The organism is Desmonostoc vinosum, assembly GCF_059505385.1.
In genome coordinates, this window is the sequence record NZ_JCACKM010000011.1 from 1 (window position 1) to 57,671 (window position 57,671).

At 41.4% G+C, this 57,671-nt stretch carries 45 protein-coding genes and 1 pseudogene (1 of these 46 running past the window's edge); 28 read left to right on the plus strand and 18 right to left on the minus strand.

Annotation, left to right across the window (positions count from 1 at the left end; genetic code table 11):
- Positions 1-305: 305 nt before the first annotated feature.
- The 5 genes from AC5JMF_RS01040 (at position 306) to AC5JMF_RS01060 (ending at position 8,155) form a co-directional block, all read left to right on the plus strand.
- On the plus strand, positions 306-1,745 hold the full coding sequence (locus AC5JMF_RS01040; protein WP_495793864.1) for a DUF3131 domain-containing protein: 1,440 nt from the start codon (positions 306-308) through the stop codon (positions 1,743-1,745).
- 130 nt (positions 1,746-1,875) lie between these two features.
- Positions 1,876-4,602 (plus strand): DUF3131 domain-containing protein, encoded by a 2,727-nt coding sequence (locus AC5JMF_RS01045; protein ID WP_495793865.1) that lies wholly within the window; start codon positions 1,876-1,878, stop codon positions 4,600-4,602.
- A gap of 232 nt (positions 4,603-4,834) precedes the next feature.
- Positions 4,835-6,820, plus strand: a complete 1,986-nt coding sequence (locus AC5JMF_RS01050; RefSeq protein WP_495793866.1) for a glycosyltransferase — start codon at positions 4,835-4,837, stop codon at positions 6,818-6,820.
- Between the two features lie 63 nt (positions 6,821-6,883).
- Positions 6,884-7,573, plus strand: a complete 690-nt coding sequence (locus AC5JMF_RS01055; protein WP_495793867.1) for a PIG-L deacetylase family protein — start codon at positions 6,884-6,886, stop codon at positions 7,571-7,573.
- A 231-nt stretch (positions 7,574-7,804) separates the two neighbouring features.
- Positions 7,805-8,155, plus strand: coding sequence for an STAS domain-containing protein (locus tag AC5JMF_RS01060; RefSeq protein WP_495793868.1), 351 nt, complete (start codon positions 7,805-7,807; stop codon positions 8,153-8,155).
- Here AC5JMF_RS01060 and AC5JMF_RS01065 read toward each other — a convergent pair.
- Positions 8,136-9,335 carry a SpoIIE family protein phosphatase gene (locus tag AC5JMF_RS01065; protein WP_495793869.1) on the minus strand — a complete coding sequence of 400 codons (1,200 nt, stop codon included), beginning with the start codon at positions 9,333-9,335 and terminating at the stop codon, positions 8,136-8,138. The genes AC5JMF_RS01060 and AC5JMF_RS01065 overlap by 20 nt on opposite strands.
- Before the next feature lie 324 nt (positions 9,336-9,659).
- On the opposite strand from AC5JMF_RS01065, the gene AC5JMF_RS01070 reads away from it, so the two are divergent.
- The gene (locus tag AC5JMF_RS01070) at positions 9,660-10,076 is read left to right on the plus strand and encodes an ATP-binding protein (protein WP_495793870.1); all 417 of its coding nucleotides are present in this window, start codon (positions 9,660-9,662) and stop codon (positions 10,074-10,076) included.
- Between the two features lie 321 nt (positions 10,077-10,397).
- On the opposite strand, the gene AC5JMF_RS01075 is transcribed toward AC5JMF_RS01070, so the two are convergent.
- A complete protein-coding gene (locus tag AC5JMF_RS01075; protein ID WP_495793871.1) occupies positions 10,398-10,607 on the minus strand; it encodes a type II toxin-antitoxin system HicB family antitoxin in 210 nt (69 codons plus the stop codon).
- Positions 10,608-10,828: 221 nt separating this feature from the next.
- Positions 10,829-15,430 carry a response regulator gene (locus AC5JMF_RS01080; protein ID WP_495793872.1) on the minus strand — a complete coding sequence of 1,534 codons (4,602 nt, stop codon included), beginning with the start codon at positions 15,428-15,430 and terminating at the stop codon, positions 10,829-10,831.
- A 304-nt stretch (positions 15,431-15,734) separates the two neighbouring features.
- Here AC5JMF_RS01080 and AC5JMF_RS01085 point away from each other — a divergent pair, with 304 nt between their 5' ends.
- The 5 genes from AC5JMF_RS01085 (at position 15,735) to AC5JMF_RS01105 (ending at position 21,559) form a co-directional block, all read left to right on the plus strand.
- Positions 15,735-16,781, plus strand: a complete 1,047-nt coding sequence (locus AC5JMF_RS01085; RefSeq protein ID WP_495793873.1) for a cellulose synthase subunit BcsC-related outer membrane protein — start codon at positions 15,735-15,737, stop codon at positions 16,779-16,781.
- A 145-nt stretch (positions 16,782-16,926) separates the two neighbouring features.
- Positions 16,927-18,666: an asparagine synthetase B family protein gene (locus AC5JMF_RS01090; protein ID WP_495793874.1), complete on the plus strand. Its 1,740-nt coding sequence runs from the start codon at positions 16,927-16,929 to the stop codon at positions 18,664-18,666.
- Positions 18,654-19,871, plus strand: a complete 1,218-nt coding sequence (locus tag AC5JMF_RS01095; RefSeq protein WP_495793875.1) for a diaminopimelate decarboxylase family protein — start codon at positions 18,654-18,656, stop codon at positions 19,869-19,871. Before AC5JMF_RS01090 ends, AC5JMF_RS01095 begins: the two co-directional genes overlap by 13 nt.
- A 167-nt stretch (positions 19,872-20,038) precedes the next feature.
- Positions 20,039-21,331, plus strand: coding sequence for a toprim domain-containing protein (locus tag AC5JMF_RS01100; RefSeq protein ID WP_495793876.1), 1,293 nt, complete (start codon positions 20,039-20,041; stop codon positions 21,329-21,331).
- A gap of 9 nt (positions 21,332-21,340) precedes the next feature.
- Complete coding sequence (locus AC5JMF_RS01105) at positions 21,341-21,559, plus strand: hypothetical protein (RefSeq protein ID WP_495793877.1); 219 nt, start codon at positions 21,341-21,343, stop codon at positions 21,557-21,559.
- Between the two features lie 11 nt (positions 21,560-21,570).
- Here the strand turns inward: AC5JMF_RS01105 and AC5JMF_RS01110 are convergent, their stop codons facing one another.
- Together AC5JMF_RS01110 and AC5JMF_RS01115 are read right to left on the minus strand one after the other, a co-directional pair.
- Entirely contained in the window at positions 21,571-23,283 is a 1,713-nt protein-coding gene (locus AC5JMF_RS01110) for an asparagine synthase-related protein (protein ID WP_495793878.1), read from the minus strand.
- A 133-nt stretch (positions 23,284-23,416) separates the two neighbouring features.
- Positions 23,417-23,794: a hypothetical protein gene (locus AC5JMF_RS01115; RefSeq protein WP_495793879.1), complete on the minus strand. Its 378-nt coding sequence runs from the start codon at positions 23,792-23,794 to the stop codon at positions 23,417-23,419.
- A gap of 129 nt (positions 23,795-23,923) precedes the next feature.
- Between AC5JMF_RS01115 and AC5JMF_RS01120 the strand changes: the two genes are divergently transcribed.
- Complete coding sequence (locus AC5JMF_RS01120) at positions 23,924-24,112, plus strand: hypothetical protein (RefSeq protein WP_495793880.1); 189 nt, start codon at positions 23,924-23,926, stop codon at positions 24,110-24,112.
- A 127-nt stretch (positions 24,113-24,239) separates the two neighbouring features.
- Here AC5JMF_RS01120 and AC5JMF_RS01125 read toward each other — a convergent pair whose 3' ends face one another.
- The 4 genes from AC5JMF_RS01125 to AC5JMF_RS01140 form a co-directional block, all read right to left on the minus strand.
- Positions 24,240-25,010 carry an ABC transporter ATP-binding protein gene (locus AC5JMF_RS01125; RefSeq protein WP_495793881.1) on the minus strand — a complete coding sequence of 257 codons (771 nt, stop codon included), beginning with the start codon at positions 25,008-25,010 and terminating at the stop codon, positions 24,240-24,242.
- 148 nt (positions 25,011-25,158) lie between these two features.
- Entirely contained in the window at positions 25,159-26,178 is a 1,020-nt protein-coding gene (locus AC5JMF_RS01130; RefSeq protein ID WP_495793882.1) for a FecCD family ABC transporter permease, read from the minus strand.
- Between the two features lie 133 nt (positions 26,179-26,311).
- Entirely contained in the window at positions 26,312-26,935 is a 624-nt protein-coding gene (locus tag AC5JMF_RS01135) for a 4Fe-4S single cluster domain-containing protein (protein WP_495793883.1), read from the minus strand.
- Between the two features lie 288 nt (positions 26,936-27,223).
- A complete protein-coding gene (locus AC5JMF_RS01140) occupies positions 27,224-28,102 on the minus strand; it encodes a succinate--CoA ligase subunit alpha (RefSeq protein ID WP_495793884.1) in 879 nt (292 codons plus the stop codon).
- Between the two features lie 160 nt (positions 28,103-28,262).
- Here AC5JMF_RS01140 and AC5JMF_RS01145 point away from each other — a divergent pair, with 160 nt between their 5' ends.
- Complete coding sequence (locus AC5JMF_RS01145) at positions 28,263-28,430, plus strand: hypothetical protein (RefSeq protein WP_495793885.1); 168 nt, start codon at positions 28,263-28,265, stop codon at positions 28,428-28,430.
- A 607-nt stretch (positions 28,431-29,037) separates the two neighbouring features.
- Positions 29,038-29,274, plus strand: a complete 237-nt coding sequence (locus AC5JMF_RS01150) for a hypothetical protein (RefSeq protein WP_495793886.1) — start codon at positions 29,038-29,040, stop codon at positions 29,272-29,274.
- 342 nt (positions 29,275-29,616) lie between these two features.
- Here AC5JMF_RS01150 and AC5JMF_RS01155 read toward each other — a convergent pair whose 3' ends face one another.
- Entirely contained in the window at positions 29,617-30,888 is a 1,272-nt protein-coding gene (locus AC5JMF_RS01155) for an ATP-binding protein (protein WP_495793887.1), read from the minus strand.
- Positions 30,889-31,451: 563 nt separating this feature from the next.
- Here AC5JMF_RS01155 and AC5JMF_RS01160 point away from each other — a divergent pair.
- The 9 genes from AC5JMF_RS01160 to AC5JMF_RS01200 all read left to right on the plus strand — a co-directional run bounded on the left by AC5JMF_RS01160 (position 31,452) and on the right by AC5JMF_RS01200 (position 40,665).
- Positions 31,452-31,988: a DM13 domain-containing protein gene (locus AC5JMF_RS01160; protein ID WP_495793888.1), complete on the plus strand. Its 537-nt coding sequence runs from the start codon at positions 31,452-31,454 to the stop codon at positions 31,986-31,988.
- Positions 31,989-32,081: 93 nt separating this feature from the next.
- On the plus strand, positions 32,082-32,879 hold the full coding sequence (locus tag AC5JMF_RS01165; RefSeq protein WP_495793889.1) for an SDR family NAD(P)-dependent oxidoreductase: 798 nt from the start codon (positions 32,082-32,084) through the stop codon (positions 32,877-32,879).
- A gap of 9 nt (positions 32,880-32,888) precedes the next feature.
- Complete coding sequence (locus AC5JMF_RS01170; protein ID WP_495793890.1) at positions 32,889-33,623, plus strand: NADPH-dependent FMN reductase; 735 nt, start codon at positions 32,889-32,891, stop codon at positions 33,621-33,623.
- Positions 33,624-33,667: 44 nt separating this feature from the next.
- The gene (locus AC5JMF_RS01175; RefSeq protein WP_495793891.1) at positions 33,668-34,477 is read left to right on the plus strand and encodes an MIP/aquaporin family protein; all 810 of its coding nucleotides are present in this window, start codon (positions 33,668-33,670) and stop codon (positions 34,475-34,477) included.
- Positions 34,478-34,624: 147 nt separating this feature from the next.
- Positions 34,625-35,722, plus strand: coding sequence for a VOC family protein (locus tag AC5JMF_RS01180; RefSeq protein WP_495793892.1), 1,098 nt, complete (start codon positions 34,625-34,627; stop codon positions 35,720-35,722).
- A 140-nt stretch (positions 35,723-35,862) separates the two neighbouring features.
- Complete coding sequence (locus AC5JMF_RS01185) at positions 35,863-37,287, plus strand: NAD(P)/FAD-dependent oxidoreductase (RefSeq protein WP_495793893.1); 1,425 nt, start codon at positions 35,863-35,865, stop codon at positions 37,285-37,287.
- A gap of 82 nt (positions 37,288-37,369) precedes the next feature.
- Positions 37,370-37,885 (plus strand): DoxX protein, encoded by a 516-nt coding sequence (locus AC5JMF_RS01190; protein WP_495793894.1) that lies wholly within the window; start codon positions 37,370-37,372, stop codon positions 37,883-37,885.
- Positions 37,886-38,047: 162 nt separating this feature from the next.
- Positions 38,048-39,604 (plus strand): GMC family oxidoreductase, encoded by a 1,557-nt coding sequence (locus AC5JMF_RS01195; protein ID WP_495793895.1) that lies wholly within the window; start codon positions 38,048-38,050, stop codon positions 39,602-39,604.
- 182 nt (positions 39,605-39,786) lie between these two features.
- The gene (locus AC5JMF_RS01200; RefSeq protein WP_495793896.1) at positions 39,787-40,665 is read left to right on the plus strand and encodes an Rpn family recombination-promoting nuclease/putative transposase; all 879 of its coding nucleotides are present in this window, start codon (positions 39,787-39,789) and stop codon (positions 40,663-40,665) included.
- A gap of 167 nt (positions 40,666-40,832) precedes the next feature.
- On the opposite strand, the gene AC5JMF_RS01205 is transcribed toward AC5JMF_RS01200, so the two are convergent.
- The gene (locus AC5JMF_RS01205; protein WP_495793897.1) at positions 40,833-43,838 is read right to left on the minus strand and encodes an MFS transporter; all 3,006 of its coding nucleotides are present in this window, start codon (positions 43,836-43,838) and stop codon (positions 40,833-40,835) included.
- A gap of 370 nt (positions 43,839-44,208) precedes the next feature.
- Positions 44,209-44,742, minus strand: a complete 534-nt coding sequence (gene infC, locus AC5JMF_RS01210; RefSeq protein WP_495793898.1) for a translation initiation factor IF-3 — start codon at positions 44,740-44,742, stop codon at positions 44,209-44,211.
- Positions 44,743-44,954: 212 nt separating this feature from the next.
- Between infC and AC5JMF_RS01215 the strand changes: the two are divergent.
- A pseudogene (locus AC5JMF_RS01215) lies at positions 44,955-45,164 on the plus strand (Cas10/Cmr2 second palm domain-containing protein); the annotation flags it as partial.
- Between the two features lie 94 nt (positions 45,165-45,258).
- Here AC5JMF_RS01215 and AC5JMF_RS01220 read toward each other — a convergent pair.
- From AC5JMF_RS01220 to lepA, 3 genes are all read right to left on the minus strand, one after another.
- A complete protein-coding gene (locus AC5JMF_RS01220; protein WP_495793899.1) occupies positions 45,259-47,112 on the minus strand; it encodes an alpha-amylase family glycosyl hydrolase in 1,854 nt (617 codons plus the stop codon).
- Positions 47,113-47,353: 241 nt separating this feature from the next.
- Positions 47,354-48,541 (minus strand): glycosyltransferase family 4 protein, encoded by a 1,188-nt coding sequence (locus tag AC5JMF_RS01225; protein ID WP_495793900.1) that lies wholly within the window; start codon positions 48,539-48,541, stop codon positions 47,354-47,356.
- A 502-nt stretch (positions 48,542-49,043) separates the two neighbouring features.
- Positions 49,044-50,855: a translation elongation factor 4 gene (gene lepA / locus AC5JMF_RS01230; protein WP_495793901.1), complete on the minus strand. Its 1,812-nt coding sequence runs from the start codon at positions 50,853-50,855 to the stop codon at positions 49,044-49,046.
- A 678-nt stretch (positions 50,856-51,533) separates the two neighbouring features.
- On the opposite strand from lepA, the gene AC5JMF_RS01235 reads away from it, so the two are divergent.
- The 4 genes from AC5JMF_RS01235 (at position 51,534) to AC5JMF_RS01250 (ending at position 55,395) form a co-directional block, all read left to right on the plus strand.
- Positions 51,534-51,770, plus strand: coding sequence for a hypothetical protein (locus AC5JMF_RS01235; RefSeq protein ID WP_495793902.1), 237 nt, complete (start codon positions 51,534-51,536; stop codon positions 51,768-51,770).
- A gap of 168 nt (positions 51,771-51,938) precedes the next feature.
- Positions 51,939-53,696 (plus strand): ATP-binding protein, encoded by a 1,758-nt coding sequence (locus AC5JMF_RS01240; RefSeq protein WP_495793903.1) that lies wholly within the window; start codon positions 51,939-51,941, stop codon positions 53,694-53,696.
- A gap of 143 nt (positions 53,697-53,839) precedes the next feature.
- Positions 53,840-54,676, plus strand: coding sequence for a 4-hydroxy-tetrahydrodipicolinate reductase (gene dapB / locus AC5JMF_RS01245; RefSeq protein ID WP_495793904.1), 837 nt, complete (start codon positions 53,840-53,842; stop codon positions 54,674-54,676).
- Between the two features lie 32 nt (positions 54,677-54,708).
- Positions 54,709-55,395, plus strand: a complete 687-nt coding sequence (locus AC5JMF_RS01250; protein ID WP_495793905.1) for a DUF8619 family protein — start codon at positions 54,709-54,711, stop codon at positions 55,393-55,395.
- A 104-nt stretch (positions 55,396-55,499) separates the two neighbouring features.
- On the opposite strand, the gene AC5JMF_RS01255 is transcribed toward AC5JMF_RS01250, so the two are convergent.
- The 3 genes from AC5JMF_RS01255 to AC5JMF_RS01265 all read right to left on the minus strand — a co-directional run.
- Positions 55,500-56,129 carry a precorrin-8X methylmutase gene (locus AC5JMF_RS01255; RefSeq protein WP_495793906.1) on the minus strand — a complete coding sequence of 210 codons (630 nt, stop codon included), beginning with the start codon at positions 56,127-56,129 and terminating at the stop codon, positions 55,500-55,502.
- A gap of 84 nt (positions 56,130-56,213) precedes the next feature.
- Positions 56,214-57,023 (minus strand): TPM domain-containing protein, encoded by an 810-nt coding sequence (locus AC5JMF_RS01260; RefSeq protein ID WP_495793907.1) that lies wholly within the window; start codon positions 57,021-57,023, stop codon positions 56,214-56,216.
- 129 nt (positions 57,024-57,152) lie between these two features.
- Positions 57,153-57,671 carry the 3' portion of a DUF948 domain-containing protein gene (locus tag AC5JMF_RS01265; RefSeq protein ID WP_495793908.1) on the minus strand. It continues 21 nt past the right edge of the window, so the window shows 519 of its 540 coding nt (coding positions 22-540); its start codon lies off the right edge, out of view; its stop codon occupies positions 57,153-57,155.

Here is a 57,671-nt window from a genome sequence, read left to right on the forward strand (position 1 = left end):
CTCGCTCTAAGCGAAGCTATGCCGCAGGCTTTACGCTACGCTATCGCTACCGCTGCGAAGCGCGTAATTAAGTTTTGTATCTAAATTAATACTAATAACCCCGGCTATACAGACAAAACCCACGGAGGTGGGTTTCAAAATCTTGATTTTCCGTGTTTTCCAAAGGAGGTGGACTAAGCTTTGTGTTGTAGCGAATTATATATTCGCCCAAAACTTTTCAAACTCTAAGAGACGAACGTTAGTTCAGTTTCCAAGTTGGGAAGAATGAGTTTGTTTAAACACCTCAAGCAAGAGGTAGCTTGCAAATGAATTCTGACTTTGAACCACCGCCTAAAAGCCTGTCTTTACTAGCTTCCGTAGGAGGAGTTATTACTGCTGTAGTTGCGATCATTAGTCTCAATTATTGGTCTAAGCAACTTTCTGTCACTTCTTCTGTAAAGAAACCTGAAGTTGCAAAACTCCAGACTGCTTCTTCACCCAAGGCGGCTGATACATTAGCAAAACTTGATGCTAAATCTATGGTTTTGCCAGGGACGCCAATTACTAGCAGTCAACTTATAGCTATTACTCCCTACATTGCTCCCCAAGTTGGAACCCTAACCCCAGAGGAAAAGCTAACTGCACGTCAAGCTTGGTCATATTTTAGGCGCAACTGGAACGAACAAACTGGCTTAGTTAATTCCGTCGATGGTTTTAGTTCCGTGACAATGTGGGATCAAGCAGCTGCGATCGCTGCTTTAGTTAGCGCCAAAGAGTTAGGTATCATATCCATAGCCGAATTTGATGCCAAACTCAGCCGGATGTTGAAAACTCTGGCATCAATGCCTCTGTATAAAAATGAACTACCCAATAAAGTCTATAACAGTAAAACTCTCATTCCTGTTAACTACGGTCAACTAGACAAACGTGAAGAAATTGGTTGGTCAGCTTTAGATTTGGGACGGATGGCAATCTGGCTGAAGATTGTAGAGGCAAAATATCCCCAGATGCGATCGCGCACTCAAGCCGTGTGGCAGCACTGGCGAGTAGAACGCCTCACCAAAAATGGGCAAATGTACGGTACTGCTGTTGTGCAAGGTAAAGAACAGTACAATCAAGAAGGCCGCTTAGGCTATGAAAATTATGCCGCCTATGGTTTGAAACTGTGGGGTTTAGATGTCAAGCAAGCCTTAAACTATCAATCGAATGCCGCATTTGTCAATCTCTACGGTCAAGGAGTTCCCTACGACAAGCGCGACTCTCAAAACTCTGGTGCAAATAACTATGTTCTTAGTGAACCCTACATACTCGACGGCATAGAAACAGGGTTTCAGGCTTTGCCAAAAGCTTATGCAGATAGAATTCTAGCTGCTCAAGCCGCTCGTTATCAAGCCACAAAACAATTAACTGCCCTCACCGAAGATAATCTAGATCGCGCTCCTTATTTCGTTTACAGCAGCTTGTTCGTCAACGGGCAACCTTGGGCGACGATCGCAGATACTGGAGAAAAACACAACAACTTGCGCTTTCTCAGTGCCAAAGCTGCGATCGGCTGGCATGTACTTTATAATACAGCTTACACGCGCTCTTTGTTTGATTTTGTGCAAACAAATCTCAAATCCGATCAAGGTTGGTACAACGGCTATTATGAGTCTTTGGGCGAGCCAAACAAAGCTCTAACCGCTAACAATAATGGAGTGATTTTAGAGAGCTTGTTATACAAACAAGTGGGACAACCGCTGATTGTTTGGGCCGGCATTAAGTAAAAGGGAACAACTTTGAACTGACACGGAGAAGGGAGGACACGGGGACGCGGAGATATTTTTGTATAAATTTTCCCTGTGTCTTCTCTGCGTTTTGGCGGTTCGTTAAAAAAAGTATAATTACGCAACATTCATGATTAAACGCTTTCAACAGAAACTCTGGAGATGGGTTGCATTGTTTTTAATTGGAACATTAACACAATTTTGGTTTTACATCCCATTGCCAGTGATGTCGCAGACTCCCAGTGTTGCTTGTTCTAACATTATATCTGCGTTGACAACAGAAGAACAAACCTATGCTCGTGCGGCTTGGCAATATTTTGTCAAAAATTATCAGCCTGCAACCGGATTTACTAACTCTACTGGTGGTTATCCTTCCGGTACACTCTGGGATATGGGTAATTATCTGATGGCGCTGAATGCAGCGCGATCGCTTAACTTAACCGATCAAGCCGACTTTGATGCTCGCCTTAATAAATTTTTAACGACCCTTAGCAGTTTGAAACTATTCGAGGATGCTTTACCAAATAAAGTCTATAACGCAGCTACCGGACAAATGGTGGATTATGGCAACAATCCAATCGAGCGTGGTATTGGTTGGTCAGCTTTAGATATTGGTCGAATGTTAGCTGCATTTGATGTGATTCGTACCTGCCATCCCCAATATAAAGATTGGCTACAAGGAATTGTCCAAAAGTGGCAAGTTGGGCGATCGCTTAAAGATGAACAACTCTATGGGGCTACAGTTCTACCAGATAATAAAACATTACTGGTGCAAGAAGGAAGACTCGGTTACGAAGAATATGCCGCTAGGGGATATGAACTTTGGGGTTACAAAGCACCCAAGGCGATCAATTTGCAGCCATTTAAGTTTGTTGAGATTAATGGTGTGCAAATTCCAGTAGATACCCGCGACTTCAAAAGCACTAACGCGAATAATTACGTCGTTAGCGAGTCTTATATCTTAGATGGGATTGAATTTGGCTTGCAAGGCGAGTTGGCTGATTATGCTGCTAGGGTGCTGGATGTGCAAAAGCGGCGTTATGATAGCACGGGTCAGTTAACTGCGGTGACAGAAGACAATATAGATAAAGAACCTTATTTTCTCTATAACACCGTCTACGCTAACGGCGAAAAATGGGCAACAATCACCGATACCAACCAACCTTACCCACAGTTACGCAGCGTTAGTACAAAAGCTGCTTTTGGCTGGCGTTATCTGTTCCCAGATAATGCTTATGCTCAAAAACTGTTTGATGCTGTCAAGGATCTCAAAAGTCCAGATGATGGTTACTACGCTGGGATTTACGAGCAAACAAAGCAACCCAATAAAGCCCTAACTGGTAACACCAACGGACTAATTTTAGAGATTTTATACTACAAAGCCAGAGGAAATCGCCCCTTAATTGCTTCTGCTTTTGTTAATACTGCCTCTTCAAAGCCAAATAGCAACACCTCTGCTAATTCCCAGTCTCCACTCCCCACCCCCAAAATCACAGAGGTCAGTGTCGCACCCATACCCCCAGTCAGCAGCAAACAAGCAACACCTAAAATTAAGTTAGCTCGACCTTTAACGATCATTGAACGGCGCTACGCAGAAGCAGCATGGCGTTACTTTCAAGCAAATTATCACTCCAACAATGGATTAATTGACGATCGCAGTGATTTGAAAGGTGCTACTTTGTGGGGATTGGGAGATTATCTCGCAGCTGTGAATGCCGCCAGAACACTCAATATTATTTCTGCAAAGGAATTTGACCAACGCACTCGCCATCTTTTAGGAGCCTTGACAAAGTTACCATTATTTGCTAAAGAGTTACCAAGTCGGGGTTATGATACGCGATCGCTCCAACCCATAGATTATGGTGGTAATACTGTTGCTGAGGGTACTGGCTGGTCATCTCTAGATATAGGACGGATATTGGCAGCGCTTTATAACTTAAAAAGCAATTATCCAGAATACACAAAAGCAGTTGATCAAGTTGTTTTGGATTGGTCATATCTGCGAGTTGTGCGCGAAGGTATTATTTCTAGTGCTGTTGTCACCAAAAATCAGGACGGACGCACACTTAGCCGTATAAACCCCGAAATTCGTTTGGGTTACGAGGAATATGCAGCCCGTGCATTTCAATTGTGGGGTTTTGATGTCGAACGCTCTGCTGTGGGGGGTGAATATCAAACCACTTTAGTAGAAGGTGTGCAAGTTCCAACCCAGCGCCGCCGTTTGGATACTAACTCTAAAGTCAACCAATACACCGTTAGCAATCCTTTCTTGCTTTATGGTTTAGAATTTGGTCTAGATCCAAAAATGCGATCGCTAGCATTACCAATTCTCCAAGCTCAAGCTAAACGCTATCAGCGCACAGGTACGCTTACCGCTTCAGGCACTACATTAATTGACCGTCAACCCTATACTGTCCACAGTACAATCGTTGGACGGGGAGAGCCTTGGGTAGCTTTAGGAGATGATAGCAAACCTGTACCAGATGGACGATTGGTGAGTACAGCTGTGGCTTTTGCCTATCATGCCCTACTGCCAGAAGATCAATACGCTCAAGAATTACTGCGGGCAACAACTGACCTCTATAACCCACTTGTCGGCTTTTATGAAGGCTTCTATGAGAAAAGCGGCAAAACAGCAGTTGGTTTCACTTGTAGCACAAATAGCATGATTCTGCAATCTTTACTGTATACAGTTACAAATCGCCAAGCCATAATTAGTCCAACCACTGCCACGAGCTCTCCTTGGTTTCAAGCAATAGCTAAGAAAGATTCTGGTCGAGGTTTACCTCATACTGCCACGCCAAAAGTCAAGTTGGTTTCTGATAGCTTTGGCAATTACTGGATTTCAGATAGGTGAAGTATCTCATACCTACACCTGTCAGATCTTCGCCAAATCCAACCCCTTGCTTGTTAACAATCAATTGAACTTGGGAATACTGGTTTATAGAGTATCCCTGTGAAGATGAGTTAAAGATTTTATCAGTCATCTTGACAGGGATAATTTATTGGGCGTTGCTGAATCAGAGTATGAAAACCCCCACACCCATTGTCAAGACAGTCGTCTCTCTTCCCCACTCCCCATTTTCAACATGACTTCTATTCCCATAACTAACAATTCATCAACTTTTTTAGGCAATAGCCGCTCAAAGCTCAAACAAAGAACATTACTTTTCCGCTATTTGGCAGAAATCAATTTAATTTTTGGTGCTTGGTACTTGCAATGGCGCATCACTCATTCCATTAACTTTGATGCGCTGTGGCTGTCTATTCCCTTGATGCTAGCAGAAATTTATAGCTATTTTGGCGGCGTGATGTTTGTCATTGGGCTGTGGCGTCCTTTAGTCCGAGAGGTTAAATCTCTCGATCAATTAACACCATCTATACCCAGTTCAGACTATCCCACTGTAGATGTTTTTGTGACTTGTTACAATGAGCCGCCAGAACTAATCGAACAAACAGCTAAAGCGGCTCTAGCAATAGATTATCCCGTGACAAAACTACGAGTTTATATACTGGATGATGGTAACTCAGCTGATATGCGCTCGATGGCAGAAAAACTCTGCATAGAGGATTTGCATTCACCACTATTACAACAAGAAGCTAATCGCATTGACGCAGAACGTTCTCATTTATATGAACATCTCCAGAAATTAGAAAAGCTAACACTTAATTCTCAAACAGCAGAACAATGGTTAGCAGAATCAAATCTTGATCAAACTGCTGCTGGATTCGTGCAAAATCTGCAAGAGTTGATTCTTTTGTTAAAATCTGATAGTTCTAAAGAAACGCTAAGCGATCGCCTCATTATCGAACGAACTTTATTAGAAACAGCTATCCATCAAAAAGAACAAGAATTAGTAGAAATCGCTCGTTTTCGCTACATTGCTCGTCCCAAAACGCCAGGTGTACCCCACCACGCCAAAGCAGGCAATATCAACTATGCGATTTTTTCAGGAGAAACATCGGGAGAATTTATTGTTACTGTCGATGCCGATCACATTCTCAAACCCCAATTTCTTAAACGAGTTCTGCCATATTTTTATACCTACAATATTGTCGCCGGAAAATATGAACAAAATCGCATTGCTTTTGTCCAGACTCGTCAAGACTTTTACAACCTTCCTCCCAGCGATCCTTTTGGACATCGAGCCAATTTATTTTATGGGCCGTTGCAACAAGGCAAAGATGGCATGAATGCGGCTTTTTACACAGGAACCAATGCAGTTTTACGACGTGAAGCGTTGGTTAGTGTCGGACTGCAAAATTTTTCTGATGAATATGCCAAAGATGAGAAACGTTTGGATGAATTTGATTTAGTTGGTGGTGTATCTAGCAACAGTATTACAGAAGATATGAATACAGCTATGCGTTTGCATAGTGCTGGTTGGAAATCTATTTATCATAATGAGAGTTTGGCAAAAGGTTTAGCACCTGAAGATTTAAGTTCGACTTTGAAACAGCGACTACGTTGGGCACAAGGTACTATTCAAGTGCTATTAAGAGAAAACCCACTTGCAAAACCAGGGCTATCTTTTTGGCAACGTTTGCACTATTTCAAAACGATGTACAGCTATTTTTCTGGTTTTGCAACTCTCATCTTTATTTGTTGCCCCATCATTTATTTTTTTACAGAAATAGTTCCTGTAAAAAGTTATGGCCCTGATTTTGCCATTCACTTCTTCCCAGCTTTTATTATTAATCGTTTGACATTTTTAGTTGCTACTTGGGGGATTTCGGCTAGTGAAGTTTGGCGTTCGGAACAATATGCGATCGCTTTATTTCCTTTGTTGATTCAAGCTGTGTGGAGTGTATTTTCAGGACGTTCAATCAAATTTCAGGTAACACCTAAACAACGCCAGTCAGGAATTTATTTTCGGCTAATTGTACCTCAATTAATTGTTTTTGTTCTGACTATTACCGGAATATTATGGACTCTAATTCGTTTGGCAACTGGTAATTTAAATGAACCTTGGGTTCACTTACTTAACAGCGCTTGGGCTATTTATAACTTATCCTTGTTGTGGGCTATTATTCATGCTGCTATTTGGCAACCATCTAGTAGGGAACAGGTATGAATTTGTGCTTAAAATTTATACCTCATTTACTTGCAATCTACTGTAAAGAGGATTTTTACACCTATGAATACTAATCTAGCTCAAAGAACTGTTCTCACAATTTATTCTCATGCTGACGACGAAGTATTACCCACTGCTGGTACTCTCAGCTTGATGTCTAAGGCGGGTTGGAATGTGCGTTGTCTAATTTTAACTGATGGTAGTCTTTCTAGTTCATCGCTTAAAGGTACACGTCATCAAGAAGCAGAAGCAGCGGGTAAAATTATCGGTGCAACTTATGAATTTTATGCTTTTGAAGAGTGTAATTTTGCCACACAAGCAGTCATCAAAGTGACTGAAGAAGCGATTAAACTTTATCAACCCGATTTGATTATTACTCACGCACCACAACCAGAAAAATATGGACATAGAGACCATGAAGTGTGTGCGATCGCAGTTTCTAATGTTGCTACTCGCAAGAACGTTTCTTTATGGTATTCAGCCCCACCGGTTTTTTTACGTGGGTTTGAACCAAACTTTTTTGTTGATATTACTTCAGTGATTGAGGAAAAAATTGCTGCTATTGATTGTTATGAATCAGAACAATCAAAAGCATTTATGCAACTCGATGCCATACTTGTGTTATCTCGCTTTTGGGCGCGGGAATTAGGACAAAAAGATGGATATTTTGAAGCTTTTGAAATTTCTCGCCACTGCGTTGACGGTAGTTTCTTTACGGCGATGTTAAATAGTCAAAAATTAGTACTAAGCTAGGTAATTTTTTTACAATCTATATTCTTAATTATCAAAAAAATCAGGTCTAAAACCGGACTTCGTCCAAAGTTTTTGGAGCGGGGTATAAATCCCCGTTACAAAAACGACCTGCGACCTGCGACCTGCGTTATCAACACGTCATAATTATGTAAAAAATCCCTTGCAGTTTCTATAAAGCCAATGCCACAATAGCAATGTCTAAACTACAATTAAAAACCAACATACCAAACTATGAGTCCTACTGTTAAAATCCTTGAACCTGCTGGAATTTTAGACGGAATTAGAGGTAATCAATTGCGTCGTGAAATTAGTGATATTGTAGCGGATGGAGTAGATATTTTGTTGATTGATTTGAAAGAGGTTAAATTTGTTGATAGTTCTGGTTTAGGTGCTTTAGTAGCATCAATGCAAACAGTACGAGCTGCTAATGCTCAATTATTTGTTTGTTCTGTTAGTGACCAAGTGAGAATGTTGTTTGAACTGACCAAGCTAGATAGAATATTTAAATTATTTGCTGATCAAGATGATTTTAAACGCCAGATACTTGCACAGCCAGAGAATATTAATAGCTACATTCAGTAAAATTAACTTTTAGCAAAGATAAATCGTCATTAAAGTTTGTTTTACCGTTTAAAGTCATAATATGGGCTAATACTTCGTTTAAATCACAGGTATTCGCCCGACTACAATTGATTAGTAAATCGATGAAAGCATCAATACTCCAAATCTTTCCATCTGGCTGATTAATTTCGTAAGCGCCATCACTAAAGATGTATAAATAACTGTTAGCTTCGACATCAAAAACAACTTCCTCAAAGTTGATATCAGGTAAAAAGCCAATTGGCAGATCTAGAGAACTTAATTGTTTCGCTTGGATAGTTGAAGATGTAGGAAATAGCAGCACCGCTGATGGATGTCCGGCGCTGGCGTAGGTAAGTTGACGTTGCTGACGGTTATACACTCCATACCAAATTGTGAAGTATTTATCACCATGATTATTCATCTGAAAAGCATTATTGAGTGCTTTCATAACTTCACTAGGTTGACAAAAGTTAGTATGGGGTAGAGATTGCGATCGCAAAACATTCAGTACAGATACAGACAACAAAGCTGAACCAACTCCATGTCCAGATACATCTAACAAATAAATTGCTAAATTATCATCATCTATCCAGTAATAGTCAAAGCTATCACCCCCTAACTGTGCTGAGGGAATAAATAGAGCTTCTGTAGTTACAGATCCTACCAATGGTGAAGGTAAAAGCGATCGCACATAATCGGATGCTTCTGTCAATTCTGCTTCTAAAATTTGCTTTTGAGTGTGCAAATTCTGATTTAATACTTCCAAAGCTTGTTTTTGAGTATGCAAATCCTGATTCAACTGATGTAACCTTAATCCGGCTCTTACACGTGCTTTTAATTCATTCATTTCAATTGGTTTAGAGACAAACTCATCCGCACCAGCGTCAAGTCCTCTAACTCTATCTTCTTCCTCCCCTTTGGCAGCTCCTCTAGCAGTCAGCAAAATGAAAAAAGTAGTTGCCATCTCTGGATCTGCTTTAATTTGCCGACATACTTCCAGTCCATCTAAGTTTGACATCATCCAATCGCAAATAATTAGAGCCGGATGTATTTTTTTTGCTTGAATAATGCCTTCCTCGCCATTGCTGGCTACAGTAGTATCATAACCTTGGTTTTGGAGTGTTCTTTTGAGTGCTACTCGCACAATTGGATCATCATCAATAATCAGGATTTTAAACATAAACTTTAACTAGATAATTGCAGGATAATTCAGAATACAACAGTCAGAATTCATGAGTGTAAAAATCTGACTTTTTGCTCATTGTAAGCTACTAAATTTTCAATTAGGCTCCGTGCTTAAACCCAATTACATATAGGACTCCGATTTGATTAATGACATTATCTGCGTAAGTCCTGGGAGTATAGCAATCCTAAATCATTCGTGAGAACTAAGATCCCCGACTTCTTAAAGAAGTCGGGGATCTGGACACCGCGAAGATTTCTGAAAAGTCAACAGTTAGCAGTTAACAATCAACACAATCACAAAGGTTTTAGTGTTTAAAAAGTGCATCAACAAATCTATCTCAAAATTAATACGGATCTGAACGATTTACCTCTAGTTTTATCGTGGTTCGAGCAGATAAATCAACCTCCTTTGTCTGATCCAACAATTTGGTGGCAATCTCAAACACTGCTGATAGAAGGTTTTACTAATATTGTGGAACATGCACACAAAGACCTACCACAAGAAACTCCTATCGAAATTCAAGTAGTTCGGTCAAGTGAAGATATAGAAATTCGCATTATATCTCAAGGAAAAGCATTTAATTTAGAGCATAAATTGCAAGAAATATCTGAATTTGAAGACAACGAACAAGAGCGGGGACGTGGTTTGAAAATTATGTCACTCTTAGCAGATAAATTGAGTTATGAAAACACCGCAAATGGTTGTTATTGTTTATTTATTAGTAAAAATATATAGGAATCTGACTTGATTCATGAAATTGTTTGCGTAGACAGGGAGTAGGGAGTAGGGAGTAGGGAGTAGGGAGTAGGGTAAGAGAGATTTTCAAGGTATACGGAGTTTTTTCACCAAATTAAATATGAGTCCTATAAAAGCTTAATGGCTTTTTGTGGAAGGGTGAGCCATCATTGGCAAGCTAATGCGCCTACATATTGCCCTATTTTCCGTGTAACCCTTTATTAGTCATTAGTCATTTGTATTTACCAAGGATAAAGGACAAAAGACAACCTCACCAGTTGATGTGCAATGTTTGTTTGCGTAACAGCTTATGATCATCAATTAGGCAGACATCAAACGCCGTTTCGGTTCAGGAATTGAACGCCCTAATTCTTGAGCAGTTTCTATCCATTCGTGCATAATAACTTCTATATTTTGCAGTGCTTCTTGATAAGTTTCACCATCAGCAGTACATCCCGGTAATTCTGAAACTTCAGCGATAAATGCTTGGTCTTCTTCACTCCAGTAGAGAATTATTTCATAATGAAGCATCGTCTTAATCTCCTAGCTGATACTTGAGAATTACTGCACGAACTTGTTTAACTTGATAGGCTTTGGCTTGAGAACCTTTAGGTTGTAGGTTAAGAATTTCTTCTATTCCCTCTTGGGTAAAAATATGGTGACTTCCACGAATACGTTCATCAAACCCTAAACTGCGTAAAAGTTGGCATAATTGGGTAAATGAAATGTCTGCATCAGATTCTTCAGTTTTCTTACTCGTAACTTTTTATTAAAAAAGTTTGAATATGCTTGACAAATTCTTCTAATTCTAGAATCAATTCAGATGAACCTCTACGCTCTGATTGATGAGCTAGTTGCTCTAATTTTTCAGCGGCTAAACGCATGGTAGTAGCACCGATGTTAGCACTAGCACCTTTGAGATGGTGAGCTTCGCGGCTAATTTGTAGAAAGTCACTTGTGGCGATCGCACTTTTAACTACTTCTAAACGAGGTTGAGTATCCTCAACGAATATCTGCAATAGTTCTAATTCAAATTCTGGGTTGTTTTCAGAAAGTTGATGCAAGTGTTGCCAATCAATTGCTAACTCAAGTGAATCAGTTTCTGTAGAAGAAATTACTGGTTGTGTTTTGAGTATTATACTTGCCCAATGATCTAAAACCTCTGCTAATTTCTCTTTTGCTACTGGCTTACTCAAATAGTCATCCATTCCGGCATCTAGACACATTTGTCTATCTTCTTTCATGGCATTAGCAGTCATTGCCACCACAACAGGGCGACGATGGTTAACAAAAGAGCTTTCTTGCAAACGATGAATTTCTTTTGTAGTATCCAAACCGTCTAAAATCGGCATCTGACAATCCATGAGAATTAAGTCATAAGGAATTTTTTCTAACAATTGCAAAACTTCTTGGCCATTGGCAGCAACATCAGCTTTGTAACCCAAGTTTTGTAGTTGTTTGAGAGCTACTTTTTGATTCACTAAATTATCTTCGGCTAGTAAAATTCTTAACTTAGGTTTAGTGGGATAATCGCAGTTTTTTGAGGAATTCACTGCTGATTCTGCTTGTTCTGGTTCAGGTTTGGTTCCTAAGATAATCATAATAATATCGAAAAGTTGAGACGGCTTCACGGGTTTAACCAAATAAGCAGCAAATCCGATTTTGAGTGCCCGTTGCACTTCATCCCGTTGATTAGTGGAGGTAAGCATAATTAAAGGTAGCTCAGCCATAACAGAATTAGCCTTAATTTGTTCTCCCAAGGTCATGCCATCTGTTTGGGGCATTTGCATGTCAATTAATGCCACATCATAGGCTCTGCCATGCTTGAGAGCGTCTTGAATCGCTTTTAGGGCTGAGGCGGCACTGTCAACTTCATCCACTTGCATTCCCCAATAAGTAGCCTGATGGCGGACAATTTTACGATTAGTAGCGTTATCATCCACTACTAATAAGCGTCTATTGATGAGAATCTGGCGATCGCTGATTGCACAAGCTGGCGCAACCGCAACGGCAAAAGGAATCTCAAACCAAAATGTAGATCCTTTGCCCATCTGACTTTGCACGCCAATTTCTCCTGCCATCAAGGTCACAAGTTGCTTGCAGATAGCTAAACCCAAACCAGTACCACCATATTTACGTGTAGTAGAAGCATCTACTTGAGTAAAAGGTGTAAAGAGTTTGCTTTGATCTTCAGGGGTAATACCAAGACCAGTATCTGTGATGGCAAAGTAAATAGTCGTGGTAGTCGCAGCGAGCGATCGCACATCCGCCTTAACTACCACTTCGCCAGCACTGGTGAATTTAATCGCGTTGCCAATCAAGTTCATGAGAATTTGTCGTAGGCGACTAGCATCACCTTGTAAGTGGGTGGGGATCTTGTGATCAATGAATGCGGCAATTTCCAATCCTTTTTTGTGAGCCTGGGGAGCTAGTAAGTCCAAAACATCCTCTACACAGGTAGACAAGTCAAAATTGAGAGTTTCTAGAGCCATTTCCCCAGCCTCAAGTTTAGATAGATCCAAAATTTCATTGATCAGGCTTAACAAAGCATCGCCGCTAATGCGGACTGTTTCAACAAAATCTCGCTGTTCTTGGTTGAGGGGAGTTTCTAATAACAGTCCAGTCATTCCCAACATGGCGTTCATTGGGGTACGGATTTCATGACTCATGTTTGCCAAAAAAGCACTTTTAGTTTGAGAAGCCAACTCGGCTTGACGATGAGCAATTTCTAATTCTTGTCGCTGATGCGTTTCTGCTTCTAATAGTTGGGCTTGGGCGATGGCAACGCCTACTTGGTCGGCTATTTGTCTTAAAAGGTGAGTTTCAGAACTAGACCAACAACGGGAACTACTGCACTGGTGAACAATCAGTAAACCACAGAGTTCTTCTTTAATGAGAATAGGCACAACTAAATTAGCTTTGACCCCAAACTGTTGTAATAATTCCACATGGCTTTGTTGAATTTCCAGCAGATCTAATTCAGTGCTGGCTGAAATGTTGCCTTGGCGATATTGCTGTAAACAGTATTGCTGTAGATATTCTGCTCGGAAGTAAGAATCGGTGATATTTTGTTGTTTGATTGCAGGCAAACCAGAAACTACTGCTTCTGTAACCACACTTTCACCGCCATTAGGAAAAAACTGATAGATTAACACCCGGTCAATCTGGAGAATTTTTTGCACTTCTGTAACGGTGGTTTGGAGAATTTCTTCAATTTGTAAAGATTGGCGAATCTTGAGGGTGATATCAGTAAATAATTGCGATCGCAAGCTTTGACGTTGAAGTTCCTCTTTGGCTTGCTGACGCTCGATAAATTGTCCCACTTGCTCACCTATCGAACTCATCATCCTGATTAAATCTTGGTTTGGTTGTTGGGTTTGGTGATTGAAGCAGGTAATCACGCCCAGGATGTTGTTACTACTAGGAACCGGAAAACCGAAAGCCCCACGCAGGCCAGCCGCCGCCGCAATTTTTCCTCTCAAAAATTTCGCATGATCAACGACATCACTAAACCAAACGGGTTGGTTGCTAGCCCAGACACAACCAGGTAAACCAATTCCCTGTGCAAAAGTCAGCTGCCGACTCTGTGCAACAAAATCTCCTACCTCAAGAGATGTTCGATGCCAAACATCAAAGCAACGTAGAACATTTGCTTGGCAATCCAGCATCCAAATTTCACTCAAATCCCATTCTAAACTCTCACAGAGTGCTTGCAAAATTTGCGGAGTTGCTTCGGCAATTGTGGAGGACTCAGCTAAGACGCGAGTGATGTTGTATTGTGTGAGTAAATGTTGTTCCGCTTGTTTGCGATCGCTAATGTCAATACCAGTACCAACGATATATTCCACTGCTCCTTGATCGTCTTGCAAAATGGCGTTTGACCAGGCAATTAGTCGCCGAGTTCCATCTTTGGTTAACCAATAGTTTTCGTAATTACTTGCACCTTGACCACCTTGTAGTTGCTTAAATACTGCTTTGATTGGTTCTACTTCTTCGGGAAGTAAAAACAGGTTCCAGAAATATCTACCTCTGACCTCATCAAATGAGTAACCTGTTGTTTGTTCACAGGCTTGATTAAAGCGGACGATTTGCCCTTGTGAGTCCAAAACGATTACCAAAGCGCTGGCTGTATGTAGAACTGCTGAGATAAAATTGCGCTCTTGGTGTAGTGATTCTTCTACTAATTTACGTTCTGTTACCTCACGATAAATCAGGTAGTAGACTGTGGCGAGGATGAGAAAACTTAAGCAAATTGCGATCGCTAATGTCAACAATGATTTATGAGCGCTGGCTCTTGCTGCTTGTGATTCTTGTTGCAGTTGTTGCTTTTGCTCCTTCTCTATTTTCAGCATCAACTGACGGATATCATCTATCAGATTCCTTTGTTGATTTGCTTGCATCGTCTGCAAGGCGACATTTAATCCCTGTTGTTGACGCAATTCAATAGCCTGCTGGAGTTGGATAAATTTTGCTGTAATCAACAGCCTTAAAGTTTCGATTTGCTGGTGTTGATAGCGGCTATCTGCTGCTAGGTTATTCAGTTCTTGAATTTCTGGATTAACGTTAATTCGTGCTTGTTGATACCGAGTCAAATCGGCTGCGTTCCCCGTCAGGATGTAACCGCGCTGGGCAGCTTCGGCATCATTCATTAACGATAGAAGTTCTTTGAAAGAGTTAATTTTTGCTTGGGTTTTTCTGACTTGGTTATTAGTATTAATTAAAACTTCGTAGTTATGGTATGAAACTGTGCCAATTAAAACTAAAATTGCTGATGCTAAAACAAAACCTCCGGCAATTTTTTTAAAGAATCGCTTGTGTACCTGATGTTTTTGTTGACTGTGATTAGTTGCAAGTACCAAAGAAGCTAAATTCCGTCGCAATTCCATCTGCTTGATGACTTGGCGACCTAAGATTCGTAACGCTTCTACCTGTTGTGGAGTTAGTTCTCGCGGTACGTAGTCAACGACGCAAAGTGTACCTAGAGCATGTCCTTCAGGATTTGTCAAGGGGACGCCAGCATAAAACCGGATATGGGGGTCAGAAGTTACGAATGGATTTGTGGCAAATCGGACATCTGCTGTGCTATCAGGCACAATAAACACATCATTTTGTAAAATAGCATGGGCGCAAAATGCGACATCGCGGGGAGTTTCTAGCGCCTCTATCCCAACTTTAGACTTGAACCATTGACGATTGCTATCAACTAAACTAACTAAAGCGATCGGAGTGCCGCAAATATACGAAGCTAAATGAGTAAGGTCATCAAAGCTTGCCTCAGAGGGCGTGTCAAGGATTTCATATTGTAAGAGTGCTGCGATTCTTTGTGCTTCATTATTAGGTAATGGTGCTTTCATCCTTGCGCCTTATATTTATCTGAAGTCAAAAAATTTATTGTTGTTTACCACTAACCACTTCATGAACCACTTTTGATAAAAAAGTGAGAGTAATTTCACTGAATAATTTTTTATTTATTCGATGATCACTGCTGTTATCTATGTAAATTTACGTTGGTAAAAATTATATGTCGATGTCAATATTTTGAAATTGTTCTAGAGCCAATACATTTATGTATAGGGTTCTCTCCCCCTGCCCCTTGTCCTCGACTTGATATCAAGGTGTAACTTGGCCAGTTTATTTTTTAAGTATCTACAATTGCAATTGGCATTGATTGTAAGCATCAGTATTTTTACCTTATGGGAAGCTAAATTACTAGCTGCACCGGAAAATTTTAATCCTGGTTTGCGGATACCACCAAAACTACCACAACAGACTAACTCCTCGCCAACATCTAGCGAATCAGTAAAAGCGATCGCGATTTTAGAAAGTATTGAAACAGACTACCGTTATGATACAGATAACTTTGGTCAACGCAATTTATTCATTGAACCAACAGCCCGGTTTCGATTGAGTAATGGTAACAAAATCTTCTTAAAAACAGGTGTTAATTACTTTGAACAGCGCAATATTGAATCAATTACCAACATTCCTTTTCAAGTGGGATGGCAAGGAAAAATTGATCAAGTTACTCTGCAAACAGCAGCCGGAATAGATGTTTTCAACCGTCTACCCGCAGCTATCAATTTCAATACCAAGATTGAAGCACCAATTATTCAACCGCAAGTTTCACCATCAGGTAAATTAGAGTCGATTGTAGTGCTGTCAGGTAACTTAGAGCAAGGGCCATATAAGTCTAATGCCCGAACTTTAGAAAATCAAATTACTGCTTGGCGATTTGGGCCTGATTTATACTGGCAAATCGATCGTTATACTAGCTTGTTTTCATCATTGCGTTTAGGGAATTACAACGATGGTAATTCCGATGTGCAATCTTTTACTCGACTAGAGCGCAAATTTGGACAATTTTCGCTAGCAGCGAATTTGTTTAACTGGAGTTACAAAAATGATTTTGAACGCCAAAGTGGTTATTTTTCTCCTCAAGATTTCCTTGTTTACAATGCTGAATTAGCTTGGGAAGGAGATATTGCAGAATTTTTACGCTGTCGGTTTGCTGCTAGCTTGGGACAACAAAGATTAAAAGGAGAATTTGATCAAGCTAATACTTATCAAACTCGTTGTACTGTGAAATTTTCGTCCAACATAGAGGCAGATGTGGGCTATAACTTCTCTAATGTTCGCAATCAAGATACAGGAACAAGCACCTACAGTGGTGACTCTTTAGTAGGGCAAGTACGAATTAAGTTTTAATTAAAAGATACTTCTTTTAATTACGACTTGCTAGTCTAATATCAAGTTCGCGTAATTACTTATTATTAAAATTTCTCCGTGTCCCCGTGTCCCCGCGTCCCCGCGTCAGCCCTAACGATAAGTCTTCAGACGAACATGATATAACATGGGTAACATTCCTCAGCAATTTCTTGGGTATTGGGGTTACGGTTCTCGATACAAATTGGAAGCGCTGTTAAATAGTGTAAATACGCAGGTAAACCAATCCTCACCACAAGAGAGTCATCTTAATCTCATCTGGAATGTTGTTTACATCGGACTGGATAAAAATGATTTTCCCTCGCAAAATCGGATTGCGGCGATTTCAGCATCAGGACTATCGACTACACCTGATGCTTGGGTGAGTGTACAAGAAAACAACTGCCTAATTTTAGGTAGAGAACCCTTTGGGAGAGTACCTTTGTACTGGACTCAGCAAGGGCAAGTGATTTGGTTCGCATCTCAATTACAATTACTCTTACCGATTCTAGAACAGCCAGAAGTCAGTATTGGTGGCTTATACGGCTACAGTTGTTTTTCTTATGTGCCAACTCCCTTAACTCCCGTGGATGGAGTGTTGGCAGTGGCGGCAGGAACTCAGGTGATTTGGCAAAGCGATCGCTCATCAGGTATACTCTCAACACCCCAATCCATAAATATACACTCTTGGCAAGAAGCGCCTGAACAGATAACAGACGCAGCCACAGCAGTTACCCAACTGCAAACTCTCCTGCAAAACACAATTCAGCGCCAGATTGCCGATTTAAAAGATGAACCCGTGGGGGTGTTGCTTTCTGGTGGACTTGATTCTTCGGTGGTGGCGGCGTTACTGGTGCAAGCAGGGGTAAAAGTCCATGCATACACGCTAGATTTTGGTTCGGCTGGTATCCCAGAATCTACATATGCCCAACAGGTAGCCGAGTTTCTCAAAATTCCTTTAGTCAAAGTTGCGGCAACTCCCAACTTGATTGAGAATGCTTTGATTCCCACTGTACAAGCTTTAGATTTGCCCTTTGGCGATGGGGTATGTGTTCCATTGTATCTTTTAGCCGAGAGGGCTAGTCAGGAAACTCAGGTGATTTTTAATGGTGAAGGCGGAGATCAATTGTTTGCAGGTTGGACGAATAAACCCTTAATCGCCGCAGGTGTGTATCAGGCAGGAGAGGAAAATTTTATGCAGCAGTATTTACGTACTTTCCACCGTCTTTGGGGCTATGAAGCTCAAGTTTATCAGCCACAGGTATACGCACAGGTACAAAATTTGCAACCCCAAGATTGGCTATTGGCAGCCCTCGAACCAACTAGGTGTAAATCTTTACTGCATCGCCTGCGTCGTGCCAACTTGATGCTGAAGGGGGCGCAAAATATTCATCCCCGCGCTACTGCTTTGGGTTTTGCTCATGGGTTGTGGGTGCGATCGCCTTTTTGTGATCTATCTTTAGCAGAGTGGACATTTGGTTTATCTGGCGAACTCTGCTTACAGGGGGCTTGTGAGAAGTATATCCTCAAAAGGGCTGTGGAAAATTGGCTACCAGAGGAAATTGTGTGGCGACAAAAACGCGGTATGGGTGTTCCTTTAACCTCGTGGTGTTTAAATGACTTCTGGTATCAGCTTGGTAGCTGGTTAAATCCGGGTATAATTTATGCTGAAAATCGCTTTTTACCCGACATTGCCGCGAAAATCGTTGCAGGCGAACTAGGTGCAGCTATTCAAGGGCGACGAATTGGGGAAATTCTTTGGTTACTAATTATGTGGGAACTTTGGCGATCGCATGTTTTAGGTGAAAAATTAGGTAAACAGTCTTGGAATCATCCGTTTTGGCTACCTAGTTGGATATGGAGAAGTTACAAGCGATGGCAAGCCTAAAAAAGAGTTCTCCTAATGTGCCTTTTTCTCAAGAGTTTGCTCAGGAGTTATTGAATACCTATGGTTCACCACTGTATGTTTATGATGGCGATCGCCTACGTCAAACTATTGAGCATATTACCAAGGCAGTGAGTTATCCTCGCACCAAATTTCGTTTTGCTAGTGTTACGAATGGTAACGTTGCGCTGTTACAAATTTTTCGCTCCAACGGGTGGGGACTCCACGCCAATACACCAGGAGATGTTTATCTGGGGTTGCAAGCAGGTTTTGATGCGAGTGATATTGTTTACAGTGGCAGTAATTTACACCCAGCGGAGATGGCACAAGTTTTAGATTGGGGAGTGACAACTCTCAATCTTGATAGTTTGGCTCAGGTGCAGTTATGTTGTGAAATTTTTGTTAATTATAAATACCCTTCTCTGCGTTTGGGTTTACGGCTGAATCTACCGGGAATTACTGACAATAATCGAATTGGTGTGTATCCGATAGAGTTTGCTGAGGCGATCGCTTTAACTCGTGGAGTCGGATTAAAAGTTAGTGGTTTGCACTTTTATCGGGGGACTGGAACCAATGCTACAGCAGCGTTTACCCAGGTGATTGATTCTGTGATTAACGTCGCTCAACAATTACCAGATTGGGAATATCTAGATTTTGGTGGTGGCTTTGGCTACCCTTATCATCATGGTGGTGTAGCATTTGACTGGCAAGTATTTGGGGCTGAGTTGACTGATAGAATCACTCGCCTGGGACGAGAGATTGATTTGGTAATTGAACCGGGACGAGCTGCGATTGCAGGATGCGCTACTTTGCTTGCCCAAGTTGTTTCTGTAAAATGGCAAGGAGATAAACAAATTGTAGGTGTTGATACTAGCGTTGCCAATCTCTCTGTACCCTCAGTATACGGTGGATACCGAGAGATTGTCACTTGGAAGCAAGGAGGATTACATAATTCCCAATTCAAAACTGATATTTGTGGTAACACGACCTATTCACGAGATTATTTAGGTAAAAATTGTCAGTTACCAGCTTTAAAAATTGGCGATATGATTGCCATTTTAGATGTAGGTGCTTACGGCTTTGCTATGTCATCTCATTTTTTACACCGTCCGAAACCAGCCGAGATCTTATTAGAAAATAGTACACATCGTTTGATTCGTCAAAGAGAGGATTATACTGTTTTGCTAGCAAATCAAGTACTTAAATAAAGGGCGTTACTGAATTAAAATATCAAACTCTTACTCTCTGCGCCTCTGCGCGACGGCAGTCGCTACAACGGGGGGAACCCCCGCAACGCGCTGCCTCCTCTGCGTGAAATAAATTCATCCCTATATTCACGAGAAATAGTCTTAAATTACTAAGGTTAAATACCATTATGAAGTGTATTAATTGTGGTACTGACAATAAGCTGAAAGACAGAGTTGGTAATTATGGGCGTTGTATAAAGTGCAATCATCAATTTGCTTTTGAACCAACAAGCATGGGTAAGGTGAAAATTACTGATCCGATGTTTGCTAAGGTGATAGCTGACCTTTCTGTAAATGACACTCTGTTTTTTACGCCAAAGCAACTGCTTTATTTTTTTGATAATCGTTTAAGAAAGAAGTCTTCTTCAGCAGTATTTGGTGTTTTATTTTTTTATGTAATATTAGCCGTTATACTTATCAGTGTTTGGTCTGGTAGTAGTGATAAGGAATCGTTAATATTTATAGCGGTAACAATCCATTTCATTGGTATTTGGATACTTTTTAGTGATAGCAAATCTACTAAACTTAATGCCAAAGCTCGTAAAACTAATGCGAGAGCTTTACAAATTTTAGGAATTATTGTTTTGGTACTAGGAATTTTTGCCAGTATAGTTGTTGTCAATTCCTTTGCAATATTTATTTTGAGTACTTTGATAGGGATGCTGTCGATATATTTAGGAACTCGGCAGTTAAGAAGAATTGGATTGGCACAAGAGTTTTTATTTGCTCAAAGTGAGTTTCAAGGGTGGCTAAATCGTTGGCAACAAATCAATGAAACTATTCTCAAAATTCTGCCGTCTCCCCGTGAGGAAAGTACATCAGCCACAATTAATCCTGATGTGACTGCTTACAGTTTTGATAGATTAGTTGTTTGTGATAGTGCTACGATCGCACAATTATTAATCGCTAATAATTTCCACTTTGAAAATAACTGTGCAATTTTGAGTGTCACTGGATATCCCCAGAATATTTTTGACACGACAATGCAAATGCTGCGTCGTAACCCAGAATTACAAGTTTATGCAATACATGATTGTAGTCCTCAAGGAATAAGTTTAGTTCACCATCTCCGCACTAGTTCTAATTGGTTTCTTGATAGCAATGTCGTAATTATTGATGTGGGACTAACACCGCGTCAAATTATTGCTACTAAGCGGGGAATGTTCATTCAATTTTCTCCAGAATCGGCGAAAGCAGCTCAAGAATTGTCTGGGGAAATTCGTCAAGGTTTATCTGCTGAGGAATTGCAATGGTTGGATTCTGGTAATTTTGTGGAATTGGAATCTTTCACGCCTCAAAGATTGATTCAAATTCTGCAACGGGGTATCAGCAATAGCCGTGATTTAGTAAGTGATGATAGTAGTTTAATATTGGTAGGTGATACAGGAAATGATATGTATGTTGTGCAGAGTTTTGGGTGAAGACGAGTAATGACCAATGAAATAATAGATATGCTTGCAGCTATTGGTAACAAAGACTACGCTCGTTTTCAAGAGCTAGAGCAAGCTTTTGTTTCTCAATATGGGGAAGAAGTTTGGGAGCAAGTTTTTAACTTTCGCGTCCTACCAGCGCTAGACAAGCCTGCTAGTAAGTGGTTGTTGGCACAGTGGATGAGTCATGGTATCAACAACATAAAAACTGTGGCGTGAATCCTTGTTAGTCATTTTTGATTCACTTGTAACCAAATCTCTAAACTTACTAATAACCAAAGTTTAACACCATAGCGTCCCCAAATATCACCTTTATAATCGAGCCAATCCTTGAGCAAAGATTGATTAATATAAGGTGCGATCGCACTCTTTTTACTTAATAACAATCTTCTAGCTTCTCGCTGCCAATATTTGCGAAACCCTAACTGCACAGGAACCATCATCCCACTTTTAGGACGATGGATAATCGTCTCTGGTAAAATATCTGTAACAGCTTGTTTGAGAACGGCTTTTTCTAATACTCCCGAAAGTTTATACTCCGGCGGAATTTGCATACTCAATTCAACTACTCGCTGATCAAAAAGAGGCGATCGCCCGTGTAAATCAACTGCTTGAGTTAAGTTATTTACTTTTGTAAGTATTTGATCAGCACCTTTAAATTTAATATTTAATGTCATTAACCGATTTAAGTAATTAGCCTCAGAATTTAAATCAGCAGAAAATACAGATGATTCTGTGTTTACTGCTGTCCAAACTTCCGGTTTTAAAAGTTGTGGCAAGTCGCTCGCACACTTTTGAAAAGCAATTAAATATGCTTGTAATGCATCTTGATTAGTCACAGAACCATATAAACTATTAATCAACATTGGCTGATTTTTCGGGCCACCAAAACAAGGATCGCCACCTTCACCATTGAGAATAACTTGCACATTCTCTCGTGCCATTCGTCCTACTAACAAATTTGGCACCGTCAAAGGATCGCCTATAGGATCATCCAAATACGCCATAGTTTCTGGTAGACGTTCCCACATATCCCGGAAGGTAATTTCGAGGATATGATGTTGAGTTTGACAATGTGTAGCCACCAAACCAGAAAACTCTAACTCATGCGGAGATTCGCTACCAAAATGAATTGAGTAAGTGTGAACTGGTGCATGATGAAACTTTGCCGCTAAAGCAGTGATACTACTAGAGTCTAAACCCCCTGATAAAAAAACACCAACAGGTTCATTTTGTGGTGAATATTCTTGAACAACTTGATTCAGTAAACAACGCAAGCGATCGCCATGCCATACTAAAGGCTGATCTGCATCTGTAACTTGCTGTCGCAGTTGCCAGTAAGTATCAACTTCCTCAGAAGGCATCCTGACAACAGTCCCCGGACGAACTTCTTGCACATCTTGCCAAAGTGTTCGTCCTCCTGGTACAAAAGCACAACAGAGATAATCTCGTAATGCCACCAAATCAAGATTACTGGAACGATAAGGTGTGAGCGATCGCAACTTTGGCGCAATCCAGCGAACAGCATCAGTGGTAGTGTAGTAAAGAGTACGGCTACCGATGCGATCGCGCCCTAGCCATAATACCTGTTGTTCACGATCCCAAACTACTAGCCCAAACATGCCTACTAATAGTTTTAGGCATTCCACCCCCCATTTTTCCCAAAGATGAGCAATTAATTGGCGATCGTTTTTCCAAAAGCTAGGTTCAATTCCCAATTTTTGTGATAACTCTACCTGATTACATAGCCACATATCCCCAATTACCACAAATCGCTGTGTAGCACTGAGTGCAAATTGTTCTGTTACTAGTGAGGAGATAATTGCAAACTGGTCATCTCGCCATACTATATTTGCTGTGAGAGTATTTATTTTTCCCCAAACTGCACACCAGCTAGGATTATATTCGCTAGATTTAAAACTTTTGTGGCGTTGCTGAATCACGGCGTTGCTGATTTATGGGACGATTTTTATCTCACGCAGAGGAGGCAGCGCGTTGCGGGGGTTCCCCCCGTTGTAGCGACTGCCGTCGCGCAGAGTCGCAGAGAGAAAGAGAGGGGAATACCCTCTCTTGTTACTAGATCTTTAGTAATCCGATTACTTGTTCTAGTCTCATCTTGGCTACGTGCAAGTTCAACAGTTTCTCTTGCTCGTATCTGTTAGGATAATTCATCCTCCTGCCTTCTAGGGTGATTTTGATGAGTGCTGCTTGCTCATCTGTGGGTGAATTTATCTCATCTACGATGGTTGTCAACGACTGGATAGCTGTAAACCCAGGCATCCTTAACCCTCTATCCTGTTTCATCTGCTGCAACGCTAACTGTGGAAATGCCATCAACGAGACAATATAGCTTGTTTTATACCCTGAGTTCCCAGTTGGTTTAATACCGTACCTAGCGCACAGAATTCTCAACTGAGCAGTCGTCAACACTTCAAGTTCGGAACGAGTGAACATAAAATAGAGTTACCTCTTGTAAAAGTGGTATCGGTAGGTAACAAGTTTCTCAGGCTGTGATACCTACCGATTCTAAAACTCTATCCTCTTGCTAGCAAGTCGTTCAAGTTATATTTACTTTTCTCAACAATGCCGAATCCCAAAGGGAACCCAGAAAATTTACAGCCGATGAAGTCAGACCGGGAAGAACCCTTAACCGAGCAAGTTAACTTACGTGTTAGCAAAAGAATGAAAGAAGAGATACAGCAACAAGACAACCCGCCTGAATTTTGTAGAGAAGCAATACAAAAAGCACTAGATGAGAAAAAAAGTAAATAATACTTAACTCTTCTCACATTCTCCTCCGCGCCTCTGCGCGACGGCAGTCGCTACAACGGGGGGAACCCCCGCAACGCGCTGCCTCCTCTGCGTGAGATTTTCACCCCATATTCAACAAAGCCAAACACTAGAGATAAAAACAAACCTGTAACCCCACAGGCGTTTGAATAATCACAGACTCCACTCCAAAAACCTCCCCTATATTACTTGGATTCAGAACTTCCTCCGGCGTACCAACTCCCCAAAGATAGCCCTGTTTCAACAAAGCAATTCGAGAACTATATCGCGCGGCCAAATTTAATTCATGTAAAACCGTGACAATAGTTAACTCCTGTTGTTGATTAAGATTCTTCAGCAATTCCAAGAGTTGCAATTGATAATTAACATCTAAATAAGTTGTAGGTTCATCTAATAGTAAAACTTTAGGCTCTTGCGCTAGAGCCAAAGCTAAAAAAGCCCGTTGTCTCTCACCACCAGAGAGTTGTTCAACTAGGCGATCGCTTAATTTTTCGAGTTGCGTCTTTTGAATAGCATACTCAACCTTTTGCCAATCTTCAACATTTAATTCCCATTGCCACCAAGGTTGGTGTGGCGTGCGTCCTAAACTTACTAATTGTCGTACAGTTAAGCCAACAGGAACCGTTTGTTGTTGTGGTAAAAGAGCTAATTTTTGTGCAACTAAATTTGGTGGTTGAGAGTGAATTACTTTGCCATCAAGTAATACCATTCCTTGCTGTGGTGAGAGAATGCGACTCAGCAATTTGAGTAACGTAGACTTACCAGAACCATTAGCACCCACCAAACTCAACCATTCTCCTGTTTGTAGAGTCAAGTTGACATTTTGGACAATTGGTACACTTGTGTAACCGCCAGTTAGATTTTGTAATTCAAGAGGCATTTTGTAATTCGTAATTCGTAATGACGCTCGAGGACTCGCTAACGCTGCGCTAACGTAATTCGTAATAGGGAATTGTCATTTGTTGTTGATTATTCTCCGCGTCCCCGTGTCCCCGCGTCCCCGCGTCCCCGCGTCTCCCTTATTCCCCTTACAACTTCCCCAACCCACCGGAACGGCGATAAAGTAACCAGATAAATAACGGTGAACCTAGCAAGGCGGTGACGGAACCTACAGGTAATTCTACTGTTCCCAATCTGGAGAGTAAATCGGCAAAGGTCAGTAACCATGCGCCAGCCAGTGCCGAAAGTGGTAAAACAAAGCGGTGGTCTGTACCAACGATGAGGCGGACACCATGGGGGACAATCAAACCAACGAAGCCTATCAAGCCACCAATACTGACTGCACCAGCGGCTAATAATGTAGCAACACCACCGATTAATAAACGCGATCGCGTTAACGAAACCCCTAAACCTACAGCTAAATCATCTCCCAAGGCTAGCACGTTTACCGATCGCGCTAGCAAGCATCCACCCAGCAGTGCAAAGATAATATAAGGGCCAGCTGTAGAAATTTCTTTCCAACCCCGCCCGTTGAGGCTACCAACCAACCAACTCAGCGCAATTTGAATTTGTCCATCCTCAGCTAATAAAAGCAACGTACTTTGCACCGAACCAAATAAAGAACTGATTGCCACTCCACCTAAAATCAACCGCTCAATCGAAATTCCCGACCCCGCACGACCTAGTAAAATTACGATCGCAGAAGTCAAAATCGCTCCCATCCAAGCTGCTAAAGGAATCGCCGTTGGGAAAACTTGTAATACTATCATCAGAATTACAATCAGTCCTGCACCCGCAGAAATACCCAAAATAAAAGGATCAGCAAGACTATTTCGTAACATTCCTTGCAGTAGTGCCCCCGACATTCCCAATGCAGCACCAACAATCAGAGCAGCAATAATACGCGGGAGACGCAAATCCCAAAGTATTGTCTGTTTAATAGGATCGCCTTCACGGAAAATTGCTTGCCAAAATTCTGAAATACTTAAAGGTACTGCTCCTTGAGACAAAGACACTACCAGCGTTAGCAACAAGGCTGTGGCCAGAAATAAAACAGCCCAGAATACTCGATATTTTGTAAAAATTGTCGGCAAGAGTCTAATCAACATAATTCATAATTCGTAGTTACAAACCCCTTCAGGGTAGGAAACTCTTAAGAAGAAACGGGGAACACTAATAAAAACTTTATTTGTGGGTATAAAGTAGCGGCAGCTCTATACCCATTTAATTACGAATTACGAATTACGAATTATTTAACTCCAGCCCACCTTGATACCCAGTTACAATACGGCTACCATTTTTAAGAACATGAACCTCAATTTGGTCACTTGCCCAAGTAATCTGGTCAGAGAAAGCGGGGTTAAAAATATGAATTCGTTGATTACTTGATGAAACCGGCGAATTGGGAGAATTAATTGCTAGAGATTGCACAAAAGGCCCATCAATCAGGATATCAAGCTGCTCTAACAATGCCTGAGAACCTGGTGGTGCAGATTCAGATTGTAGTTGCTTAAGGGTGAACCCTGTAAAAGACATAACATTTAATCCAGCAGTTTTTACCTTACTTGCCAAAGCAGCCAGTGCAGTTGCTTGCCAAAATGGTTCTCCACCAGAGAAAGTTATACCTGTGTTGTGGGGGTTGCCAAGAATGTTCTCAGCAAGAGTATCAACAGCAATCAGTTGGTTAACCTCGAATGGCCAGGAATCGGGGTTAAAGCAGCCAGGACACTCACGCGGACAACCTTGTACCCAAACAACTGCACGACAACCAGGGCCATTAACTTCTGAGTGATCAACATAGCCCATAATGTTGAGATAGCCAGGAGGTATATCTGTAAATGATGGGTCAGTTGGTTTAGTTTCCATCTATAATTTTCTCCTTTGAATCACCTAGCATAGTGCTATTGACTCAACACAAGCATTGATCTTTTTTTGAGTTTTTCAATGCTAGCGAGGATTGCTAATAAATTCTGTCTCAACACCTGCAATAAAAAAGCGACATTTCGGTTTGAGATTCCGGCGTTGCAGTTGCGCCTGTTTGCTAAACAAATTACACTTAAATTGTTTATTTTAATAAATGATAAGTCTTTCACCGGACATGATATGAGGGGAGGCAGGGGAAGAAATAACCAACACTCATTCCCCAGTCCCCACTCAAACCTTCTTTTTTACTAATTCTGCAATCTGAGAAGGGCGTTCAGCAACAGGAACTTTGATTTTTTTGAAAGCATCAAATTTACTTTGGGCTGTACCAAAGTTGGGTGCGCGTCCCATGGCTGTAGCCAGAGTTCCAGTTTGACGCCAATGTTTAACTGGTGGTGCTTGTCTACCTGCTATATAAGCGATTACTGGTTTGTCAATTGCCTCGGCTATGTATCGTGCTGCTGCTTCTTCACTATCACCACCAGGTTGACCTACTAAAACGATCGCTTGTGTAGTTTCATCCTCATCAAGAATTTGCAACCATTGCAAAAATGATGAGCCAACGATCGCATCACTACCAATACTGACACTAATCGACTGTCCCAAACCAGCTTTTGTCAATTCGTAGGCGATTTCATAGGTAAGGGTGCTACTACGACTGACAATACCCACGGGGCCGGGTGTATAAAATTCACTAGGTTGAGTACCCAAAAGGATTTTTCCTGGCACAATAATTCCAGGACTATTTGGCCCCACTACCAAGGTTTCACAAACCTCTGTTTTGCGGAGCAATTGCACCATATCCAAAGGTGGCACGCCAGCAGAGATGATGATAATCTGGTGAATGTGAGATGCGATCGCTTCTAATGCTGCATCTAGCACTTGGTAAGGCTCTACACAAATAATTGTCGTGTCAATTGCCCCAAATTGGGATGTCACCTCCTCCACCAAATCAAATATTGGGAGATCGTAAATTTTTTGTCCGCCAAATCCAGGATTGACACCAGCTATTACATTTGTGCCATAAGCTTTCATTTGAGCAATATGAGTTGCTGATATAAATTCACAGAAGCCTTGGATTAAAACTTTACTCTCTGGTGTTAAATTCATAAAAAATACAGTAAGGTTGACAACTTGGATGTTGCATAATGCTCAATAGACTTCTTGCAAAAGTCCTAATTACAGTTTCTTTAAGATTTATGCAAGAGGTCTAATGAGCTATCTGTAGTTACAAAATATCCAATACGGTTTCTAATAGAATAACGCACTCATGATGATAGTATACAAAGCCAAGTTGGAAGGAACAGATGACCAGTATCGCAAGCTCGATGAAGCTTTGCGGACTGATTTGTCTGTTCGTAACGCTTGCCTTCGCTACTGGATGGACGGTCAGCTTGGATTTTGTTTATCTTCTAAGTCATATTTAGCCCAAATATAACTAGACTTTTTTCGCCTTAATATCCTCCTAACTTGAGAACTAAGCTAAAAAACATCTAAATTACATAATCAAATTAAATAAAACTCTTGTGGGGTGGGCATCTTGCCCGCCCTAATTATGCAAGTTATATGTGGAACAGCTTACTTAATTCAATACTTTTTTATTATCTGATATCTTGCACCAGTCCCAAAAACCGCCATAGGTTAAAAACCTATGGCTAATAGCAAAAGTCCTCTCAAGAGGACTAAATCTCACAAAAAGCAGAGATTTTAGTCCACTTAAGTGGACTTGACCTAATAAGAGCGAGAATTTATTCTCTGGCGGGAGATTGGGCAGGTGCAAGATCTAAGTTATGCAACTTAAGTGCCGATTAGCTTATTAAGCATGGAGTGGAGGCTGTTAAGGGTAGGGGTACTAACTTGTGCTGGTGTGCTGATTTGACTGGGATTCTTCCGAGGCTAAGTGCCTAAACAGTAGCAATAAAGGTCGTTTAAAATTGATGATACTGGCAAAATTATCCAAGTTTTTCATGAGAAGTTTATTAGCCACAACTCAAATACTTGATTTGGCTAACAACTGTAGTTTATTTAACTAGGATAATTTAGAAATGTCTCAAATCACAATTTCTACCTTGCATACTGCTGGCTCTGATCTATTTTCTGATTCTGAAAGCTACTTAAAAGAGTTGTCTGAAGAAGACCTTGATATTCAAGGTGGTATTTGGCCTATTCTCGCTATGGAAATAAGCGGTTCTATTGTGACAGTTGGTTCTGCATTTGTTGGGGTTGGTATTGGAGTGGCCGCAAGCTACGCATATACTAAATACAAAACAACAATCGACTAGAACTGGATGTTAGAAAAGGGTTTCATATAATTTAGCAATTTTGATGAAATCCAGTCATCAAAAAATTTAATTATCTTTGGGCACAACAATCTTAGTTGTGCCCAAAAAGTAAGCTTGCACTCTTAATTCATTAGATTATTTCACACCGAAGAGTGTACGGATAATTGGTGGGGGCTTAAGACCCTCACCATCTTATTGACTATAGTTTTTTGGACAAAATTACTGGAATTATAGCTGAAAATCCAAAGAGGAAATCCAAAGAGCAATCCTTGGAATCCCCCGCTATACTCGGTACTCCGAGTTAGCAGTGGGAGGATGTCAATATACCCCTACATACTTAGTTTAGTTAAGAGGAATAACGGGTAATTGAATACCAACTGTAGTACCTGTGACTCTATCAGACTGAATGTATAATTCCCCATCATGAGCATTGACGATACGTTTGGTAATGGCAAGCCCTAGACCAGTACCACTAGATTTCGTAGAAAAAAACGGCTGCGTTAGCTTTGACAATATATCTGAGGGAATTGGCTCACCACCATTGCAGACATTAATACATACTCTATCTTCAGATAAGATATTTACTTCCCATTTAATGACTTCTCCTGCTGAAATTGCCTCACAAGCATTGCGGACAATATTAATAAACACTTGTTTTAGCTTATCTCTGTCCCCTAAGATTTTGACTGTAGGTATAGCAGGGATAAATTCAATTTGCCGCAAGAGTGCTTCTGGCATCTCACACATAGGCATCAGCAACTCACCAATGAATTCATTCACATCTAATTCACACAGTTGCAACACTTGGGGCTTGGAGTAAAGTAAAATTTCACTCAGCAGATTTTCTAGACGACTGGCTTCCTCAAGTGCCAGCAATAATCGTTCTTGAGCAGCTTGAGTGAGAATAGCTTTCTTAAAATACTTCAATCCCATGATCATTGTAGTCAGGGGATTGCGAATTTCATGCACAATCATTGCTGCAAATTCTCCAATGGCTGCCAATCGTTCCTGCTCTAAAAGCTTAGCTTGCGCTGCTCGCAATTCTGCGGTACGTTTTTCTACCTCAGCTTCTAGAATTTGATTAAATTTGCATTGTTGCTGGTAAAGATGGTAATGATCGATCGCAGTTGCCGCACGTTCTGCAAACAATTCTACAATTTGGATTTCTTCTGTTGTAAATTCCCTTACTTGCCGATGAAAAGAGCAAACAGTCCCAAACACCTGACCTTCAGAGGTTTGTAATGGTATCCCTAAATATGCTCGATAACCTGGTGCAGGTTTGCCATACTGTGGATTAACTAAAGCATCCTCAACAGCTAATGCACGACCAATTTGAATAACTGTAGCAATTAACCGACCATGCAATGCATAGACACGGGGAGTATCTTCAGACAGTTCTAAACTACTCGCTAGGATAGTTTCAAACCCGTCTTGGCAAAAGGTAACAACTGTCCAATCTACTTTAATTAGTTCGCTGACTCCGCAGGCAATGTTGTGTAAATAGCTACCTAGCTCACCAGTGCGATAGTTCAAAGAGGATAAACGTACAATGATTTGCCGCTCACGCTGCCAAGGTTGCTGCAATAACATTTCTTCATTATTGGCTTTGCTCATGGACGCTAGTTGCATATTTGAAAAAAATTAAGTTAAAAATCAAATGTTAAATCTTGGATTTTCCAAATACTTAGCTTTGGATATCTAGATAATTTTATAAGTAAATCTTACTAGATAGATGTGTATTTTACGCAGAAAAATATGAAATTTTATTTAAGTAAATATAAATTTATACAACATTAGCAAGCAAAAATCATCATGGTTATGTTGAGTAACATAGACCTAGCTTGAAAATAGGGAGTGGGAAAGAAATATTTTCAAGGCACGTTCAATGATTATATTGCAAGAAAACAGTATAGCAATCCTATTTGATTTACAAATTACTCGTGGTGGCAGGCAACAGAAAATATAAAAAACTGTTCTTTGTTCCCTTCTTTGATCGATGAATGACTAAAATTTAAATTTTGCTGAGAAATTTATAAAAATTTTCTCAACAAAATATCAGTTTTTTATATATCAATCCTTATATTCCCATAATTTCTAGAATTATTATATCAATAATAATCTATTTAAGCTAAAGCCAAAAGCTATATGGCTGATTGATGTATTGAGAAATTGGAGTTATGAAATTAAGACACTTGTTAACAATGAGCTTGTTTTCTCTTGTCACAGTTGGCTGTGTTCATGAAGTATCAAATAATCAATCTTATAGAAATCATGTAGCAGCAAAAGCATCTATTTCTATGTTTTCAACTCAGGCAAAATCTTTAGCTCAAACAGCGCAACCTCAAGATTCAACTGTGATCAAATCAGGTACATTTGTTTCTGGAGAGCATACAACTCAAGGAACAGTCCGCATTACTACTAAAGAGGGTAAATCGTTTATCGAGCTTGAAGAATCATTTAAAACCTCCGATTCAGGGCCTGATTTGGTAGTAGTTTTGCATCGTGCAGACGATGTGATTAATTCAACGAAACCACCATCTTATCCCTTAAAAAAGGGAGACTATATCATTCTTGCTCCCCTAAAAAAATATAGTGGCGCTCAAACATATCCCATTCCTAACAACATCAATTTAGCAGACTACAAATCTGTTGCTATCTGGTGTCGTCAATTTAATGCTACTTTTGGTGCTGCCAATTTAGCAGTTAAAAATTAGTCAAAAAACCTAACTTTCAAGAAACGTGGGGAGTAGGGAAATTCGTTGCTTGCACTTAAAAGCGCTAGTTGTAGGCTTACAAGGAGAAAGTCGATGAAATTAGAAGATAAGGTTGTTTTAGTAACTGGCAGTAGTCAAGGTATTGGACAGGGAATTGTTCTACGTCTTGCTCAAGCTGGAGCAAAGGTTGTGATTAACTATCGTTCTCACCCAGAAGGAGCAGAGGAAACTTTAGCAAAGGTAGAAGCGATTGGTGGTAGTTGTCATATGGCTCAGTGTCAAAAATCACATGGTTACACACTTCAAGCTGACTTAGGTAGTGTAGATGAAGTGCGTCAACTGATCGCAGAAAGCATAAATCATTTTGGCAAGTTAGATATTTTAGTGAATAATGCTGGTATTGAAAAACATGCGCCATTTTGGGATGTCACAGAAGCAGATTATGATGCTGTGATGAATGTCAATTTAAAAGGTGTGTTTTTTGCTACTCAAGCCTTTGTTCAACACCTGATTAAAACTAAGCGAACAGGAAAAATCATCAATATTAGTTCTGTGCATGAAGAGCTACCATTTCCCAATTTCACTGCTTACTGTACTAGTAAAGGTGGGGTGAAAATGCTTACCCGCAACTTAGCTATTGAGTTAGGTGCTTTGGGGATCACAATTAATAATGTTGCGCCTGGAGCCATAGAAACCCCCATTAATACTAAGCTATTAAATAACCCAGAAAAGTTGCGGGCGCTATTACAAAATATTCCTCTGGGGCGTTTGGGTCAACCCCAAGATGTTGCTTCCTTGGTGGCATTTCTAGCCTCTGCTGAGGCTGACTACATTACGGGTAGCACTTTTTTTGTAGATGGTGGACTGCTGTGGAACTATCAAGAACAGTAAGGAGAAAAAATGATGTCAGATGTATCCTTATTTATTCCAGTCATCCTTGGTACTCCCCGTAAAGGTCGTCAGAGTGAACATGTCGCGAAATTTATTGTTGAGCAGATTGCAACACGCGATCGCTTAGAAACCGAATTAGTAGATATTAGAAATATAGCGATCGCCACAGATGATGCAGGCGAACCAATCAAAGACCCTCAGTTTTCTGCAACTATGGAACAAGCCGATGGATTAATCATCGTTGCACCAGAATATAATCATGGCTATCCAGGTTTGCTCAAACATGTACTTGACACCTGTCTTAAAGAATACATTCACAAAGCAGTAGGATTGTGTGGAGTTTCGTCAGGGTCTTTTGGTGGCACAAGGGTAATCCAAAACCTCTTACCTGTAATGCGAGAGTTGGGACTAATGACTATTTTCTACGACCTCAACTTTAGCAACGTTCAGCAACTATTTGATGAGTCAGGCAATTTGATAGACAAACCAACCTACATTCGCCGCATGTCAAAGTTTATGGACGAGTTAGTCTGGATGTCAACTGTCCTCAAATATGGGCGGCGAGAAGTCAGCCTAGAGAAAAAAGATAGTATCGAAGTTAACACCCATGCTAACAAGCCCTGCCCAGAAATAGCTACTCGGATGGGCGCAGATGCAATGGATACCGTTCTGGAAGTTAGTAACAATACTCAAACTGGCGAAATAAAAGCTACCCCAGTTATCCCAATTCTTCAGAGAGAATAGGGAATTGGGAATAGCGACGGATATTTTTTTAAGAAGAACAAATCATGCAGGCGCTACGGAAACATTATCCCGAATATTTCATGGAAGCTGCGGGACTGGGTATCTTTATGATTTCTGCGGCAGTCGTGACTACGTTGTTAGAGTATCCAACCTCACCAATTCGACAGGCAATTTCTGACCCACTTTTACGACGGTTCATCATTGGTGTAGCAATGGGATTAACTGCTATTTGTATTGTTTACTCACCTTGGGGAAAACAATCAGGCGCACATATCAATCCGGTTGTTACTTTCACTTTCTTTCGTCTTGGCAAAATTAAAGCGTGGGATGCTTTTTTTTACATTTTGGCTCAGTTTTTGGGTGGATTGATAGGCTTAATTTTGACTCTTGTGGTGTTTAAAAATGCAATTACTGATCCATCTGTAAATTATGTCGTGACAATTCCTGGTACAGGAGGTGTAAGTGTAGCATTCTTAGCTGAATTGGTGATTTCTTTTGGAGTGATGCTAATGATTTTATTTGTATCAAATACTCCCAAGCTTGCACCATTTACAGGTATATTTGCTGGAGTATTGATTGCAACTTACATCACAATAGAAGCACCATTATCAGGCATGAGTATGAACCCAGCTCGCACCCTTGCATCAGCAATTCCATCTCAAAATTGGACAGCTATTTGGGTTTATTTCACTGCACCACTTTTAGGAATGCTTTTAGCAGCCGAAGTGTATGTGAGGCTAAAAGGTCAAAGGGCTGTGCGCTGTGCCAAACTCCATCACCACAACAACAAACGTTGTATTTTTCGTTGTGGGTATCGTCAGAATGGGGAATGGGGCATGGGGCATGGGGAATAGGAAATGGGGAATTGACGTTTCAAAATGTGGGTTTGAAAACTGAGATGCTTTGTTTTTTGGATTTCACCATCTGTGCAAAAATCGTAAAAACTTCTTTCCCCCCGCCCCCTGCGATCTAAACTATTAAGTCTTGAGCTAGACACGAATATGAATCTGCGAGTAACTAAAACTATCAAAAGAATAGTTCTATTTTCTTGTGCTTTTCTCACAATTGTAATTGCATCTCAAGTTCCAGCTTATACTCATCTAGCTGATTCTCTAGTATCTAAACAATTAACTACTCAATCGGCTGTTGTTGCAGTAGAATCTGTTGGTATGACTGTTTCTGATATGGATAAAGCCGTTGATTTTTACTCTCAGGTGCTGTCTTTTAAGAAAGTATCAGATGTGGAAGTGTTAGGTAGTGAGTATGAACAATTGCAAGGATTGTTTGGGGTGCGGTTGCGTGTGGTGCGAATGCAGTTAGGAGGTGAGTCAATTGAGTTAACTGAGTATCTCACGCCCAAAGGTAAACCAATCCCATTAGACTCACGCAGTCACGATCGCTGGTTTCAACATATTGCGATCGCAGTTAGCGATATCGATCAAGCCTATGAGCATTTGCGCTCATTTAAGGTGCAACACGTCTCCACTGCACCCCAACGCATACCCAACTCCAACAAAATCGCAGCCGGAATTCGCGCTTTCTATTTTAGAGACCCAGATGGACATAACCTAGAGATTATCTATTTTCCAGCTGGCAAAGGCGATCCTAAATGGCACAAACCAACCAATCAGTTATTTTTAGGAATCGATCATACAGCGATCGTTGTATCTAACACCGCCGCCAGTTTGAAATTTTACCGTGATTTACTAGGTTTGAAACTAGCGGGAGAAAGCATGAATTACGGTATAGAACAGGAGCATCTCAACAATGTTCAAGGGGCTAGATTACGTATTAGCGGTTTGCGTTCTCCTGCTGGCCCTGGAATTGAATTTTTGGAATACCTGACACCACAAGACGGACGACCTTTACCAACCGATGCGCGTCCCAACGATTTGCTGCATTGGCAAACAACACTAGTGGTGAAGGATACAGAAGCTGTTGCTCAACAGTTACGAATCAATAAATCTGCGTTTGTTTCTCCCGGTGTGGTAACAATTCCTGGTCAAACATTGGGATTTAAAAAGGGCTTTTTAGTGAGAGATCCTGATGGCCACACAATGCGGATCATACAGAATCCCCAATCCCTAGTCCCCAAATAAATGAAATCTTGCTGAGAAAGCAATAAAAACTTTGTCGCAAATTCCACATAATTTCTCAGCTAAGCTTTATTCTTTGATCACTTAAGAGTTACTACCTACCGCGATACTGAGAGCAGTTCACAAAAGGAACTCATACACTTATGCAGCAAGCATCTCGTCCCACAGTCATCCTGGGTGGTGGCTTCGCTGGACTGTTTACAGCTCTGCACTTAAGCCATCAAAATTACTCGTATCCGATTATTTTAATTGAGCAGCGCGATCGCTTTAGTTTCAAGCCGTTGTTGTACGAACTGCTCAGCGGTGAATTGCACAGCGAACAAGTTTACCCGCGCTACAAAGAACTTTTAGCAGGTAGTAGTGTCATCTTTGTACAGGACACTGTGCAATCAATTGATCTAAATCAACATCGAGTCACTGTAGCTTCTGGTGAGATTTTTGACTATAGTAACCTAGTATTAACACTGGGCGGTAAAACTACTTACTTTGATACTCCTGGTGCAGCAGAATATGCAATGCCATTTACCTCTGGTGCGGAGGCGATCGCACTGCGAAAACACTTGCGGCATAGACTGCATCAGGCAATCCAAACTCCAGATATTCAGCATCGTCGGCTACTACTGAGTGTTGCCATTATTGGGGCAGGCCCTGCCGGCATTGAATTGGCGTGTACATTAGCAGACTTATTGCCTATTTGGTACGATGAATTGGGCGGTGATGCTGATGAAATTCGGATTGTTCTAGTTAACCGTAGCCAGACAATTCTTAAAGGTGATGTGAATAGCCATTTGCGTTGTACAGCAGAACGGGCGCTGAGACGGCGGGTGATTCCTGTTGATTTCTTATTTGATGCAGCTGTCACCGAGATTCAGGCAGACGGTGTGGAGTACCAACAAAACGGGCAAACACAACTTTTACAGGCTGGTACAATTGCTTGGACTGCCGGCACTGCCCCCAATCCTCTGTTGATGGAGTTACCAATCTTAGCCCAAAGGCGTGACAAACGCGGGCGATTAATAGTAACACCAACATTGCAGCTCCCTGATTTTCCCGAAGTCTTTGCGGCTGGAGACTGTGCCATAGATAGCGATAATCCCCAACCACCGACAGCCCAAGTTGCCTATCAACAAGGAAAAGCGATCGCTCACAATCTCAAGCGGACGAGGGAAGATAAACCTACGGTTCCTATGGAAATCCAAATGCGCGGCACTTTAATGAAACTGGGACTCAACGAAGGTGTTGCCAACCTATTCAATAAAGTTCAGATTAAAGGTCAACCCGGTCATTTCATCAGAGAAGCAACATATTTACAACTACTCCCCAACTCTGCACATAACCGCAAAGTTACAACCGAGTGGCTGAGCGATGAATTATTCCAACGCGATCGCCCTTTTTCTCACATGCAGTTAGGACAGACGCCATTGCTATCCGGGGTTGCAGCCATTGCCGCCGGAATCATCTTAGCTACTCCCCTCATCTGGCGAGCGGCCCAACCGACGCAGTTTCAGCAAAACCTGAGTTGGACAGGCATACCAGCCTTGCTCAATCAGCTTGCACCCCCTCGTTGAAGGATGCGGGGACGCTTTCAAGGCTTTCCCAGCAGTTTCATGATCATTACTTTTTCCCCATTCCCAATCTTCAGATCTACCTATGAAATACCTACTCAACCTCAGAACAGCTGTTGTTATCAATCGTGTGACTATAGGCGTTTTCTTTTTCCTCTCTGGAATCGCTAACTATCTCAACTTCAGCGTTGCCAACGGTTTCTACCAAACCGTATTAACTCAAAAACTTCAAATTATTGGCCCTGGAATTCCGCCCGGATGGGAAGGTGTAGGGCCATTACCTTGGTTAATCGCCTTTCCTTATGCTTGGTTGTTACCTCTAGCTGAAATTGTGCTGGGTGCATTATTTGCTCTCAACTATTGGGTGCGGTGGACAGGACTACTACTAATTTTGATGACGTTTAGCATCATTCTGGCATTTGGAATTATACCTGCTGGTAGTTTGGTTCCTAATGCAGCGGAGAGCTTTAACAAAAACATTTTATTCATGACTCTAATTTGGATATGTATTGCTTACGATGCTCATGAACAGAAAATGAGCCGTCGTCGTGCTAAAGCTGCTGCTGATTATACTCTCACTGCTTCTAGCGACGAGATGTAAAATCTCATGTTTGCTTGACAGCGGAGTTTTATTTGACCGAATCAAAACGACTTTCTCCCCCTCTCACAGGTGGACGCAAAGAAAGAAACTGTAATTAGGACTTTTGCAAGAAGTCTATTTATTCAGAAGTCCCTTATTTACCCTTCACTTTGGAGAAAACTTATGACCACTTCACACTACGATGTGATTATCATTGGCACTGGTGCAGGTGGTGCTACACTTGCTTATCGTCTGGCTCCTACTGGTAAGAAAATTCTGATTTTGGAACGTGGTTCTTTTTTACCTCGTGAGAAAGCCAACTGGGATACGGTTGAGGTGGTTCAGAAAGACCGTTATCACACCGACGAAGTTTGGTATGACCAAAAAGGACATGCTATTCATCCGGGTACAGGCTATTTTGTTGGTGGTAATACTAAGGTATATGGTGGTGCGCTCTTTCGTTGGCGCGAACAAGACTTTAATCAAGTAATTCACAAAGGTGGTATTTCACCGGAGTGGCCGCTAAAATACCACGATTTTGAACCCTACTACACTGAGGCTGAAAAGCTATATGAGGTGCATGGCAAGCGGGGTTTAGACCCGACTGAACCAACTGCAACGCAGGAGTATTTTTTTCCTGCTATTCGTCACGAACCGCGTATCCAAGAGATTCATGACTCTTTAAAAGGTGAAGGTTATCATCCATTTTATCTGCCACTGGCAATTAAACTAAATGAGGTGAATCGGCGTTTGAGTGCTTGTATTCGTTGCAATACTTGCGATGGGTTTCCTTGTTTAGTGGATGCTAAAGCAGACGCAGATGTGAATTGTGTACGTCCAGCAGAGCAGTATGATAACGTCACTCTCATTACTGAAGCTCAGGTAAAACGGTTGCACACAAGTTCTTCTGGGCGGGAAGTGAATGCCGTGGAGGTAAAAATTAATGGGGAAATTCATTTTTTCTCTAGTGATATTGTAGTCGTTGCTTGTGGAGCGATTAATTCAGCAGCTTTGTTGTTACGTTCTGCTAATGAGCAACATCCCAATGGGTTGGCAAATAGTTCTGATCAGGTAGGACGGAACTTTATGAAGCATCAGAATGGAGCTATCATTGGAGTCAGCTTGAAATCTAATCCCACTGCATTTCAAAAAACCTTGGCAATCAACGATTTTTACTGGGGTGATGAAGATTTCGATTACCCGATGGGTCATGTGCAGTTATTGGGGAAAGTCAATGCAGATATGATTGCTCAAGAATCTCCATCTGTTTTAGGAGTATCGTTTAGAGAGAGACATACATTTGAAGCGATCGCAACTCGTTCGGTAGACTGGTGGCTAACTGCTGAAGATTTACCCGATCCCAATAACCGTGTTACACTCCAGGATAATTCTATCCAGTTGCATTACACCGAGAACAATACCGAAGCCTACAATCGTCTCCTCAATCGTTGGACGCAAGTGTTAAAAAAGATTGGTTGCGGTGAACGAATTATTCCCGCCTCCTTTTATTTCCGCAAAAAAATACCACTGCAAGGTGTAGCGCATCAATGTGGAACTTGTCGCTTTGGTGAAGATCCTCAAACTTCAGTTTTAGATATTAATTGCCGCACTCATGACATTGATAATTTGTATGTCGTAGATGGTAGTTTCTTCCGCTCTAGTGCTGCTGTTAACCCTACTTTGACGATTATTGCTAATGCGCTGCGGGTGGGCGATCGTATTATTGAATGTATAGCTTAATATAGTTAAGCTGTTGCGCTTTTAATTTGCATAGTTCAAACCGCTAGAAAGACGCGGGGACACTATAATTTTTGAATTGGTATTTGTCGAGTAACTCTCTAACTTGAGCCGCTACTATTCGCACCCCTGACCACGATCTACGAGATAATCACAATACCCTGTGAAATTCTCGTTCATCATCAATGTCCTTCGACAATTTGTGTAAGCTACTTTCAGAAAAACATCCCTCTACCTTTGCCAGTTGGGTGTTAGGGACTCAGCAAACTGCTGTCACAGTCCTGAAAACCGAATTGAGTATTGAGCCGATACGTGCCGATTACGTCACATTTCTACAACTACAAGGACGTATTCTGCATTTGGAATTTCAGACCCAACTCGAATCGACACCACCACTACCCTTGCGGATGCTCGATTATTGGGTGAGGTTGTACCGATTGTATCGTCTACCAATTACACAAGTTGTTGTCTTATTGCTTCCCCCCGCACCAGGAACAGTAATTGAAACCGCCTTCAACATCGAAACCACCCGTCACGAATATCGTGTGATTTGCATGTGGGAGGAAAATCCGGAACTATTTCTCAATGAGCCGGCGTTGTTACCCCTAGCACCACTAGCAGCAACCAAGCAACCCCAAGTCTTGTTGCAACGAGTTGTGGAACGAGTCAATCAAGTAAAGTCAGAACAACGACCAGAAATCTCCGCTTACACTCAAATCTTAGCGGGGTTAAAATACAAAAAGGACTTGATTCGACAATTATTTCGGGAGGGTATGATGCGCGAATCAGTGATTTATCAAGAAATCCTCAAAGAAGGAGAGCAACGAGGAGAGCAAAGAGGAGAGCAACGAGGAGAGCAACGAGGACGGCAACAAGGAGAACAACGAGAAAGGGCGCTTATTCTGCGTCAACTGACTCGTCGTTTGGGAGAATTACCTCAACCGCTGCTAGAACAGATTCAAACTCTCTCTATTGAACAATTAGAAAATCTTGGTGAAGCTTTGTTAGATTTTCAGGTTCAAGCAGATTTAGAAACTTGGTTCAACACATTAAATAATTCGTAATTCGTAATGACGCTCGCGGACTCGCTACCGCTGCGAAGCGCGTAATTAAGTTTTGTAATGGGGATTGAACCCCAACACAAAACTTACAGGTTATAGAACCGGGGGACTTAAACCCACGGAACTCGTTAACTAAGCAACCTCTCATAATATCCTCTATAAGACTCACATTAGAGATAATTTTGGAATTGGTATTTGTCGAGTAACTCTTTAACTTGAGCGACTACCAGAGGATGTGAATCTTTTTGCAACTGGGGTAAGATTTGCAGCAGAACGCGTTGAGAAGCCCTATGTAAATATGCGATCGCGGCTTCTCTCACAAAGCCAGTGGGATGACGCAATGTTGCTAAGATCTCAGAACTTGTCAGGCGGATGCGTGCCACTTGAGCAAAATGAAAACAGCAAGCTAAGCACCAATCAGAAAGTAAATGCCCCAGTGAGAGCAATTTATGTAGGCGATCGCCAACTAACATATTTTCATATTGTAAAGTCTTAGCGTCTACAAGATATTGCAGTTTTTCTTGGGGCGATCGCTTATCTAAAATATTCAGCAACAAAGATTTTACAGACAAATTGACTGTATGCTCTAAAATCTCTAGCCCCCGCGCGACGTTGACCCCAGATTGCGACCTCAGATTAAATGCTGCTGCTTGCATCTTTTCTGGAGAATACAACAACTTAAGTAGTAATATTAAGCGTTCTTTGACATCAAACTCTACTTCCAAAAGTGCGTTTTGCAGCAATTCACACACAATAATTATCCTTTCATGTGATTGGTATTTTTCTAAAATATCGATTGTTGTAAAATCTAAATAAGCGGCGTAAATCTCTCCTAAAAATCTCAATTCTCCTGCTATTAAAGTTTCTACTCTACTTTCATGGAAGCGATTTACTAAACCTGTAGTTTGTGGTTGTTTGTGTATTTTTAATAAGCTGCGGAGGATATGATCTCTAGTAGTACCCCAAGAAGTTTCTAAATGTTGCCATAAAGCTTCCATTGCTTGGATTGTACTGATTTGAGCAATGGTACGCCAAGCATACATCCGCACAACTTCGGGTTTGTAAATATTGATCGCCACCCGCAACAACATTTCTAAGGCTTCATTTTCCAATCGCACCAGAGCTAACATTGCTGTAGAGCGAGTCGATTTGTAGTAAAGTGCGGCAATCAATGCCGAATAATACTCTTCTAAATGAGTTGCTGCAATCATTTCTAAGACAGCACAGCGCACGCGTAAAGATTCATCTTGTAAGAGATTGGGGATGTGAATTCGCAATGCTTGTAAATAAACTGCTTCTGTTAATGCCCTCACTCCATTCACCCGTTCGCGTTCTTGTTTGTGAGTTAACATCCGGCGCATGGTTTTGGTAGCTTCCACCTTTTGAATTGGCGTTCCCTGGCGCAAAACTAAAGCGGCGGCAGTAGCCCGGATGAGGGAATGCTGCCGGGGGTTAAGGAATTCTTCTAGTAAGCCTAAGTTGGGATTTGGTTCAGCTAGCCAAACGTAACGTAGTGCCAAGGCGAAAACTTCGGGGGTAGTAAGTTGCGGCTTTTCCAATAAAGGGCGGACAGCAGGCAAATAAGTAGGATTGACACCTCCCATCAGCATGACTTCTAAACTTTGGCGTTGTAAATCTGGTGGAAACTTGACCAATAAAGGTGCTAAAACTTCCGCTGCGCTTTTGGGGTCAATTTGGGCTAAAAGTTCAATGCAAGAACGTTTATCGGCTTCAGTGCCCTTTTCGGTTAAAGCTTTGACTACTCCTTGCTTGAAGAATCTTAAACCGACATTGGTGGCGCTTAAGTTTCCCCTGGCTGCACTTAAGACTAATAAGTCAACATAACGCGATCGCAATTCCCAAACTACTTTTAAACAAGTAGCAGCCACGATTACTGTTTCTCCCACCAATACCCACTTGTGCAGTGGTGTGGGTACAAATTGTCCACAGAACAACAATGTCACAAAAATTACCAATCCCGCGAAACCAGTAGCGATCGCTTCCGCAGTGCCTCCAGATAATGTCTGCATTCGGCTACGAATTCCCTCTGGGATGGGTTGGTACAGCAATGGGCCACTACTCATGACAAAGGTGTAGCGGAGTAATTCATCGCAGAATTTGAGAGTTGTCAAACCCAAGAAAAAGCTTTGTGATTGGGTGATGGGGAATATATTGAGTAAAGCGATCGCAGTTGGTAATAAAAAGCTGACGGTGATTGGTAGAAGCATCGCAGTGAAGAATACCCCCAGGCGTTCAATTAGACGACTGGAAACAAACCACTGCGTTATTAACTCACATAGTCCGACGATGCCACCGAATAGACCCAAAAAACTGGCCAGATCGCGATCGCCCAAATTTGATTGCAGTTCGCGCAGATACTGAAAATCTATTAATAAACCAATGACTTGCAACAAACCCACAAAAGCGAATAACTGCCAAGCATAGCGTTTGAGTGGGCTTTTAAGGATGCGGTGTTGCGAGACTTGTTCTTGTGAAATTAGTTTTTGGGGAGTTTGCGGAAAAGCTGCCCGATGGTGATAAGTGATCAAGAATAAAATCCCTGTGCCTACAAGAATCACCACACAAGCAATAAGAATCACCTTATTTAACTTGGCGAATTGCACCAACCAAGGCAAACTAAAACCACTGACGACATCTGCTACTAGTAACCCACTACTAACGAGTGGGTAAGTGCGTTTAATTTCTCGGATATTAAATAGTTGGTTAGCAACAATCGAGGTGTTGAGATCATTGACTACATAGAGTGCATCCACCCACAGCCGCAGGAGAAATACGGAAACAACCGCCAAATATGATACGTGGCTCCCCTGGTGTAGCAAAACTAGTAAAATTAGTGGCATCACCATGCAAGGTGCGATCGCCACAATCACCTGACGCAAAGGAAAAATCTTTTGCAGCCAAGAGTATAAAAAAACTAGCCCTGCACTTATACAGGCGCTAGCAATATACATCCAAGGTAGTAGACTAGTTCCATATTCATCCAAAAACAGTGCTACCGTACAATCCTCAGCCCATCGTAATCCTACACACACGGTAGTATAAAAAGCGAACATCATCCAAGTTCGTTCACTTTCCTCCGGTCGGAGATTCACCCACTGTAGCAGCCGTGGTAAAACACCTTTATTTGGATTAAACCAGTGATTTTTCAGTTCCATTCGGGTGTGGGGGATGAGGGTGTAGGAGTGTGGGGAGGTGGTCTTATGGGTAGGTTTTTTAGATTTCGCGTTTTGGTTGACGCGGGGACGCGGGGACGCGGAGAAAGATTTCGGAACGAAAAAATAGGTTTTTTCAGACTGAATATGAAAAACCTACCCTTGAAAGGGTGGGGGAGATGAGGGAGAATTTTCTCCGTGTCCCCGTGTCCTCTTGCTCATTCCCCAAAAAGCAAAAGTCCTAAGCAACTGAGTACTATATTTCCCACTCAGCTCTTAGGACTATCAGCTAGATCATGAATTTCAATGACTCAAGAGTCGATTTGAAATTTTTGGTATTTGATTATACTTGGTAGTTAGAAAGTTTGAAGAATTACTTCTTGGGCGATATCAGCATCATCATGTTTCGCCCTTCTTTTTTAGGCGCTTGCTGAACCTCACCAAATGGCTCCAAATCTGTTGCCATTCGTTTGAGTAAATCTTCGGCTAAATCGCTGTGTTGAATTTCTCGACCACGGAACATAACAGTAGCTTTGACTTTATCACCATCTTTTAAAAAGCGCTCTGCTTGTTTAACACGTACATTGTAGTCATGTTCTTCTATCTTGTAACGCATCTTCACTTCTTTAACATCAGCAGTATGCTGCTTTTTACGGGCTTCTCGTGCCTTTTTCTCCTGTTCAAACTTGTATTTCCCATAGTCCATAATCCGGCAAACTGGCGGGTCTGCCTTATCACTGAGTAGCACTAAATCTAGTTCTTTCTCTTCTGCTAGCTGTAGGGCTTCATGGGGAGACAGAATCCCCAATTGGGCACCATCAGTATCAATGACCCGAATCTTGGGGAAGCGTATTCTTTCGTTAATTTGGGGCAGATCGCGAGTTCTTTTTTTCTCAATCACAGGCATTATGATTAGTGGGAGCTCTTTGTTGTTTAGTTAAGGACTTGACTTGGTCTTGGTTTAGTTTGCCTCAAAGGCAAATTAAAAAATTACGGCTGAATAAAGATGTATAGTTCTAGGGTAGCTAATCCATAAATTAGTTGCGCTGTCGTCAGATGTTGTATTTGTCATTCTACTCATTCTGAGAGAATTTCTCCTCAATAGTTAATCTAAATTACATAAGTTGGGGTACTATTAAGTATAGTTACGTTTTTTTAAGTTTGGTTACAATTGCAGATTTAGAAACGCGCAAACTTTCTCGTAATTGGACTGGTATCAACTGGATAGGCGAGAGTTATAGTTTAACAGGTACGGATGCGATCGCCTGACCTGAATTGGGTGCAGAATACAGAAATCCCAATAATCGCAAGTGGACAACAGAAAAAGAATTCAATATATTCAAAATCCTACACAGCCTGAAAGATGGGTTGATGAATGGTTAGGGTTAAAAAATCTAGAACCCCACATTCAACAAAGCCAAAATCACGTACCAATAGTCACCGTCCAAATCCTGCCATAATTACTTGGAATACTTACCCAATACTCAGACAACTGAGGAACACCAATTAAATTATTTTGTCCATGAAGTTCCTCCAAATAATCACCAGCAATGGGGAACCAAAACGGTACACTTTGATTGCTATCACCAAAATTCAGCGCAATCAAGCTAAACTTGTTAGCATACTTACGAGAGAACATCAGAACATTTTTCGACTGATAGCGCTCATAATTTTCATAAAAGAAATGCTCACCTTCAGTAAATTGCGATCGCTGGCGACGTAATTGTATCAGTTTTCTGATCAGAGAAATGACACTTTTCCCGATGGGGTCATAAAAATAATCCCAGCGTACAGGCCGTAGTAACATCACTCTACCAAAACCTTGCTCCGGCAGATAATAATTCTCACCAAATTCTTGACCTTGCCACAGCATCGGAATCCCTTTAGCTGCAAACATCCCAATTAAGTAAGGTTGGACTTTGTACCACAGATTGCGATTACCTTCTTGTAGTAAATCATTATCGCGGGCAATCCTGCCAAAGTTACATACAAATCGAGAATGGTCATGATTTTCGATATATTGCAATGCTGTCTTGGCAATTTTATCCCCATTTTGTGTTACCTCTATGGGATAACCATCTAAACCAAATCTATAGCCAAGATTAGCTAAATCACCGCGATTTCCCGCAGCTACACTTTTAGCTGCACCCAAAGTTTCATTTTGCCAAGTAGAGTTAGTATAAGTTTGTGCAAGAATCTCCTTTGGCCCTTCCAATTGTTCAGCACACTGAATCAAATTGTTAGTGTCGTTATTAAAAAATCTCTGCCAATAATCACCAGCTTGTTGTTTTTCTTTGACCGTTTTGTATGTATTAAACACTAGGCTAGCATAACCAACTCCTGTGGCCCCATCCCAATAGTTAGGCACACAGTCATAACGAAAACCGTCTACATGATAAACCTCTAACCAGTGATAATTAACTGTGTAGAAAAAATCTTGAGTAAATTTGCGATTATAATCTGTACTTTCGCCAAAATAATCCTTAGCAAATGAACCCATAAACGGATTTTCACGATACCCTAATTTTCTATAAAGATAAGAGTAAGTGAAACTATCGCTAGTGTGACCATAAACCGCATCGACAATTACAGCAATATTATTTTGATGTGCAGTATCAATCAACCTTTGTAAATCTCTTCTTTTACCAAATCGCTCATCTACACCAAAATAGCCAATCGGTAAAAAGCCCCAATCTACTGTTAAACCTACATTAGAAAGGGGCATAATTTCCAGACAGTTAACTCCTAAATCTGCCAGATAACCGAGTTTATCGATTGTGCCATCGATATCATTACCGAATTCACTTACCATCAATTCGTACAATACAATATCTTTTAAGTTGGGAGTTTTCCAGTTTTTTTCCTGTTCACTCCATTCGTATTGTTGATAACCCAGCGTAAAGGCAGATAATTGACCTACACCGAATTCTCTAGCAAAAGGGTCAATTATCCAATCGATATCTCCCTGATTAGGGTTTTGTAAAAAATAGCGATAAACATATCTGCCTGGTTCTCCCCACGCAGATTTAGCATTAGGCTTGGGTTGAGTATTGATATTTACTTGCGTTGACCAATAATCACCATACTCTGAGTCTGTAGAATGCTGTAATTCAAAATCTAAGGTTTGAACGTCTTGTAGGAATTGGTCTTTTTCGTGGATGACCTTAACCCATAGCCGATTTCCATCTTTTTTAGATATCCAAGGAAGAAATACTCCAAAATCAACAATACCATTGGTTTCTCTAGCACCCAGTTTGTTCAATGGTAGTAGTTTCATAAAGTTGTCCTTGATTTATTAGCTTTTTTGCTGGTGCGTAAGGGTATTTATCGAACCGCCTTAGACGCAAAGCGGCTTCCCGCAGGTTAGAACGCCAAGAGATTGAAACAAGCAGTTCTCCTATATAGATGTATCAAAGCTTGTTTAAGAATTTATCTAAGTATTAGTATAAATTTACGTTTCTTTACTATTAATTGCAAGTAACACCTCTAGAGACGCTGCAAAAGCGCGTCTCTACATGCTACCAAGTAACTTGCGATCGCTCTTGCACTACTTGCTGGTATACATCCTCTGTTTGCTTGGCCAGTTTAGACCAGTTGAAACGCCATTCTAAATCCTCATAAGCATTATCAATCAACCATTGTCGATAACCTGGATTTTTCAAAACTTCCAAAATTCCCCAGGCTAAAGAGTCGGCATTGTTTACCCAAGTGACTATCCCTGTCTTGGTATGTTGCACGACTTCGGGAAAGCCGCCTGTATCAGAAACCACGACCGGAACGCGAGAGGCGAAGCTTTCTAGAGCTACAATGCCGAAAGGTTCGTAGAGACTGGGAAATACTGCACAGTCAGCGATAGTTTGAAATTTATCTAAATATTCATCTGAAAGAAAGCCCGTAAAATAGCATTTATGCCAAATTCCTAAATCCCAAGCTTGGCGCTTGAGATGGTCGGTATTACCACCACCAACAATGATAAACTTGACTTGACCTGCCATCTGCCAAAGTACTTTAGGAGCAGCATTCAGTAATAAAGGTACTCCCTTTTCGTAGGACATGCGACCGAGATAGTAAACAATCTTCTCATTGTCTTCGGCAAATTGGCGGCGAAAATCCAGAGCATGAAAATCTTCGTGGTGTTGTTTCTTTTCTGGTCGAATACCGTTATAAATTACATCGATTTTATCCCAAGGACTCTGTAGCGCTCGTTCTACTTCCCGCCGCATATAATCGCTACAAACTATAATTCGCCAAGCATCGAAAGCTAGCAGGTTTTCTTTGCTATTGATATAGCGCTGAGTCTCCGTATGAATTCCGTTGTAGCGTCCATATTCGGTGGCGTGGATTGTGGCAATTAGAGGTATTTTGAAAGTATGCTTGAGAGCGATCGCAGCATCTCCTACTAACCAATCGTGAGCATGGATTAAATCAAAGGGGCCTTCTTCCAAAATCAGCTTACCACCGTGATGTCCCATGCTCTGATTCAGATTGACTACCCAGTGGAAAAAGTCGTTGCTATGAGACACTGGCACTCGATGCACATGTACTCCCTCAACTACCTCATACAGCGATGCTTGACCAAACTCTGCTGTAATCAAGTGAACTTCATGTCTTAACTTGACTATTTCAGGATACAACTCTGCTACATGCCGTGCAATTCCTCCAACTATCCTTGGCGGAAATTCCCAACTCAATACCAGTATCTTCATTTACTAGACTCCCCAACACTTTACAAATATCTAAAAAACTACACTTATCTAAAAATACAAGTGTGACAATTGCGGTGAGTATATTTACTAAAATTTTTAAATTTTTTGACAGTTTTTTGAGAATTTATAAAAATTTATTCACAAAGGAAAAATCAGCAAATCTCCCCACAAACCTTCGACGATAACCTATAAAAGCCAAAAAGGAGCGATGTATGTCACCCCCTTTTGATATATTGTGATTGCGATCGCCTGATTTTTGTAGTTTTCTCAGGTGCATTAAAATAATTCGTAATTCGTAATGACGCTCGAGGACTCGCTACCGCTGCGAAGCGCGTAATTCGTAATCACGCGACGCTCTTGTGTCGCTACCGCTGACGCTCGTACCGACGCTCGAGGACTCGCTACCGCTGCGAAGCGCGTAATTCAGTTTTGTAATGAGGATTTAACCCCAATACAAAACTTGCTGATTATGGAACTGGGGGACTTAAACCCACGGAACTAGTTAACTTTGTTCCAAACGCAGTACGGCCATAAACGCCTCTTGAGGTACATCTACTGTACCTACGGCTTTCATGCGTTTTTTACCTTTGGCTTGCTTTTGCAAGAGTTTCTTCTTACGGCTAATATCACCACCATAACACTTAGCTAGTACGTCTTTGCGTAAAGCGGGGATGTGTTCGCTGGCGATAACTTTGCTGCCAATGGAGGCCTGAATTGGGACTTTAAATTGGTGACGCGGAATCAATTCTTTGAGTTTCTCCGCCATTGACCGCCCAACGTTGTAGGCTTTATCTCGGTGAACAATCATCGCCAAGGAATCTACAGGATCGCCGTTGATCATAATATCCAGCTTCACCAGGGGATTTTCACGGTAGCCAATCAAGTGATATTCCATACTAGCGTAACCGCGCGATCGCGATTTCATCTGGTCAAAAAAGTCGGTAACAACTTCTGCTAATGGTAGTTCGTAAGTAAGTGTAGTACGTCCTTGAGTGAGGTATTTCATGTCTTTGAATATACCTCGTCGATTTTGCGATAACTCCATCAAAGTGCCGACATAAATCTCCGGCGTAATCATTTCTACTTTGACGTAAGGTTCTTCAATTTTTTCGCGATCGTTAGGCGCAGGTAAGTGGCTGGGATTGTCAATATACAGTTCTTCACCCTTGATAGTTGTTACCCGGTAAACTACCGATGGCGCTGTAATGATTAAGTCTAAATTATACTCCCTTTCCAAACGTTCTTGCACAATTTCCATGTGTAACAAGCCCAAGAACCCACAACGGAAGCCAAACCCCATAGCACTAGAAGTTTCAGGTTCATAATGCAGTGCAGCATCATTGAGTCTCAGCTTTTCCAAGGCTTCCCGTAAGTCTTCAAATTGATCAGCATCAATGGGGAACATCCCACAGAAAACCATGGGGTTGGCTTCAGTGTAACCAGGTAAGGGTGCTACCGCTTTGGCACTGGCGAGGGTAATGGTATCTCCTACCCGTGCATCAGCAACAGCTTTGATAGCCGCTGCCAAATAGCCTACTTCCCCGGCGTGTAAATTTTCCACTTGCTTTTGGGTGGGAGAAAGTACACCCAACTCGTCAATTTCGTATTCTTTACCGGATGCCATCAAATGAACGCGATCGCCTTTTTTGACAGTACCATCCATGACCCGGAAGTATACAATTACTCCTCGATAGCTATCGTAATAACTATCAAAAATTAACGCCCGTAAGCGTTCATTTACGGTATTTGGTGCTGGTGGGATGCGCTCAACAATTGCTTCTAAAATGTCATCAATCCCAATTCCTTCTTTAGCAGAGGCGAGAATTGCACCGCTACAATCAAGACCAATAATTTCTTCAATTTCGCTAATTACTCGGTCTGGTTCTGCTCCTGGCAAATCGATTTTATTCAAAACCGGAATAATTTCCAGGTTATGTTCGAGCGCTAAATAGACATTCGCCAGAGTTTGCGCCTCTACACCTTGAGATGCATCTACTACTAACAGCGCTCCTTCGCAAGCTGCGAGACTGCGCGACACCTCATAAGAAAAATCTACGTGTCCAGGAGTATCAATTAAATTCAATACATACTGTTGACCATCTTTTGCTTTATAGTCCATCCGGGCAGCTTGCAGCTTGATTGTAATGCCGCGCTCCCGTTCCAAATCCATATTGTCGAGAAACTGTTCCTTCATCTGCCGCTCATCAACAGTGCCAGTGGCTTGCAGCAAGCGATCGGCGAGGGTAGATTTCCCGTGGTCAATGTGAGCTATAATACAAAAATTGCGAATGCGAACTGCGGGAACGTCAGTCATATACTACTTTTGCTTTAGCAGCAACCAAGGTTAAAAAAGCAATTTACTTCATGTATTTTAATGCTTTCTTTGCTAAGAAGCTCTCATTTGTGGGGAATGGGGAATTGGTAAGACCAATCCCCGTCTTGGCAGTCTTTGTTACGATAGCGCAGGGAGACGCGGGGACGCGGAGACGTGGGGACGCGGAGACGCGGGGACGCGGAGAAAGATTTCGGAACGGAAAAATAGGCTTTTTCAGACTGAATATGAAAAACCTACCCTTGAAAGCGGCCTCCCCCACTCCCCACTCCCCACTCCCCACTCCCCACTCAAGACTTTACCTTTTCTTTATCTTTAAACCAGAATCGGTAGACTCTTAAGAATATTATGAAACTCTATTTATGGCTGCTAGTATTCATCAGCTAGGAGCGTACAATAAATATAAATAAGTACATGTAGGGATCACGGGCAATTGCAATCCGTAATTACTCGGAACTACTGTTCTATCGACAAAACTCTAGAGTTATTGTCTAGTCAGTTGTATGATAGCTACCACTGGAAATTTCAAGCTGTTACTTTTGTACTATTTCAGGGAACTATGTAACTGTACTTTTAATAATTTTCAGTGAACTAACCCCAATCTTGGATATAACTGCTTTACAATGCTTTGGACAAAACAAATCTAGAGTATATAAACCCATGAATATGCAAGAAAAAGTTACCGAAGGGGAAAACAGAAGAGCCGATAAGGTAGAAATTGCTGTTCGTCTAGACTCTGAGTTACTAGAGCAAATTCAGCATCTAACTAACGATCCCAGCAAAGTAATTGAGGTGGCGATTCGGCAGTGGTTACGTGGTGAAACATCAAGAGATGATGAACTAACGCGCACTCCTGTACGTACCCCAATTCCTCCAAGGGGTGAATGGAACGACTAATGCATTAATCAACTGTCAACTAAACATAAGTTAAGATTTCTGATTTGGATTTCAAAGCATCCAAAAAATACTCATAGTAAAAATACAAAAGCTGTAAAAATTCATGCCAAAATTTAAGCAGCTTTAGTAAAATCACGGTGGATATTATCTGTCTATCCGACTCGATAAATGACTATTACTGCCAGTACCCAATTGCCACACATATTTTCCCAAAATCTGGATTCTATTACCAGTAATACTGACGGCTCATTAGCAACTCTAGGGGCTGAGTTGGTGTATACCCAAGATGGTGCAGGGCGCTATCTGACGTTTTACTGGCAGCAAAGCAAACTCCTGGGATTGCACACCGAGAAAATAGTAAACGACATCAACGAGGATGAAACTTTTGTTCCCGTGGATAAGGCAGCCTATTTGGAAAGGCTACAGCGAATTTTGACAAGCTTGGTACCAGAAAGGTTGCAGTGTTGGTTTCGCTACCACCAACAGTTGTTTGAGTTGGAATTAGTGATTAGCCCAATTATGCCGCGATTGGGAACCGTTGCCACTACGGTTTTGGTAATGGGGCGGTTGCTACAAGCTCAAATTCATAAACCAGAAGCTAAAAATGCAATCAAAACGCCCACACAATTAGATCTGGCATTACGTTCGCGTCAACACCAAAAACTAGTAAATCGCATTACCCGCAATATTCGCAGGACATTAGATTTAGATATTATTTGGCAGCAAACAGTTGACAGTTTAGGTAAAATACTGCGGTTAGAACGCTGTATTATCTTTCCTTATCAACCTTGTAGTTCAAAATTAAAGGTGATTGCAGAGTATCACCAGCCTAGATTAAAATCAATGCAGGGCTTAGAAATAGATGTAGCTTCTGAGCCTGCATTTGCTCAAGCATTAGCAACTTTAGAACCAATTGTAATTGATGTACCTGAGTGCATTAAGTCTTTGCAGCAGAAAATTTTGCTAGTTGCAACTTGCTATCAAGATCAAGCAAATGGATTAGTTGCTTTAAGTCTGCGCGATGATTGCCAGCTGTTAACAGAATTAGAACTCGAACTAGCAAGAGAAATAGCAGACCAAATAGGGACGGCGATCGCTCATGCTACTTTATATAAAGAATTAGAAGCAGCACGTCAAAAAGCTGAAGAAGCCTCCCGACTCAAAAGTGAGTTTCTCGCCAACGTATCCCACGAAATTCGTACTCCCCTCAACGGCATGATTGGGTTTTTAAAGCTGATTTTAGAGGGTATGGCAGATGATCCAGAAGAACAAAATCAATTTTTGGTAGAAGCACACCATTTATCGATACACTTATTAAATATCATTAACGATATTCTAGATATTGCCAAAATCGAAGCAGGCAAAATGGATCTAGATTGCGCTCCAGTGAAGCTTGATGAATTATTTAGTGATGTAGAAAATTTCATGCGCCCTCAAGCAGAGATGCGGAGTCTCAGCTTCCAGATGCAAATGCCGCATATCTCTGATGAAATTGTCGTTCAAGGCAATTACCAACGATTACTACAAGTTATGCTCAACTTGGTGAATAACGCGATTAAATTCACCCATGAAGGCGGTGTGACAATCAGCGCCGATTTAGTTCTCAAGAAAGGAAAATTCCAAGACCAGCAATTTCCAGGTATGGTCAAAGTCCGCGTAGCAGACACTGGTATCGGCGTCTCACTGGATAAACAAGATAAACTATTTCAACTATTCTCTCAAGTGGATGGTTCCCGCACTCGCCAGTATGGTGGCACAGGTTTGGGACTGGCAATATCCCAAAAGCTAGTGGAAGCAATGGGTGGTGAAGTACACTTTTACAGTCTTGGTGAAGGACTTGGCTCAACAGTTACATTCACTGTGCCTTTGTATCAACAGCCAGTCATGCTTTCATGCAGTGAAAGTGATTTGGATTCTACATATTAGACCCTTGCTCAACTAGGCATAAATATCAAGTCCAAAAAATTAGCTGCACAATTAAGAGCAGCTAAAATTGAACCACAAACGTAATTTACATTGTCAAAGTCTCCTACAATTCCTTTGTTGACTCAAAAAGCATTTCTCAAATTATGACGAATCAAGCTCCTATCCCTGTGATTGTGAACGGTGCTGCTGGTAAGATGGGACGTGAAGTGGTGAAAGCAATAGCGCAAGCACCAGACTTGAATCTGATGGGTGCAATTGACCGTAGTGCCGAACATCAAGATCAAGATGCAGGAGAACTAGCAGGTTTAAGTGAACCTTTGGAAGTGCCTATTACCAATCAATTAGAACCAATGCTAGGGTATGTGGCTGGCGAAAGACAACTTCCTCCAGGTGTGATGGTAGATTTCACCCATCCTGATTCAGTTTATGACAATGTTCGCAGTGCGATCGCCTACGGTATTCGTCCTGTAGTCGGAACCACAGGGTTAAGTCCAGAACAAATTCAAGACCTAGCAAACTTCGCCGAAAAAGCCAGTACTGGTTGCTTAATTATTCCTAACTTCTCTATAGGAATGGTGCTGTTACAACAAGCCGCAGTCACAGCTTCGCAATATTTTGATCATGTAGAAATTATTGAACTGCATCATAACCAAAAAGCTGATGCTCCCAGCGGCACAGCGATTCAAACCGCGCAATTACTCGCAGGAATGGGTAAAACTTTTAACCCGCCCCAAGTTGAAGAAACCGAGAAATTATCGGGAGCAAGAGGCAGTATAGCAGAAGAAGGCATTAGAATTCATAGCGTGCGCTTACCGGGGCTGATAGCGCATCAAGAAGTGATTTTTGGCGCACCGGGGCAAATTTATACTTTACGACATGATACCAGCGATCGCGCTTGCTACATGCCAGGAGTACTACTAGCAATTCGCAAAGTCTTACAGCTAAAGTCATTAGTATATGGATTAGAAAAAATCCTTTAACCTCCAAACTCACAACTCAGCACTCAGCAATTATGTTAGTCCCTCTGACTCGCCAAAAATTTGAACAAATTATTCCTTTAATTGCCACTGGTTTGCAATACAACTACTATTGGGGGAAATTTTCCAATTTTTTGCAGCGACTATTAATTTCTGTGGTTGCTGTAGTTGTAATTCTAATTGTAAAAATTTTGCTTGGACTTGAGTTTGGTTCGATAGTATTTGTGCTGGGAGTATTTGCTGCGTTTTTTTGGCTGTGGTATCCAGCCTTTCAAGCAAGTATGCGGAATATAAAATGCCGACGTTATAAATACAGCGGTTTTTTTCGTGGTCGAATATTGGATTGGTGGATTACAGACAGGTTGATTGGTAAACAAGAAACCGTCAACAACAAAGGCGAATTAGTGATTGTAGAAAACCGTGAAAAACGGATTAACCTAGAGTTAGGTGATGACACAGGATTTAGCATCGAGTTTGATGCACCCCTGCGTCCTAATCACAAAGTCATTACTCGCGGCCAAGTTGCAGAAATGGTGGTGATGTCAAATCGCTCAGATTTGAGCAGTATTGAAGATTTTAGCGATGTATATATTCCCAGTCGCGAGTTGTGGGTTAGCGATTACCCTTACATCAGAAGAGATTTCTTTAATGAAGTCGGCCGTCGCCTGCGTGAAGACCAACAGGAAAGGCCACGCCGGCGTCGCCGTAGGGTGGAGGAATGAGGGAGATGAGGGAGATGAGGGAGACGCGGGGACGAGGGGACGCGGGGACGCGGAGAATAATCAATGACAATTCCCTCCGGGAGCGGCCTTGAGTTCCCCATTTCTTACCTTTTGTGATTACCATCTTGGCCATAGGCTTGCCAAGCTAAGTCTACCAATCCATTGGCGATCGCAGCTGCTACAGCTGCATTACCTTTACGACTGTTAATTGTGATGTGAGGAACCAGGGAGTCTTGTAAACGACCTTTAGCTACATCCATATCTACAAATCCTGCTGGAGTAGCAATAATCAATGCAGGTCGAATTTCCTCAGCTTCAATTAAATCAACCAATGCTATCAGTGCTGTTTGTGCTTGACCAATGAGAAAAATGCCTTCTGGATAACGCTTAGCTAAAGTTTCTATTCCCCATGCAGCGCGAGTTTTTTCTTTTTGGGGACGTGTTAAAGCTTCCATGCTGCAATACACCGGATTAGCAAAAGTATTCTGAATGTCATCAGCAATACCTACTTGTACCATCGGCACATCAACCACAATCGTGGTACGTGCTGCTAATGCAGCAGCACCAGCCTGTAAAGCATGGTCAGAAAAACGAATTAAAGACTTATACTCAAAGTCAGCTGTGGCGTATATCACTCGCCGGACAATCTCATACTCTGCTGGCGAAAAGACATGACCGCCAATTTCTCTATCAATGATTGCCAAACTCTCAGCATCAGTTACATGCCATTCCATTGCCATTCTGCTCTGACGTACCAGCTTTCAGCTTATCAGTCAACAGTGAACAGTTATCAGTGAAATTGATAACTGTTTACTGTTTTAAGACTCGGCACTAGAAGAAGGCCGACTGAAAATAGGAGACAGATACGCAACTAAAACGCCAATGAGAAACCCGGCAATGTTCCGAACTAAAGGCAACCAGTCACTAGTACGCGTTACTACTGGCCCAATACCAAAGGCAATAAACAAAATTCCCCACAAAGGAGAGAAAATTAAAGCCCATTGCCAAGCAAAAACTTGTTTTTCATTGCGGGGTTGAGCTGCAAATCCACAAATTACCCCTCCCACGACTGAAGTAATTAAGGTAAGAATCCATTGCTCCCGTGGAAGTCCAGGAACTACATTACAACCACCCTTCATTAAACAGCCTTTGACAGATTCTAAGGCTTGCAGAATCGCTTGGTCTTCGCCTTGTTCGCGTACAAAGTATAAATTTCCAAAGCGGGTTTGCAATTCTATCCAGAAAGTCCGGGGTAAAAGTTCATAAACAGCGTCACCAACACTAAAACTGAGAATATTACCGCCGCGAGAATCAGCAACCAGTAAAATACTCTTGTCATCCAAACCCCAATAATTGATCACAGCCCGGCCTGGAGTACGGTCATATTGGGTCAATACTCGCAGTTTCCAACCAGTATCAGTTTCAAATTGATTTAAATCTTTAACTAGCTTCTCTTCTTGCAAATCCGGGAGAGATTTAGCTAAGTCTACAACTGGAGTGAAAGAGTTAGGTAATAACTCAGGATTGTCATAGGCCAGAGCTTGGGGAGAATGTATCACCCACATTGACCCAGCCAAGAAAAATACAGCAATGGATACCAGAACTTTTCGCCAGAAACAAGACTGCATGGACGTTTTTATACAAATATTAACGGCAGAAGTGAACAAGTTGTTTTAAAAGAGTACAGAAAAATGATACTTCTTTACACTTGTTTACTTTACTCTAATCTGAGGGATTAAAGCAAAGCGTTTTACCAGTTATTCTTGATCCTCAAAATTGTTTTCCCAACTTCCATTGGCATTGTAATTATCGTTGGTATGATAAGTTTGTGTTTTTATCCGACGGTTTTCTTGCCTAAGTGCTTCTCGTTCACGTAACGTTAGCGGTGGTTTGTCATTGATTGAGAGACGCTCAATTGTTCGTCTAGCAGGTTTTTGACGAGTAAAGGTTTTCCAGGCAGTTTTTACACCAATAAAGATGCTATGTGTGCCTGCTTGAACGTTTTGAGCTTGTTTGCGAGCGTTGTCCAAGGTTTGATCAACTTGTTTGGCAACTTGTCCTGCACTTTTGACACCCTGACTAACATCATCAGTTAAATCAGTGATTTCCAAACCAGTCATGCGGATAGCATCTAGAGTGGGTGGTAACTCCCGCGAGAGCGTATCAAATAACTTTTCTGCACTACGAGCAGCGCGTGCTAATTCTTGCAAAGCAGGTATCGCTACCACCAAAACGGCAGTTAAACTGGCAGCTACTAAGAGTATGGATAGTCCCAA

Coding starts and splice junctions, on each gene's coding strand:
- AC5JMF_RS01040 (WP_495793864.1), top strand. CDS start 306: ATGAATTCTGACTTTGAACCACCGCCTAAAAGCCTGTCTTTACTAGCT.
- AC5JMF_RS01045 (WP_495793865.1), top strand. CDS start 1,876: ATGATTAAACGCTTTCAACAGAAACTCTGGAGATGGGTTGCATTGTTT.
- AC5JMF_RS01050 (WP_495793866.1), top strand. CDS start 4,835: ATGACTTCTATTCCCATAACTAACAATTCATCAACTTTTTTAGGCAAT.
- AC5JMF_RS01055 (WP_495793867.1), top strand. CDS start 6,884: ATGAATACTAATCTAGCTCAAAGAACTGTTCTCACAATTTATTCTCAT.
- AC5JMF_RS01060 (WP_495793868.1), top strand. CDS start 7,805: ATGAGTCCTACTGTTAAAATCCTTGAACCTGCTGGAATTTTAGACGGA.
- AC5JMF_RS01065 (WP_495793869.1), bottom strand. CDS start 9,335: ATGTTTAAAATCCTGATTATTGATGATGATCCAATTGTGCGAGTAGCA.
- AC5JMF_RS01075 (WP_495793871.1), bottom strand. CDS start 10,607: ATGCTTCATTATGAAATAATTCTCTACTGGAGTGAAGAAGACCAAGCA.
- AC5JMF_RS01080 (WP_495793872.1), bottom strand. CDS start 15,430: ATGAAAGCACCATTACCTAATAATGAAGCACAAAGAATCGCAGCACTC.
- AC5JMF_RS01090 (WP_495793874.1), top strand. CDS start 16,927: ATGGGTAACATTCCTCAGCAATTTCTTGGGTATTGGGGTTACGGTTCT.
- AC5JMF_RS01095 (WP_495793875.1), top strand. CDS start 18,654: ATGGCAAGCCTAAAAAAGAGTTCTCCTAATGTGCCTTTTTCTCAAGAG.
- AC5JMF_RS01100 (WP_495793876.1), top strand. CDS start 20,039: ATGAAGTGTATTAATTGTGGTACTGACAATAAGCTGAAAGACAGAGTT.
- AC5JMF_RS01105 (WP_495793877.1), top strand. CDS start 21,341: ATGACCAATGAAATAATAGATATGCTTGCAGCTATTGGTAACAAAGAC.
- AC5JMF_RS01115 (WP_495793879.1), bottom strand. CDS start 23,794: ATGTTCACTCGTTCCGAACTTGAAGTGTTGACGACTGCTCAGTTGAGA.
- AC5JMF_RS01120 (WP_495793880.1), top strand. CDS start 23,924: ATGCCGAATCCCAAAGGGAACCCAGAAAATTTACAGCCGATGAAGTCA.
- AC5JMF_RS01125 (WP_495793881.1), bottom strand. CDS start 25,010: ATGCCTCTTGAATTACAAAATCTAACTGGCGGTTACACAAGTGTACCA.
- AC5JMF_RS01130 (WP_495793882.1), bottom strand. CDS start 26,178: ATGTTGATTAGACTCTTGCCGACAATTTTTACAAAATATCGAGTATTC.
- AC5JMF_RS01135 (WP_495793883.1), bottom strand. CDS start 26,935: ATGGAAACTAAACCAACTGACCCATCATTTACAGATATACCTCCTGGC.
- AC5JMF_RS01140 (WP_495793884.1), bottom strand. CDS start 28,102: ATGAATTTAACACCAGAGAGTAAAGTTTTAATCCAAGGCTTCTGTGAA.
- AC5JMF_RS01145 (WP_495793885.1), top strand. CDS start 28,263: ATGATGATAGTATACAAAGCCAAGTTGGAAGGAACAGATGACCAGTAT.
- AC5JMF_RS01150 (WP_495793886.1), top strand. CDS start 29,038: ATGTCTCAAATCACAATTTCTACCTTGCATACTGCTGGCTCTGATCTA.
- AC5JMF_RS01155 (WP_495793887.1), bottom strand. CDS start 30,888: ATGAGCAAAGCCAATAATGAAGAAATGTTATTGCAGCAACCTTGGCAG.
- AC5JMF_RS01160 (WP_495793888.1), top strand. CDS start 31,452: ATGAAATTAAGACACTTGTTAACAATGAGCTTGTTTTCTCTTGTCACA.
- AC5JMF_RS01165 (WP_495793889.1), top strand. CDS start 32,082: ATGAAATTAGAAGATAAGGTTGTTTTAGTAACTGGCAGTAGTCAAGGT.
- AC5JMF_RS01170 (WP_495793890.1), top strand. CDS start 32,889: ATGATGTCAGATGTATCCTTATTTATTCCAGTCATCCTTGGTACTCCC.
- AC5JMF_RS01175 (WP_495793891.1), top strand. CDS start 33,668: ATGCAGGCGCTACGGAAACATTATCCCGAATATTTCATGGAAGCTGCG.
- AC5JMF_RS01180 (WP_495793892.1), top strand. CDS start 34,625: ATGAATCTGCGAGTAACTAAAACTATCAAAAGAATAGTTCTATTTTCT.
- AC5JMF_RS01185 (WP_495793893.1), top strand. CDS start 35,863: ATGCAGCAAGCATCTCGTCCCACAGTCATCCTGGGTGGTGGCTTCGCT.
- AC5JMF_RS01190 (WP_495793894.1), top strand. CDS start 37,370: ATGAAATACCTACTCAACCTCAGAACAGCTGTTGTTATCAATCGTGTG.
- AC5JMF_RS01195 (WP_495793895.1), top strand. CDS start 38,048: ATGACCACTTCACACTACGATGTGATTATCATTGGCACTGGTGCAGGT.
- AC5JMF_RS01200 (WP_495793896.1), top strand. CDS start 39,787: ATGTCCTTCGACAATTTGTGTAAGCTACTTTCAGAAAAACATCCCTCT.
- AC5JMF_RS01205 (WP_495793897.1), bottom strand. CDS start 43,838: ATGGAACTGAAAAATCACTGGTTTAATCCAAATAAAGGTGTTTTACCA.
- infC (WP_495793898.1), bottom strand. CDS start 44,742: ATGCCTGTGATTGAGAAAAAAAGAACTCGCGATCTGCCCCAAATTAAC.
- AC5JMF_RS01220 (WP_495793899.1), bottom strand. CDS start 47,112: ATGAAACTACTACCATTGAACAAACTGGGTGCTAGAGAAACCAATGGT.
- AC5JMF_RS01225 (WP_495793900.1), bottom strand. CDS start 48,541: ATGAAGATACTGGTATTGAGTTGGGAATTTCCGCCAAGGATAGTTGGA.
- lepA (WP_495793901.1), bottom strand. CDS start 50,855: ATGACTGACGTTCCCGCAGTTCGCATTCGCAATTTTTGTATTATAGCT.
- AC5JMF_RS01235 (WP_495793902.1), top strand. CDS start 51,534: ATGAATATGCAAGAAAAAGTTACCGAAGGGGAAAACAGAAGAGCCGAT.
- AC5JMF_RS01240 (WP_495793903.1), top strand. CDS start 51,939: ATGACTATTACTGCCAGTACCCAATTGCCACACATATTTTCCCAAAAT.
- dapB (WP_495793904.1), top strand. CDS start 53,840: ATGACGAATCAAGCTCCTATCCCTGTGATTGTGAACGGTGCTGCTGGT.
- AC5JMF_RS01250 (WP_495793905.1), top strand. CDS start 54,709: ATGTTAGTCCCTCTGACTCGCCAAAAATTTGAACAAATTATTCCTTTA.
- AC5JMF_RS01255 (WP_495793906.1), bottom strand. CDS start 56,129: ATGGAATGGCATGTAACTGATGCTGAGAGTTTGGCAATCATTGATAGA.
- AC5JMF_RS01260 (WP_495793907.1), bottom strand. CDS start 57,023: ATGCAGTCTTGTTTCTGGCGAAAAGTTCTGGTATCCATTGCTGTATTT.